This window comes from Pseudomonas sp. RL_15y_Pfl2_60 (assembly GCF_963970595.1).
Lineage (GTDB): Bacteria > Pseudomonadota > Gammaproteobacteria > Pseudomonadales > Pseudomonadaceae > Aquipseudomonas.
Genome location: NZ_CAXAOE010000006.1, coordinates 57672 through 115342 on the forward strand (window position 1 = coordinate 57672; position 57671 = coordinate 115342).

At 57.4% G+C, this 57671-nt stretch carries 46 protein-coding genes (2 of these 46 cut by a window edge); 21 read left to right on the forward strand and 25 right to left on the reverse strand.

From position 1 onward, the window contains the following. The 4 genes in view from AACY26_RS16740 to cpaB are tightly spaced (at most 28 nt apart) and all read right to left on the reverse strand, a layout consistent with a single transcriptional unit that may run on beyond the window. Positions 1–216: the start of a CpaF family protein gene (locus AACY26_RS16740; protein ID WP_339515744.1), read on the reverse strand. Its footprint begins 1056 nt before the window's first position; only the first 216 of its 1272 coding nucleotides appear in the window; it begins with the start codon at positions 214–216; its stop codon lies off the left edge, out of view. Next, positions 213–1385: a pilus assembly protein gene (locus tag AACY26_RS16745; protein WP_339515745.1), complete on the reverse strand. Its 1173-nt coding sequence runs from the start codon at positions 1383–1385 to the stop codon at positions 213–215. The genes AACY26_RS16740 and AACY26_RS16745 overlap by 4 nt, the downstream gene beginning before the upstream one ends. A gap of 9 nt (positions 1386–1394) precedes the next feature. Further along, the gene (locus AACY26_RS16750; RefSeq protein ID WP_339515746.1) at positions 1395–2630 is read right to left on the reverse strand and encodes a type II and III secretion system protein family protein; all 1236 of its coding nucleotides are present in this window, start codon (positions 2628–2630) and stop codon (positions 1395–1397) included. Positions 2631–2658: 28 nt separating this feature from the next. Further along, positions 2659–3606 (reverse strand): Flp pilus assembly protein CpaB, encoded by a 948-nt coding sequence (gene cpaB, locus AACY26_RS16755; RefSeq protein WP_339515747.1) that lies wholly within the window; start codon positions 3604–3606, stop codon positions 2659–2661. A gap of 286 nt (positions 3607–3892) precedes the next feature. On the opposite strand from cpaB, the gene AACY26_RS16760 reads away from it, so the two are divergent. Further along, on the forward strand, positions 3893–4117 hold the full coding sequence (locus AACY26_RS16760; protein ID WP_010490598.1) for a Flp family type IVb pilin: 225 nt from the start codon (positions 3893–3895) through the stop codon (positions 4115–4117). Between the two features lie 45 nt (positions 4118–4162). Next, positions 4163–4576 carry a response regulator gene (locus tag AACY26_RS16765; protein ID WP_339515748.1) on the forward strand — a complete coding sequence of 138 codons (414 nt, stop codon included), beginning with the start codon at positions 4163–4165 and terminating at the stop codon, positions 4574–4576. Positions 4577–4803: 227 nt separating this feature from the next. Here AACY26_RS16765 and AACY26_RS16770 read toward each other — a convergent pair whose 3' ends face one another. Both AACY26_RS16770 and AACY26_RS16775 read right to left on the reverse strand, forming a co-directional pair. Continuing rightward, complete coding sequence (locus AACY26_RS16770; protein WP_339515749.1) at positions 4804–6471, reverse strand: ShlB/FhaC/HecB family hemolysin secretion/activation protein; 1668 nt, start codon at positions 6469–6471, stop codon at positions 4804–4806. 98 nt (positions 6472–6569) lie between these two features. Continuing rightward, entirely contained in the window at positions 6570–8288 is a 1719-nt protein-coding gene (locus AACY26_RS16775; protein ID WP_339515750.1) for a collagen-like triple helix repeat-containing protein, read from the reverse strand. 525 nt (positions 8289–8813) lie between these two features. On the opposite strand from AACY26_RS16775, the gene AACY26_RS16780 reads away from it, so the two are divergent. The 3 genes from AACY26_RS16780 to AACY26_RS16790 all read left to right on the forward strand — a co-directional run bounded on the left by AACY26_RS16780 (position 8814) and on the right by AACY26_RS16790 (position 11870). Continuing rightward, positions 8814–9263 (forward strand): DMT family transporter, encoded by a 450-nt coding sequence (locus tag AACY26_RS16780; protein WP_339515751.1) that lies wholly within the window; start codon positions 8814–8816, stop codon positions 9261–9263. A gap of 238 nt (positions 9264–9501) precedes the next feature. After that, positions 9502–10989, forward strand: a complete 1488-nt coding sequence (locus AACY26_RS16785) for a SulP family inorganic anion transporter (protein ID WP_339515752.1) — start codon at positions 9502–9504, stop codon at positions 10987–10989. A gap of 29 nt (positions 10990–11018) precedes the next feature. Further along, entirely contained in the window at positions 11019–11870 is an 852-nt protein-coding gene (locus AACY26_RS16790) for a universal stress protein (protein ID WP_339515753.1), read from the forward strand. A gap of 7 nt (positions 11871–11877) precedes the next feature. Here the strand turns inward: AACY26_RS16790 and AACY26_RS16795 are convergent, their stop codons facing one another. The 6 genes from AACY26_RS16795 to pbpC form a co-directional block, all read right to left on the reverse strand. Then, positions 11878–12621 carry an ABC transporter permease gene (locus AACY26_RS16795; RefSeq protein ID WP_339515754.1) on the reverse strand — a complete coding sequence of 248 codons (744 nt, stop codon included), beginning with the start codon at positions 12619–12621 and terminating at the stop codon, positions 11878–11880. Further along, positions 12618–13571 (reverse strand): ABC transporter ATP-binding protein, encoded by a 954-nt coding sequence (locus AACY26_RS16800; RefSeq protein WP_445261319.1) that lies wholly within the window; start codon positions 13569–13571, stop codon positions 12618–12620. The genes AACY26_RS16795 and AACY26_RS16800 overlap by 4 nt, the downstream gene beginning before the upstream one ends. Next, the gene (locus tag AACY26_RS16805; protein ID WP_339515755.1) at positions 13568–14740 is read right to left on the reverse strand and encodes an ABC transporter permease; all 1173 of its coding nucleotides are present in this window, start codon (positions 14738–14740) and stop codon (positions 13568–13570) included. The genes AACY26_RS16800 and AACY26_RS16805 overlap by 4 nt, the downstream gene beginning before the upstream one ends. After that, positions 14740–15663, reverse strand: coding sequence for a glycine betaine ABC transporter substrate-binding protein OsmF (gene osmF, locus AACY26_RS16810; RefSeq protein ID WP_339515756.1), 924 nt, complete (start codon positions 15661–15663; stop codon positions 14740–14742). Before osmF ends, AACY26_RS16805 begins: the two co-directional genes overlap by 1 nt. 203 nt (positions 15664–15866) lie before the next feature. Next, positions 15867–16751: an EamA family transporter gene (locus AACY26_RS16815; RefSeq protein ID WP_339515757.1), complete on the reverse strand. Its 885-nt coding sequence runs from the start codon at positions 16749–16751 to the stop codon at positions 15867–15869. 112 nt (positions 16752–16863) lie between these two features. Beyond that, positions 16864–19170, reverse strand: a complete 2307-nt coding sequence (gene pbpC / locus AACY26_RS16820; RefSeq protein ID WP_445261327.1) for a peptidoglycan glycosyltransferase PbpC — start codon at positions 19168–19170, stop codon at positions 16864–16866. Between the two features lie 224 nt (positions 19171–19394). Here pbpC and AACY26_RS16825 point away from each other — a divergent pair, with 224 nt between their 5' ends. Next, a complete protein-coding gene (locus tag AACY26_RS16825) occupies positions 19395–19688 on the forward strand; it encodes a hypothetical protein (protein ID WP_339515759.1) in 294 nt (97 codons plus the stop codon). Between the two features lie 80 nt (positions 19689–19768). Here AACY26_RS16825 and AACY26_RS16830 read toward each other — a convergent pair whose 3' ends face one another. Continuing rightward, positions 19769–24691, reverse strand: coding sequence for an alpha-2-macroglobulin family protein (locus AACY26_RS16830; protein WP_339515760.1), 4923 nt, complete (start codon positions 24689–24691; stop codon positions 19769–19771). A 135-nt stretch (positions 24692–24826) separates the two neighbouring features. Next, positions 24827–25765 carry a LysR family transcriptional regulator gene (locus AACY26_RS16835; protein ID WP_339515761.1) on the reverse strand — a complete coding sequence of 313 codons (939 nt, stop codon included), beginning with the start codon at positions 25763–25765 and terminating at the stop codon, positions 24827–24829. A 137-nt stretch (positions 25766–25902) separates the two neighbouring features. Between AACY26_RS16835 and AACY26_RS16840 the strand changes: the two genes are divergently transcribed. Then, a complete protein-coding gene (locus AACY26_RS16840) occupies positions 25903–26301 on the forward strand; it encodes a RidA family protein (RefSeq protein WP_339515762.1) in 399 nt (132 codons plus the stop codon). Positions 26302–26359: 58 nt separating this feature from the next. Here AACY26_RS16840 and AACY26_RS16845 read toward each other — a convergent pair whose 3' ends face one another. The 7 genes from AACY26_RS16845 to kdgD (AACY26_RS16875) form a co-directional block, all read right to left on the reverse strand. Then, entirely contained in the window at positions 26360–27292 is a 933-nt protein-coding gene (locus AACY26_RS16845; RefSeq protein ID WP_339515763.1) for a 2-hydroxyacid dehydrogenase, read from the reverse strand. 27 nt (positions 27293–27319) lie between these two features. Continuing rightward, positions 27320–28729: an FAD-binding oxidoreductase gene (locus tag AACY26_RS16850; protein WP_445261328.1), complete on the reverse strand. Its 1410-nt coding sequence runs from the start codon at positions 28727–28729 to the stop codon at positions 27320–27322. A 103-nt stretch (positions 28730–28832) separates the two neighbouring features. Continuing rightward, positions 28833–30389: a galactarate dehydratase gene (gene garD / locus AACY26_RS16855; RefSeq protein WP_339515764.1), complete on the reverse strand. Its 1557-nt coding sequence runs from the start codon at positions 30387–30389 to the stop codon at positions 28833–28835. Between the two features lie 25 nt (positions 30390–30414). After that, positions 30415–31782, reverse strand: a complete 1368-nt coding sequence (locus AACY26_RS16860; protein ID WP_339515765.1) for an MFS transporter — start codon at positions 31780–31782, stop codon at positions 30415–30417. A 67-nt stretch (positions 31783–31849) separates the two neighbouring features. Further along, positions 31850–33205 (reverse strand): glucarate dehydratase, encoded by a 1356-nt coding sequence (gene gudD / locus AACY26_RS16865; protein WP_339515766.1) that lies wholly within the window; start codon positions 33203–33205, stop codon positions 31850–31852. A gap of 105 nt (positions 33206–33310) precedes the next feature. Further along, the gene (locus tag AACY26_RS16870; protein WP_339515767.1) at positions 33311–34753 is read right to left on the reverse strand and encodes an aldehyde dehydrogenase family protein; all 1443 of its coding nucleotides are present in this window, start codon (positions 34751–34753) and stop codon (positions 33311–33313) included. Between the two features lie 90 nt (positions 34754–34843). Further along, entirely contained in the window at positions 34844–35755 is a 912-nt protein-coding gene (gene kdgD, locus AACY26_RS16875) for a 5-dehydro-4-deoxyglucarate dehydratase (RefSeq protein ID WP_339515768.1), read from the reverse strand. A 375-nt stretch (positions 35756–36130) separates the two neighbouring features. On the opposite strand from kdgD (AACY26_RS16875), the gene AACY26_RS16880 reads away from it, so the two are divergent. The 8 genes from AACY26_RS16880 (at position 36131) to AACY26_RS16915 (ending at position 44645) form a co-directional block, all read left to right on the forward strand. Further along, complete coding sequence (locus AACY26_RS16880; RefSeq protein ID WP_339515769.1) at positions 36131–36952, forward strand: NAD-dependent epimerase/dehydratase family protein; 822 nt, start codon at positions 36131–36133, stop codon at positions 36950–36952. Between the two features lie 48 nt (positions 36953–37000). Beyond that, complete coding sequence (locus AACY26_RS16885) at positions 37001–37882, forward strand: SMP-30/gluconolactonase/LRE family protein (protein WP_339515770.1); 882 nt, start codon at positions 37001–37003, stop codon at positions 37880–37882. A 64-nt stretch (positions 37883–37946) separates the two neighbouring features. Further along, positions 37947–38918 (forward strand): TRAP transporter substrate-binding protein, encoded by a 972-nt coding sequence (locus AACY26_RS16890; RefSeq protein ID WP_089361429.1) that lies wholly within the window; start codon positions 37947–37949, stop codon positions 38916–38918. A gap of 67 nt (positions 38919–38985) precedes the next feature. Then, entirely contained in the window at positions 38986–39516 is a 531-nt protein-coding gene (locus tag AACY26_RS16895; protein WP_339515771.1) for a TRAP transporter small permease, read from the forward strand. Next, positions 39516–40796, forward strand: coding sequence for a TRAP transporter large permease (locus AACY26_RS16900; RefSeq protein ID WP_339515772.1), 1281 nt, complete (start codon positions 39516–39518; stop codon positions 40794–40796). Before AACY26_RS16895 ends, AACY26_RS16900 begins: the two co-directional genes overlap by 1 nt. Before the next feature lie 217 nt (positions 40797–41013). Continuing rightward, positions 41014–41925 (forward strand): EamA family transporter, encoded by a 912-nt coding sequence (locus AACY26_RS16905; protein WP_339515773.1) that lies wholly within the window; start codon positions 41014–41016, stop codon positions 41923–41925. A gap of 51 nt (positions 41926–41976) precedes the next feature. Beyond that, positions 41977–42867, forward strand: a complete 891-nt coding sequence (locus AACY26_RS16910) for an aldose 1-epimerase (protein ID WP_339515774.1) — start codon at positions 41977–41979, stop codon at positions 42865–42867. Between the two features lie 536 nt (positions 42868–43403). Continuing rightward, on the forward strand, positions 43404–44645 hold the full coding sequence (locus AACY26_RS16915; RefSeq protein WP_339515775.1) for an OprD family porin: 1242 nt from the start codon (positions 43404–43406) through the stop codon (positions 44643–44645). Positions 44646–44955: 310 nt separating this feature from the next. Here the strand turns inward: AACY26_RS16915 and kdgD (AACY26_RS16920) are convergent, their stop codons facing one another. Beyond that, entirely contained in the window at positions 44956–45867 is a 912-nt protein-coding gene (gene kdgD / locus AACY26_RS16920; protein ID WP_339515776.1) for a 5-dehydro-4-deoxyglucarate dehydratase, read from the reverse strand. 395 nt (positions 45868–46262) lie between these two features. On the opposite strand from kdgD (AACY26_RS16920), the gene AACY26_RS16925 reads away from it, so the two are divergent. The 5 genes from AACY26_RS16925 (at position 46263) to AACY26_RS16945 (ending at position 51903) form a co-directional block, all read left to right on the forward strand. Continuing rightward, positions 46263–47645 (forward strand): enolase C-terminal domain-like protein, encoded by a 1383-nt coding sequence (locus AACY26_RS16925; protein ID WP_339515777.1) that lies wholly within the window; start codon positions 46263–46265, stop codon positions 47643–47645. A gap of 34 nt (positions 47646–47679) precedes the next feature. Continuing rightward, positions 47680–48663 (forward strand): tripartite tricarboxylate transporter substrate binding protein, encoded by a 984-nt coding sequence (locus AACY26_RS16930; RefSeq protein WP_339515778.1) that lies wholly within the window; start codon positions 47680–47682, stop codon positions 48661–48663. Positions 48664–48726: 63 nt separating this feature from the next. Further along, positions 48727–49212, forward strand: coding sequence for a tripartite tricarboxylate transporter TctB family protein (locus tag AACY26_RS16935; protein ID WP_339516097.1), 486 nt, complete (start codon positions 48727–48729; stop codon positions 49210–49212). Between the two features lie 11 nt (positions 49213–49223). Further along, entirely contained in the window at positions 49224–50744 is a 1521-nt protein-coding gene (locus AACY26_RS16940) for a tripartite tricarboxylate transporter permease (RefSeq protein WP_339515779.1), read from the forward strand. 250 nt (positions 50745–50994) lie between these two features. Next, a complete protein-coding gene (locus AACY26_RS16945) occupies positions 50995–51903 on the forward strand; it encodes a LysR family transcriptional regulator (protein ID WP_339515780.1) in 909 nt (302 codons plus the stop codon). Here the strand turns inward: AACY26_RS16945 and AACY26_RS16950 are convergent. Continuing rightward, positions 51900–53057: an L-talarate/galactarate dehydratase gene (locus AACY26_RS16950; protein WP_339515781.1), complete on the reverse strand. Its 1158-nt coding sequence runs from the start codon at positions 53055–53057 to the stop codon at positions 51900–51902. The genes AACY26_RS16945 and AACY26_RS16950 overlap by 4 nt on opposite strands. A 284-nt stretch (positions 53058–53341) precedes the next feature. Here AACY26_RS16950 and AACY26_RS16955 point away from each other — a divergent pair, with 284 nt between their 5' ends. Next, entirely contained in the window at positions 53342–55291 is a 1950-nt protein-coding gene (locus AACY26_RS16955; protein ID WP_339515782.1) for a sigma-54-dependent Fis family transcriptional regulator, read from the forward strand. A 71-nt stretch (positions 55292–55362) separates the two neighbouring features. Here the strand turns inward: AACY26_RS16955 and aldA are convergent, their stop codons facing one another. Next, positions 55363–56799: an aldehyde dehydrogenase gene (gene aldA, locus AACY26_RS16960; RefSeq protein WP_339515783.1), complete on the reverse strand. Its 1437-nt coding sequence runs from the start codon at positions 56797–56799 to the stop codon at positions 55363–55365. A gap of 67 nt (positions 56800–56866) precedes the next feature. Beyond that, positions 56867–57671, reverse strand: partial view of a PQQ-dependent dehydrogenase, methanol/ethanol family gene (locus tag AACY26_RS16965; protein WP_339515784.1) — the end only. The gene runs 1373 nt beyond the window's last position; 805 of the gene's 2178 nt are visible here — the last part of the coding sequence; the start codon falls outside the window, past its right edge — the gene reads right to left on this strand; its stop codon occupies positions 56867–56869.

The window sequence follows — 57671 nt, forward strand, 5'->3', positions numbered from 1 at the left end:
ACGCGACACAGCCAGGTGATGACGGTTGACGTAATCCACCACACGGTCAGTGACAAACCGCGAAACCTGGGGCCTTGGACTTTCAAGAATATTGACCCCTTCATCGTCAATTGCATCGATGATAAAACGGTGCAACACCAGCTTCAGGCCCTGGCCGTCGTACTGGCCTTCCTGGCTGTAGCGGGCGGTGCCGCCAAACAGTGTTTCGCCACTCATGCGGATTTCCTCCGCGGCCACGGCCAGCGTGATGCGCTCGGATCTTTACGCCGCTCAGCCAAGAGGTAACCTAATTTACGAAGGGCTTTACTGATCCGTTCACGGGGCGATACATCGAACAAGCTACGCCCCAGGTTGCGCGCACTCATGCGTACTTCCGGGCTGGAGGGCAGCACTTCAATCACCGGCAGCGCGAAGGTCTTGCCCAGGGTTTCGCTGTCCGGTGCGACGCTGGGCATGTAACGGTCCACCAGCAGGCTGGCATTCTGTAGCTTGACCCCGGCATCGCGCCAGTTGGCCAGCAGTTCAAGATTGCGCTGACACCCTGAAACGCCTTGATCGGTGCACCAGAGCAAGCGTTCAGCATTGCTCGCAAACAGGCGCAGTGCCTCGCTGTCAGGCTGGCCGGCAAGGTTGACCACAATAAATTGGAAGTGTTGGCGCAGCGCCCCAAGCAACAGGTACAACTCCGCAGCGGTGGCAGCTTCAAGAGGTTGATCCTTGGCCGCTTGCGAGAGCACGCGCATGCCGCAACTGGTCTGGCTGAAGGCGCTGTCGATCAGGCTCGCATCCATGCGCCGGATGTTGCGCATGGCATCGGCAAAATTGAATGAGGCTTGCAACCCCAATGCGGCCAAGCCCTCGCCTGGCGGCAATCCCAAGTCGAGGAGCAAGGTGGTTTGACTGGTCTGGGAAATCGCCAGGGCCAAATGGCTGGAAATCAAACTTGCATCGGCATCCTGCTGCCGACAATACAAGGCAATCAGCTTGCCGGTCTGGGTGCTCGGTTGCAGGCTCGGCATGCGCCGACTCAGGTGCCGAACCAAGCCGGTTACCTCACTGGTGCGCGCCCCATAGGCAATAAAGTCACGCGCCCCTGCGCGCATGGCGCTCAATACCAACTGGTTATCCAGGCCATCGCCCAGCGCCACAATTGCCAGCATCGGCTTGGCTTCAAGCACGCCTTCGATCAGTGAGCTCTGCGCCACCAGGTTTTCACGGTCGAGGCCAACAAACAGCAGTCCGGCACCGGTCACGTCCGCCAGTGACAGCACTTCGTTCAGCGCACCATGACCGACTTTGAGCACCTCGCCCAACGAGCTCAATGAGCCCCGCAGCCATTCAAGGTCGGCGTCATTACGGGTCAAGGCTAAGAATGTCTGACTCATGACCAACCCCTATTGCGACAAGCCGGAGCGTTTGTCGAAATTGCCGTTCTCGAAGAAGTACATCTTGAAAAAGTTCGGATCGTAAGTGCGCAGATTCTCTCCGGGTAAGGAAGGCATTTGCGCATCAGCGGCGAGCGGCTGGACCAGGTGTGGCGTGACAACCATCAGCAACTCACGGTCTTCGCGGTTAATGTTGGTCGAACGAAAGAAGGCGCCCAGAATCGGGATATCGCCCAAGCCAGGAAACTTGTTCAACTGAGCGGTATTGCTACTGCTGATCAAGCCGCTGATGACAAAGCTCTCACCGTCCGCCAAGCTGATGCTGGTGTCTGTACGCCGCACATTCAGCGCCGGAACCACGGTGCCGGCGATCTCGATACCCGCGGCGAAATTCAACTCGCTCACTTCAGGCGCGACCTTGAGGTTGATCCGGTTATTGCCCACCACGGTTGGCGTCAGGGTCAGACGAACACCGAACTCCTTGTATTCAATGCTGATGTTGTCGCTGCCGCTACTTGGCACCGGGACCGGGAACTCACCACCGGCGAGAAAACTTGCACTCTGGCCGCTCAGCGCAACCAGACTGGGCTTGGCCAAGGTGTAGGCAAAACCGCTGCCTTCCAGGGCATTCAAGATCCCCAGCACTTTGCTGCTGCCACCCCCGAAGACAACGTTGAAGCCGCTGTTCACCAACGGAATCGCCGGGCTGATACCGCCCACCAAGCCGGGGGAGACCGTGACCCCGCCGACAGTACCGGGCGCACCGAAGAGAAAGTTATTGGAACCGGTACCGAATAACGAGGTGCTCGCCTCTTTCATCTTGCTGCGGCTGACTTCAACAAAGCGGATATCGGTCTGTACCTGGCTGATAGGCAATTCCAGCGGATCAGGATGAACCGGCCGGGCCAATGCCGCCGTGGCTTGGCCTTCGACATAGACCATGCTGCTGCGCGGCTCAGCGCTGCATGAGGTCCAGACCATCAAGCTGGTCGCGCCTGATTTTTTACCGGTCAGCAAGAAACTGTCATTACCCGTCAGGCGCACGTCGGCGGTTTCAGGATCACCCACCGCCAGACGCTTGATCGCCATTGGATAACGGATTTGCTGCTGCATGCCTTGCCCTACTTCAATCACCGCAGACACTGCCGCGAGTGATGAGCAGGCCGCCGGTGCAGCCCAGGCCTGAGAATGGTTAAACACTGCGCAGCCAATGAGGCTGAGGGTGAAAGCGATCCGACGACTCATACAGATCATGCTTTGGCTTCCTTGCGGGTCAGGGTGTTTGCCAAGAATTTTCTACGCCGCGAAACACCTGGATTCCAGGGCTGCGGGCAACAGCGCGCGGGGCTTTACTGGTCACCGCAGGCGGTGAAGCCTTGCCTTCGAGACTGTTGAGCGGCAGCAGGCTGCGGGTTTTGTCATCGAGTGCAATCAGGTTGACCTCACCTGCGGCGTAACGCTGGTGCAAGTCTTCATCAGCACTGCGCACGGCCAGACGCAAAGTTCCGGCCTGGCTGGCCAGCATCAGGCGAGTCACCAACTCCTGCGGCACCGCGAGCACCACGCTGCGACCGGCTTTAGGTTGTTTTTTTTCATCGTCCTTGTCTTTGATCTGCACCGCCTGGCCATTGAGGTTCGGCCCCAACTCCTGGCCATAACTCAAGAGCCGCACGGCAGGCACTGCAACCTGAGCGGTTTGCTGCTTTTGACCGTCTTTTTCCTGCATGAACAGCAGCACATCGACGTAGTCACCGGGGCGCACATGGCCGCCACCGCTGATCACCTCATCAACCGCAACGGCGACTGCACGCTCTTGTGGACGGATCATTTGCGCCAGCGGACCGCCAGCGGCAAAACTTTCCTGGCTCAGCCAAGTTCCTGCGCCAATTGGATTCCAACTGCTGCGTCCAACGACTTGTTCGATACTTGAAAAACTGCCTTGAGGCGCTACGCGCAGCTGCTCAATGGCCACATCTTCGGCCTTGATTGGCACAAACGGCGCTAATGCCTTTACTGCAACCACCACAGCTGAACGCTGCGCATTGTCAGCGGCCTCGTCGATACGCGTACTCAAGGTTTGAGGCTGTTCGGTGACTGGCGGCGCTACGGCTGCATTATTGCTCGGTGGCGGTTGTTGGCTCAGCGCAATTCCCCAATACCCTGCGACCACTGCTCCCAGCAATAAAACCCCAGCCAACGCCATGGTTACCCGGCTGTCCATGGTGACTTTCTCCTTTGCCCTGACAACTAGTGAATGCCTTATTGTTTTACGTGTTTGGCATCAATACAGGTGGCAGTAAACGCCTTGAAAAGCACCCTCGACATCTGGCGTAAACCCCTACGCCAAAGCGTTTACCGGCTAACTACAGTGATAGCTGGAATTACGCCATTTCACCACTATGACTTTATAACTATACCCATGGGTCTAATTACTTCTTACAGTTGCGCTGGCGCTTGCACTAGACAATGCTCAAGGTGCAAGTACGTCTATATATAAGGAGATTAAGATGTCCCTGATTAATATGATTCGAAAACTGCATATAGCCGCCGTGGTTAAAACCACCACCTTTCTAAAAGAAGAAAAAGGCGCGGCGGGCATTGAATATGCCATTGTGGCTACATTAGTGGCCGTTGTATTGGTTGGGTTTGCCGGACCAATCAGCACAGCAGTAAAAGCTATATTTATTAATATTTGTACTGCAGTAGGCGGTGCGAGCTGTCCAACAGCCTAGTTCACACTAACTTCATAAGTTAGTTATCAAACTAGGAGTTACGCCATGCAGCATCAATCCAACGAGTGCCATGAACTGCTGTTGGTCGATGATGAAGAGGATATTCTGCTGGAGCTGGCAGAGCTGTTGGAGCTGGAGGGCTATTGTTGCCACACCGCAATATCGGTGCACAAAGCCCTCGAGCAACTGACCCGCAACCCATACATTGGGCTGGTGATTACCGACTTGCGCATGCCGGAAGAGAACGGTGCACAACTGATCCAACACCTGCGCACGCACTGCTCGCGCCAACACTTGCCGATTATCGTCACCTCGGGTCACACCGACGCAGATGAAGTGGCAGATGTGCTGGAGATGAACGTGATCGATTTTTTCAAGAAACCGATTTACCACACCCGACTGCTCGAGACTCTTCATCGATTATTGCCGCCCCTGCCGTTGAGGGCCGCACACTACTGATTTCCGGCTCGATCAGCTTTAACTCCACGCGCTCCCTGCCCCAGTGGTCGGGAGCTTTTTTTGGTGGACAAGCTGCGCGTTGTCACACCCTACGCGGTGATGTTCTTGTAGGGAGGACAGCGCTTTTCTGTCCGCCATTTACCGTGCAAAACAGGCTCGCCTGCCAATCTTTGGTGGACAAGCTGCGCGTTGTCGCACCCTAAGGATGATATTTACCTTGCACCTACTCAGAGTTGGTAGCTAAAGCTGAAGGTCAGGCGTGGGCGCCGGTTATTGCTATCCAGGGCGACATCAGACATCGGCTTTGCCGCTTCCACGGAGATGTTGTAGTAACGCCCATCTCCGAAGCGCAAGCCAAGCGCCGCCGAAGAGAGCTGCGAGGTCGGCAGTGGCGAGTCGTTGTACCAACTGCGTGCTGCATCGACCGCGATATAGGGCTGCAACAGCCGTAGCCACTCACTCTCGCGACGATAACTGTAGTTCAGCTCATACGAGGCGCCCCAACCCTTGTCGCCAGAAGCCTGGTCACTGGGGTAACCACGGCCAAAGTTTTGCGCGCCAAGCACGACGGTTTCGGCATCTGGCAGATTGTCATCGGTCCAATACACAGCCGCCGAAATTACACCCTGCCAGTTCTCCCAATACTGGTCGCTTTGCACGCCGGACAAACGCAGTCGTAAAAAATCCAGGTCATACAGCGAGTTATCGGTGTTCGCGCCCATGCCATCTATGCCTTGGTAAAGACCGGCACTGAGGATGCGCAACCGCTGGCTATCGGCCTGGCGCCAGTCTGTTTCCAGCCCCAGCACCCGAATGTCGGTGTCGTTATCGATACTCAGCGGAAACCCCACCACATCGAACTTGCTGTGATCATTGACCGCATAGAGCCGCGTACCGGCAGTCCACAACCGATCAGGCGCAGCAATCAACGGATGGGATAAGCCGATCGAGTAGCGATCGTTCTGGCGTTTGCGGGTTAACTCAATGCCGTTATCCAGGCGCAGGCGGTCATGGGGCTCACTCTTGTAGGTCGAGCCATAAAGGCTTAACTGAGTGCCTTCGCTGCCGAGAAACTGGCTGTAATCAAGGCGGTAGTAACGCTCTTCGTCTTCCCCTGGCGGAAACAAAGCACTGAGGGTGACTTGCTCGGCCAGTGCGGTCTGGGCATTGCTGCTGCCTGACAGGACCGCTTGAATGTCATCCCGGCTGCTGTCGCTCAAGCTCATGCTTGATGTCCAGGGTTTACGCGATGCTTGCGCGATCAGAGTGGTTGCACCATCGGTGGTGCCTGGCGGCGGGACCTGCGCACCGACCGAGACACCTGGAATCATGGTCAACAGCGTGGTGTAGCGCTCAAATGTCTTGCGGGTCAGCGGACGCTCGCCCTGAATCTTATCCAGCAACTTGCGCACGTAGTTGGACACTGCGCCAATATCGCCACTGAGTTGGTAGTCCTTTACATAGCCCTCAACCAGCACCACACGCACCACACCCTCGTTAAAAGACTGCGGCGGCAAGTAGGCATAGGACAATAAGTAGCCGTCGTCCTGATAGCGCTGTGTGATGCTGCGAGTGGCGCTGATCAACTCGCCAATACTGGCTTCACGGCCAACCAGGGGTTGAAAGATCGCCGCCACTTCATTCAGGGAATAAACACTGCCACCGGCGATCTGGATATTTCTGACCATGACCTTGGAACCCATCTCTAATTGCGATGGTTGCGGTTCAGGCACCTGCAGGGCGGGGGGTTCTGGTCGATAGGCATCAACCGGGAGGTTGGGCGTCGGGAGGTTTCGTTCGACATCATTGCTGTTGAGATAACTTGGCAACTGTTGCGCCAAGGCCAATTGAGAGCATGAAAGGCTCAGTACAACAGGGACTAACAAAGCGCGCATAGGACACTCCATGACCAAACTACTGACACGTTTTAAAACCACACAAACAAAAATGACGCTGAACCCCAGGGAGAGGGTTCAGCGCCTAAGGCTGTCAACTATTTCCGGTTGAGCAGGCCACCAGTCAGACCACCACTTGCTCCACCTTTAGCAGCGACACCCGCACCTAAACCTCCCAGCAAACCGCCCAGACCACCCGTTGCACCAGTGTCTGTCGTTGCCCCTTTGACCAAGCCTCCCAGGGCGCCAACAGTCTGGCCAACAGTGTTCACGGTATTACCCACTTGTTTGATCACCGGGTTGCTGCTCGCCGCCGCAACCTGGGTTCCAAGACCGCTCACTACACCACCCACCTGGTTAAGCGCAGCGTTGACTGGGGTATCAAGCTTGGTAGCAGCCCCGACTTGCTGGGTTACGCTGCTCACCCCGCCTACCACCGGAGTCACGACCTTGCCCAGTGCCGCACCCGCTACAGTCAATGGCGCGGTTAGGCCGGAGTTGGTGTTGGGCTGGCCTGAGCCACCCACCAAAGAGCCGAGCGAAGCAACAGTCCCGCCAAGCGCCCCGCCGTTACCAGCTGCGCCACCGACAATGCCGTTGCCACTGCCGATATTGATGCCCTGGCTAAGCGACTGTACTGCGCCGCCAGCCGTTTCGAGCAAGCCACTAACAGGGCCGCTGAGTTTGGTTTTCTCAGCCAAGCCACTGGTTACACCGCTTGTGCTTGCCACCAGGCTGTTCAAGCCGCCGACCGCCAGAGGCAGGCCTGTTGTGCCTTCGCCATCAGGCTGGACGTAGCCACCAGCTGCACCAGCAGTGCCGCCAACCCCTTTCAATACACCACCCACTGTTGAGGTAAGGGCGTTACCACCACCGACGCCAGCGGCTTTGTCACCCAACCCGCCCAGTGTATCGCCAACCTTGGCAATCAAGCCGGACACAGGCTGACCCAGCCCGGTCGCGGTGCCGAGGGTTTGTGTTGTGCCCTCGACAATGCTCACCACAGGCACCAACACTTTTGAACCAAGCTGATCGGTCACCTGGCCCAAAGGCCCAGTGGTGCTGGCAATGCTCAAGGTGTCACCCAGCATGGTCACACGCTCACCCACGCCATCGACAACGCCACCGACTTTACTGACGACGCCACCCACCAGCGGTACTTTCTGGATCGCGGCGCTGTCACCGACAAGCTGCAGCGAGTTCCCCACGCTGGAGACACCTGTACCAAGATCGCCCACCGCATTGCCTACACCCGCCACAGTGATGCCGACTGAGTTGCTGTCTGTGCCGAGTTGGCCCAGACCATCACTTAAACCGTCGCTGAGGCTGTTGACGGCAGCCCCCGTTGATGAAACCAAGCCACCTACGCCTGAGGTCAAATCTGTGTTGCCTGCAATTGGTGTGTTGGCAATCTGATCGCCCAGATCAGTTAAACCATCGCCAACAGCACCGGTGGTGTCGCCAAGGTTATCCACAATGTTGCCGGTCACCAGTGGCGTCTGGCCTGAACCTGGATCCGGATCCGGATCGGTGCCTGGACCTGGATCAGGGTCTGGATTAGTCACCACTGGTGGATTACCTGTGCCATCGCCACCACCGCCGTTACCTGTTCCGCCACCATTGCCGGTGCCTCCACCATTACCGGTTCCATCGCCGTTGCCTGTGCCATTGCCGTCATCCACGGCGACAGGATCAGACGCACTGCCATCTACAACACTTTTCGAACCACCACCGCCACTGCTGCAACCCGCAGTGAGCGAAACCATTAGTATCAGTGCGAGTGCACTACTTGTTTTAATTATTGTGGAGTTATTCATGATCAAAGTCCTTCTATAAGTGTTGTACATCTCAGGGCTTTAGTGCTGCAAACCCCAGACAACCCGTGACTTATAAAAGTCCAATAACCCACTCACAACAACCCGTATCTTGGTATTAACAGTTTATATAACCCTCCTCCAAGACCGAGCAGCCATTAACTAACAACTAATCACAAAGTTATAATCGCTACTTATACAATTAACACGGTGCTTATTCATCTATAGTCGGTAAAACTTTAATTATCCAGCAGTTAGTGTGATTGAGCGGCCCATTTCAGGACTGGACTGGCCCGAAGGGCAAACGCCAGCGAGTAAAAGGTGCGAAAAAGCGGCCGGGGTCGCGCTGGACTTTAGTTGTTCTAAATAAGCACTTTATTCGCTTTGCCTTCCACCTGAGCCTCAGCAAGGGCTGCCCCAGCAGGGGCTGCCCGAGTAATACCTGGCGCAGTAATGTTTCAATATATGTAGGTGGTGGCAGGTTTGCGGCATAATACGGCGCCCATGCCTCACCCAAGGACATCCTCTATGCCGGCGCCGATCTGGTGGTTACTCGCCCTGCCCTTTGTCGCAGGTGCCTGCCTGCCGCTACAAGCAGGTATCAATGGCCAATTGGCTAAACAGGTGTCGAGCGTACTGGCGGCATCACTGATTTCTTTTGCGGTCGGCACTACAGCCTTGTTACTGCTGGTCTTGGCGCAACGCGAAGTACCCTCGCTCGGCGCACTCAAAGGGCTGACATGGTGGCACTGGTGTGGCGGCATGCTCGGTGTAATGTTTATTGCCACCGCTGCATTTGCAGGGCCAAGAGTGGGCGCCGTGTTGTTTATGGCACTGGTGATCGCCGGGCAACTGACCATGGCGGTCACCCTGGATCACTTTGGTTGGGCAGGCTTTAAAGAAGCGCCAATCAGCGCCGGAAAGATCGGCGGGCTGCTGTTGATTGTTGCCGGAATCTGGCTGATTCGACGCGGCTGAACGCCCGGCCGCGCAAAGGCAATCTCTGGATTTACGCGGCTTGTGTGTTATTTTGCCGGCCAAATCACAACCAACACCGCGCTCGGCGCGCCTTTTTCTGGCGCCTGCAGAGCACATCAAAGGCTTTTAGCCTGAGCTTCATCGACCATCAAAATGAAGTGGCTCAGGTTAACCAAGTAGCCATAAATTCACACGCGGCAAAAACAGCCTGCGGACACTCGCCTCACTGGAAACGATCATGCTGCAAACACTGAAAAATACCTGGCTGTTTAATCTTCGCGGCGACATCCTCGCCGGGCTGGTGGTGGCGCTGGCACTGATTCCCGAGGCGATTGCCTTTTCGATTATTGCCGGCGTTGACCCCAAGGTCGGCCTGTATGCCTCGTTCTGTATTTCGGTGGTGATTGCTTTTGTTGGCGGGCGGCCCGGTATGATTTCCGCCGCCACCGGCGCCATGGCATTGCTCATGGTCACCCTGGTCAAGGATCACGGCCTGCAATACTTGCTGGCGGCCTCCTTGCTCTGTGGCGTGCTGCAAATCGGTGCGGGGTATCTCAAGCTGGGCTCCTTGATGCGATTTGTCTCGCGCTCGGTAGTGACTGGTTTTGTCAACGCCCTGGCGATCCTGATCTTCATGGCGCAGTTGCCCGAACTGACCAACGTTACCTGGCATGTATACGCAATGACGGCCGCTGGCCTGGGCATCATCTACCTGTTTCCCTATGTGCCGGTCATTGGCAAGGTCATTCCTTCACCGCTGGTGTGCATCTTGTCCTTGACCGCTGTCGCCATTGCCCTGGGCCTGGACATCCGCACTGTGGGTGACATGGGTGAGCTGCCCGACACCCTGCCAATATTCCTCTGGCCCGATGTGCCGCTGAACTTCGACACCTTGGCGATCATTTTCCCTTACTCCGCCGCCATGGCTGTGGTGGGGTTGCTGGAATCGATGATGACCGCAACCATTGTCGACGACCTGACCGACACCAGTAGCGACAAGAACCGTGAATGCAAGGGCCAAGGCGTGGCCAATATTGCATCCAGCCTGCTCGGCGGCATGGCCGGTTGCGCAATGATCGGTCAATCGGTGATCAATGTTAAATCCGGTGGGCGCGGGCGTTTGTCGACGTTGATTGCCGGTGTGGTGCTGCTGATCATGGTGGTGTTTCTCAGCGACTGGGTGAGCAAGATACCGATGGCTGCCTTGGTTGCAGTGATGATCATGGTTTCCATTGGCACCTTTAGCTGGGACTCGATCCGCAACCTCAAGCACTACCCGCTGTCGACCAACATCGTCATGCTGGCCACGGTGACCGTTGTGGTCTTCACCCATAACCTCGCCTACGGGGTGCTTGTCGGCGTGCTGCTGGCGGCCATGTTCTTCGCCAACAAAATTGGCCATTTCCTGTACATTGAATCCGAGGCAGATGCCGCCGGCACACACCGCACTTATTCAGTCGTCGGCCAGGTATTCTTCTCTTCATCAAGCAAGTTCACCGATGCCTTTGACTTCAAGGAAGCCATCGAGAAGGTCACCATAGACCTGACCCGCGCTCATTTCTGGGACATCACCGCAGTGGCAGCGTTGGATAAAGTGGTGCTCAAGCTGCGCCGTGAAGGCACTGAAGTCATGGTGCTAGGCTTGAATGAAGCCAGTGCCACTATTGTCGATCGGTTCGGCGTGCACGATAAGCCCGAGGCGGCAGACACCTTGATAGGTCACTGAGACGCGTCGTTATAGATAAGGAAATGCCCATGTCAGAAGTACTCGCCTGCATTGATGGTTCAACCACCGCCCCTGCTGTTTGTGATTACGCTGTGTGGGCAAGCAAGCGCCTGCAAGCGCCGCTGACCCTGCTGCATGTCTTGGACAAGACTCAATACCCGCAACGCAGTGACCTGAGCGGCATCATCGGTCTTGGCACTCGCGAGCACTTGCTTGAAGAGCTTGCGAGCGTGGATCAGCAACACAGTAAGCGGGCGCTGGAGCAAAGCCAGCAGATGCTCGAGGCGGCGCAACAACGAGCCATTCAGGCGGGCATCGACGCCCCACTCACTCGCCAGCGACACGGCAGCCTGGTGGAAAGCCTGGTTGCCCTGGAAGAGCGCATTCGCCTACTGGTCATCGGCCGTCACAGCGCCACCAACGACAACGTCGCAGAGCATGTAGGCAGCCAGCTGGAACCGGTCATTCGCACGCTGCAAAGCCCGGCCCTGATTACCTGTGGGGATTTCCTGGCGCCGCAAAACTACCTGTTCGCCTATGACGGCAGCTTCACTGCGCGCAAGGCCTTGCAAAGAGTAGCCGACAGCCCGCTGCTGCAGGGTTTGCACTGCCATTTACTGATGGTGGGCAGCGACCGCACGGCCTGTCAGGCCCTGCTCGAAGAAGCCGCCGAAGTCATCAGGCCCTCGGCCAGCGAGGTCAGCATTGCCTGGCGTGAAGCGGAGGTAGAGCCTTCAATTCGTACCTACCAGTTGCAGCAGAAAATCGATCTGCTGGTGATGGGCGCTTATGGCCACTCACGTATTCGCCAGCTTTTGCTTGGCAGTACCACCAGCCAGCTAATCGCCTCAAGCCTCTGTCCGCTGTTGATTCTGCGCTGAGCGATACTCAACTGCCGTAACGCAGGGCGAGTCCATGCTGGATGCGCTCGAAGGTGCTGTCGACGCAAACCGCCAGCAGGCCAATCAGCACGGCGCCCTGCAATACATAAGCGGTATTGCCGTTGACCAGCCCGGCAATCACCGGGTTGCCCAAGGTGCTGGCGCCAATGGTCGAGCCAATCGCAGCCGTGGCGATGGTGATGGTTACAGAGGTGCGGATGCCGGCCAGAATCACAGGGCTGGCCAACGGCAGTTCAACCTGAAGCAACACCTGCAACGGCGACATGCCAATCCCGCGGGCAGCTTCCAGAGCAGCGCCTGGAACCCCTTGCAGCCCCGCCAGGGTATTGCGCAGTACTGGTAACAAACCATAAAGCATCAGCGCGAAAATAGTTGGCAGGTCACCAAAACCAAGTAACGGCACTGACAACGCCAGCACGGCAACCGGCGGAAAGGTTTGGCCAATGGATGCGACTTGGCTCACCAGAGGTAAAAAATCCCGCCCCCAACTGCGCGTCACCAGCACCCCGGCCAAGACCCCGATAACAACCGCAAAGCATGCAGCAACGGCCACTACCAGCAAGTGGTTGAGGAGCAATTGAGCGAAGCTTTCACGGTGATAAATCACCTCGGGTGCACCGGGCGTCAACTGGCGGAACAAGAACTCGAACTGGCCCATGCCAAAAACAGCGAGCACCAGCAATACCAGCCAGAAAAGCGGCCCCCGCCAATTGTTGATGATGGCGATCATGAGGTTCTGCTTTGCAGCAATGCACTGATCGGCAAAATGCCCAGCGGTGCCTGTTCCTGGTCACGCACGCACAACACATCGGTGCGCTGCCAAAGCATCAGCGACAGGGCCTGACGCAAGCTGCTGCCAACCTCAATGGAAAGGCTCGGCAGGTCTGCGCCAAGGGGCAGCATAAAGTGCTCAACCCGCTCCAGACTGGCCCGTTTGAGACCGCGTTCGCCTTGCCCCAGCAGATTCTCGACAAAGCTGTTGACCGGATTGTTCAGCAGGTTTTCCGGCGTGTCGTGCTGGATAATCCTGCCTTTGTCCATCACCACGATCCGTGTTGCCAAACGCAAGGCCTCGTCGATGTCGTGCGTGACAAAGACGATGGTCTTATGGATATGCGACTGGATTCTCAGCAGCTCGTTTTGCAGGGCCTCGCGGGTGATTGGATCAAGCGCGCCAAAGGGCTCGTCCATCAACAAAATATCCGGATCGGCGGCCAATGCGCGAGCCACACCCACACGCTGGGCCTGACCACCGGAAAGCTGGCTGGGAAACTTATGCACAAAGGTGGCGTAGGGCAACGAAAGCAACTCAAGCAGTTCACGGACCCGCGCATCAATCCGCTCAGCCGACCAACCCAGCAATCGCGGCACCACACCGATATTGCGCTCCACCGTCCAATGGGGGAACAAACCTGTGCTTTGGATCGCGTAGCCCATGCGCCGGCGCAGCAGCTTGCTGTCGAGCGTGGCAACATTCTCGCCATCGACCCATATCTCGCCGCTGGAGCAGTCAATCAACTTGTTGAGCAAGCGCAACGTGGTTGATTTACCGCAGCCGGAGGTGCCGATAAAAACGCAGATCTCACCTTTCTCAATGCGCAGTGACAGGTCATCGACCGCAGTAATATCACCAAACTGGCGGCTGACATTACGCAGTTCGATCATAGCAACGTCACTCATCTTTGCGCTCCTGCTTTGGCCCAAGCCGCCAGGCTGCTGAACAGGGCATCCGCCAGCAGCGCCAGGACGATGGTCGGTAAGGCGCCGAGCAATACCAGATCCATGGCGCCCTGCCCCAGGCCCTGGAAAATAAAGCTGCCAAAGCCACTGGCACCAATCAGCGCTGCGACCGCAGTGAGGCCAATCGCCTGGATTGTGGTAATGCGAACCCCCTCGATAATCACCGGCAGTGCCAGCGGCAGTCGCACCTGGGCGAAGACTTGCCAACTGCTCATGCCCATGCCGCGCGCCGACTCGATCACATCCGTGGCAACGCCTTGCAAGGCCACGCAAGTGTTACGCACCACCGGCAACAGACTGTAGGCAATCAATGCCAGCAATGCCGGAGCCCAGCCGATACCGCGCACATTGAGCTGCTGCAGCAAGGGTGAATGTGCGGACAAATAACTCAGTGGCGCGATCAGCAAGCCAAACAAAGCCAAGCTTGGAATGGTTTGAAAGAAGTTGAGCAGGGCAAATACCGGGCGCCGCAAAGGCTGTACGCGCAGGATCAGCCACGCCAGCAGCAAGCCAATCAACAAGCTCGCCAGCAAGGCGCCGCCGACCAGGCTCAGGTGCCCATAAAGCAATTGCCAGAAGGTCGAGCTGCGGCTGCTGTATTCACGCAGCAAGGCCAAAGGCGCCAAGGCGCCCGTGCCAATCAACAGCCAACTGACCCCGAACAACAGCGCAAGAATCAACTTGACCCAGTGCCGCCCAGCCGCAACGCGCTGCTGCAACTCAACCAGCAGCAGCGCACCAATGAACAACAGGCTCCAGCAGCTGGCCGCCACCCCCACCCGTGCGTAAGGCTGCTCGGCGCTGATGTGCTGCTGGATAAACCAGGCGAGCGCCACCGGGAGCTGGATCAGCAAGGCGCCACTCAGGCCGAGCATGAGCCCGTAACCCTTGGCTGTTGGCCTCAGCGCCAACCCCGCTAAGCCCAGCAATCCGGCAACGAGCCCAAGCAACCATGGCCAACCCAGCCCTGCAAGCAGGGTCAGGCCCTGCCCCGGAACAATCCGGTTGGCCTGGACACTGGCAAAGTCGCCCAGGCCAACGACCAGTAACGCCAGTAGCACCAAGGTCATGACAACGCGATTAGGCTCAAGCAATTGAGGTGTTGCCATTAATCAGCAAGGCCATCCAGGAAGTTACGCGCCACCTGCTGTGGATCTGCACCATTGACCGCCACATCAGCGTTGAGCTTTTGCAGGACTTTTTCATCCAGCGCGGCAAACACCGGCGCCAGCAGGGTTTCAATCTGCGGATAATCCTTGAGCACCCCGGCGCGCAGCAACGGCGCAGGCTGATACACCGGCTGCACACCTTTGCTGTCGGTCAATGCAACCAGGTCAAGCGCACTCAAGCCGCCATCCGTGCCGTAGCTCATGGCAGCATTTACACCGTTGGTTTGCAGCGCGGCGGCCCGTAAGGTGGCGGCAGTATTGCCTCCTGAAAGCACCACCAACTGATCAGCCTTGAGGGTAAAGCCATAGGCTTTCTGAAAGGCTGGCAAGGCGGTTGGCGAGTCGACAAACTCGGCACTGGCGGCAAACTTGAAGTCGCCGCCCTGCTTCAGGTACTTGGCCAGATCATCGAGCGTCACCAGGTTATGCTCGCGGGCAAGATCACCGCGAACACTCATCGCCCAGGTGTTATTGGCATTGGCTGGCAGCAACCAAACCAGCTGGTTTGCGGCTAGATCAAGCTCCTTGACCGTGCTGTAGGCTTTGCTCGGGTCTTTCCATACATCGCTGTCTGCACGATTGAAAAAGAAAGCGCCGTTGCCGGTGTATTCGGGGTAGATATCAATTTCACCGGCGATAAGCGCCTTGCGCACTATGCTGGTGGCACCAAGCTGCAGGCGCAATGTAACCGGCACGCCACCGCGTTCGAGGGTCTGTGCGATCAACTGGCCAAGGACTGCGCCCTCGGTGTCGATCTTCGACGAAACCACCACCGGTCTTGCTGCATATGCAGCCGAAACGCTGAGTGCCGAAAGCATCATCAGACAATGGACAAACTGCTTAAAGCGCGAAGATAACGACATCTTATGCCCCTGATCCTGGTCAATTCGACGCCTTTATTCGAGCGCCCAAAATAATGCCAACAGCAATGGCTCGACCGCAATTTTCCCCGGCCTAGCCATTTCTGACATCCATGTGTGGCATAAGAGTAAAGCAGTGCACTCGCCAGCGCCAAGTAAAGGCCGGGTAGAAATGCCAATCAGCAGGCGTTGGACGCGTTAGCAACTCAGGATTGCGGTGCGACCAGACGCCCGTAGACCCGGCCGCCAAATACATTGACCAGCAATCCCGCCATCACCAACAAAGCGCCCAACATTTGCAGCTGGCTCAACTGCTCGTTGAGCAGCAACGCCGATGAGCTCAAGCCGATAACCGGCACCAGCATCGAGAAAGGCGCGATCTGGCTGGCTGGATAACGCGACATCAGACGGCTCCATAGGCCGTAGCCCAGGATGGTTGCGATAAACGCCAGGTAGACAATGGCCATGATCGACGACAGGCTTATGTTGCGTAGCGATGTCTCGATTTGCGCCGGGCCTTCAAACAGTAGCGACATCGCCAGAAATGGCAGCGGCGGGATCAGGCTGCCCCATACGACCAGGCTGACGAGGTTTATCTGGCCAACCTTCTTGGTGATTATATTGCCCATGGCCCACATCACTGCGGCGCAAATCGTCAGCCCGAATCCAGCCAAGGTCATGCCCGCCCCGCTTTGCATGCCAATCAGCAACAAACCAGCTGCCGCCACCACCAGCCCCATGATATTGCTGGTCCGCACCCGCTCGCCAAGCACCAAGGCGGCGAACATCAGGGTGAAGAATGCTTGCGACTGCAAGATCAAGGAGGCCAGCCCCGCCGGCATACCGACCGACATGGCGGAAAACAGGAAGGCGAACTGGCCGAATGAAATAGTCATGCCGTAGGCAATCAACCAGCGCAGCGGCAAATTGGGCCGCTTGATAAAGAATATCGCCGGAATGGCCGCCAAGGTGAAACGCAAGGCACCCAGCAGCATCGGCGGCACGCCATGCAGGCCGACCTTGATCACCACAAAATTAAGCCCCCAGACCAGGATCACCAGCAGGGCAAAAAACACGTCTTTGGGCGTCATCGGCGTACTCCAGGCTCGCGCTTGCAAAGCATCTATCTAAACACTGCCGCGAGCAACATGAGCAGTACAGTCAGGGAAAATTCAAGCTGTACAGTGCACTGTATTTGCATGCCTAGGGCAAGACACTAAACCGCAACAACGCCGTCTGCCCGCTCTCATCTAGCACGCTTAACTGGAACTCGCCGGTGCGCTTGAAAACATGGACAAAGCGCTCATCGGCTGCGGTTTCAGCAACTTGCCTGCCCTCCAGAAACCACCAGCGCCGACCGCTCCCCCCCAACGCAGTCAGCTCAATGCGCAGTGCCTGGTCACTGGTTGCCGGTTGGCGCAGGCGATCACCGTCACGCACGCCCACAATCGAGAGTGGCGCTGCAGTTGGCGCGGCCTGCGGGGCACATGTCGTGTCTGGCGCAGGCAAGCGCGCGGCACGACGTTCACTGCGCGGCAACCAGGGTTCCAACGGCGCAGGCCACAGGGCCACATCACGCGCGGTGGCGCCGGGGCAACTGGCATCGACACGCAACTGCTGCGGATTCAGCCAGATACGCTCAAGCAGGCCAAGGCCCAGCGGCTGGTCTTGGGCTTGCAGGGTGGGCGGCGTGGTGCCGTCCAAGGTCCAGGCGAACCGCTGACGCCTACAATTATCGCTTTTGCTGTCGAGCGGCTGCCCCAGCGGCCAGCAAATCGCGGCAACCCCAACACTGGCAGGTTGTCGATCACGCGGCAGGGCAATACCGCGCTGGCTGTCGCGATTGATCAGCAAATCATGCACCTGCAGCAACAGCGGCGCCGCAGACGCCAACCCGAACTGGCCAGCGACCGGCGTACCGTCAGGACGACCAATCCATACCCCGATCACGTAGCGCGGCGCCACGCCAATCGCCCAGGCATCACGAAAGCCATAGCTGGTGCCGGTTTTCCAGGCCAGCGTTGGACGCTGCACCAGCTCGGCATGGGGGTCGGTATTGGGCCGCGCCTGGCCGCTGAGTATTTTCCGAATGATCCAGGCGGCCCCCGGTGACAACAGACGCCGCTCATACAAAGGAGCTTGCGGCTGGTAACGCAAGCGCGCGACTTTCCCGCCCCGGGCAAAAGCACTGTAGCCACTGACCAACTCTTCCAGGCGACTGCCCGCACCGCCCAGAATCAACGACAGGTTAGGCTCGGCCAACGGCGGTAATGCAAGCGGAACCCCGGCGCTGCGCAGCTCTCCGGCGAAGCGTTTTGGCCCATACGCCTCAAGCAGTTGTACCGCTGGCAGATTCAGTGACAGCGCCAAAGCTGAACTGGCCGACACCGGGCCACTGAAATCAGCGGCGAAATTGCCCGGCCGATAATCACCGTAACGGCGCGGTACATCTTGCAGCAACGACTCGGAGTGGATCAGCCCTGCATCCAGGGCCATGCCGTATAAAAAAGGTTTCAGCGTCGAGCCCGGCGAACGTGTCGCGCTGACCATGTCCACATGGCCAAAGCGCTGGCTGTCCGCCAAATCGACCGAGCCAAGATAAGCCCGCACCGCCATGTTCGGCAGCTCAGCCACCAGTATTGCTGCCGAGGTATGCTGCGGCAAACGCGCCTTCCAGCCCATCAGCAAGTCTTCAAGGCGGCGCTGCAGGGCCGCATCGAGAGTGGTGTGAATCAGCGCCGGGCTGCCCGCCGTGTTCAAGCGCCGGGCCAATAGCGGCGCCAACCTTGGTGCTTGTCTTGGCGCCAGTAATACCGGCTCCTCCAGCGCATCATTAACCGCCGACTGCGGCCACACATCGAAGGCTGAAAGACGCTGCAAGACTTTGTCCCGCGCAGCCTGCGCCCGCTGCGGATGGCGATCGGGGCGCAGCCGGCTCGGCGCCTGCGGCAACACCGCAAGCAACGCGGCTTCAGCACGGGTCAATTGGCTCGGCGGCTTGCCCAGGTAGGCCCAGCTCGCCGCCGCAATCCCCTGCAAGGTGCCACCAAAAGGCGCACGATTGAGGTACAGCGTGAGGATCTGGTCCTTTGACAAGTGCCACTCAAGCTGAGCCGTGCGCCAGACTTGCTTGAGCTTGCCCGCCACGCTGCGCGAGTGCGGATCAAGCAACCGCGCCACTTGCATCGACAGCGTACTGCCACCAGAAACCACCCGGCCGTCGCGCAGGTTTTGCCAGCCCGCACGCATCACCGCCAGCGGGTTCACCCCCGGATGCTGATAGAACCAACGGTCTTCATAGGTCAGCAGCGCTTGCAGGTAATAGGGCGAAACCTGGTCGATGGTCACCGGGTAACGCCAGACACCTTCGGCATCGGCGAAACGCCACAGCGGCGTGCCATCTTCAGCCAGCACCACCCGCGCCTGATCATCGCCGGGCATCGGCAAGGGAAACACTTTATCGAGTATCAACAAGCTGGCGACAAGCACCACCGGCGTCACAAGCAGCATCCGCCAACGCTTGGGCAGACGTCGCCATTTGGCGAGCAACTGCAGAGTCAAGCCCGCCTCCAATGCAGCGAATATTTCACGGCTGAACGGGAACCCGGCACAGCTCTTTGCAGACCAATACGCCAGCAGCAAAGGCGAATGAATGGCACACTGATCGTCATTATGAGCAAAGCACGCTGCTCAGGCTCGGGTATGATGAGCCCAGAATTGAAGGGAATAACTCTATGCAGGTAGCTGGTTTTTTTGAGTCACTCGGCCAGGCATTTGGCGCCGTGGTCAAGTTTATAGTCGACGCCCTCAGCGGCTTTTTCAACGCATTTGGTGGTGCCATTGGTGGCTTTATCAATGGCATGTCGAAAACCCTTGGCATTACCCCATCCATCCTCAGTGTTGTGGTTCTGATCATTGGTTTGTTAATGCTCTACAAAGCGGTTCGCGCTTTTATGCGCGCGGGGATTATCGCCGGTTTAATCTGGGCGTTCCTGGGTTTGTGGCTGCTCAGCGGTTTGATTGCCTGAGTCAATACTGCCTCAGCTAGCATTGCCATTGCTTGCCCCGCTGCTTAGCCGCCCGCAGATAACCACGGGCGGCTAAACGATCAGCGCGGTTTGACCACCATGCGCGCCGGGGCGTGCCCCAACGCCTGCCAGTTGGGCCGGTACATCGACTCAACCTGCGGCGGCGGCACACGATAGCTTCCTGGCGTAACAGCCCGTGCCAGATAGAGCAAATGACTGCTCTGGTAACGGCTTACATTCAGCGCCGCCACATAGCGATCCGCACGAAATTCCTGATGCTTAATACCTGCGTTCTGCATCGAGTCGCGCCACTCTTTTACCTGACGGCTGGCGTCATCCAAGCTCGCCGCGCTTTGCGCCAGGTTTTGATTTTCCAGCTCCAAGCCTGCCGGCAGCAGATCGACGACCAAGGCATCCGGCACACGCTGCTCTGTAGCGCGCACGGTCAGGTGCACCAGTACCAGTTCACCACTTTGCAGATCAGTGACATCCAAGGGCCTGCCATCCATGCCCAAATAGTCGCGCTCAATGCTCAGGTTCGTGCCTCCAGCGGCTGGCGCCTGTGCCGGGTAACCTGAAATGCTCAGTTGCTGGTACAGCGCTGCATCGCCTTGCTGGCTGATGGTCAATGGTGCAGCGAGCTCGGCGCCATCCAATTTGATGCCGGATTGCTGATTACTCAGGTCAAAGTTGAAGTCACCACTGCGCAAGGCGGCATGCCAGTCAGGTTCGGGTTTACTCAGCAGGTTACGCCCGGCCAGGTACAGCGCGTTGCGTTCCTGGGTCGACAACCACTGATTACTCGCCACCTCGTCAGCCAGGTTGAACAAGCGCTGTTCGCGGCTGTTCGCCGCCAGATCGTTCTCTTCCAGCAGCGACAGAATCAACGCATCATCGCGCAACGGGCTGCCGTAATCCGCCAGCCAAGTGTTCGCCGCACGCTGCCGCGCCAGACCTTCAGCCAATGCGGTGTCAGCACGGGGTTGGTCGCCCATCTTGGCCAAGGCAATCGACAGTTGCACCAGCGGCAAGCCTGAACGCGAATCGCCACGGCGCTCATACAAGCTGCGCAAAGCGCCAAGCGGTGCTTGCTGGCTGCGGGCAAGCACGTAACCCGCATAGGCTTGCACGGCAAACCGGCTGTGTTCGACATTCTGGCTGTAATCAACATCAACCAGATTACGCTCCTGCACATAGCGCAACAGCCGCTCATTGGCCTTTTTAAGCGCCTCGGCCGGCACCGCAAAACCTTGTTCACGGGCACGCAGCAGAAAATCAGTCACATAGGCAGTCAGCCAATACTCTTCAGGGCTGTCCGCGCCCCACAGGCCAAAGCTGCCGTTATAGCGCTGCATGCTCAGCAGACGCTCAATGCCCAGCTCGATCGAGCGTTTGCGCTGCGCCTCTGGTTCGCCACTGATGCCTAGACGCTTGAGTATGCTGGCATCGGCATAGAGCGACGGATACAGACCGCTGGTGGTTTGTTCCAGGCAACCGTAGGGGTACGCCTTGAGCGCGCGAATCTGTTCGCCCAGGTTAAGTGGCGGACGGCTCGATACCGCCAGGCGTGCTTCAAGCCCAGCTGCCTCGAATACATCAAGCGCACCTTCTGGCAGGCTCCAGGCTTGATCCTTGATCACGCTGCGGTACTGCTTGACCTGGGCCGGATAAGCGGGGCGAATCCCCAAATCCCAATCTCGGGCGAAAGGCTCAAGCACCTCATTTGGCACCTCCAGGCCTTGTACAGCCACCTTGATATGACCTTGGCCATAGCCGCCCAGCGCCCTGACCGGGATGTGCAAAGTAGTACGCTGCCCGTCCTTGAGTTGCAGCGCTTGCTCGCTGTATTCACTGCGTAGCTGGCCGCTGGCCGTGATATTGACCTTGAGGCTTTGTGCCTGCCCCGAGAGGTTGGTCAGGTCGAGCGCCAAAGTAGTCTGGTCGCCGCCCGCCATAAAGCGCGGTGCGGACAGCTCGGCCACCAGCGGCGCGGCAACTACGGTTTTAGCCTCGGCCATGCCGAAATTATCGGCGCTCCAGGCTTGCGCCATGAGGCGCAGTTCGCCATTAAAGTCTGGAATATCCAGGCTGACCACGCCTTCGCCCTGCTCATCCAGGCTCAGGGGTTTGGCTTGCAAGGCAACAATAAGCACGCTGGTATCCGGGCGTTTCCCCCCTGCCGCCAACGCCGCGTCACCACCGAATGCCAGCTTGGCGATGCGCCCTTGCCCGGCTTCGATCAGTTGGCCATACACGTCCAGCTGGTCGGCGCCATAGGCTTTACGACCGAAGAAGCTGGCGAATGGATCAGGCGTGGTGTAGTCGGTGATATTGAGGATTCCCGAGTCAACCGCCGCCACCAGCACTTTCGCTTGCTTGGGGATACTGCCGTCGGCATTGCGCACCTTGACCTTGATGCTCAAGGGTTGCAGCGGACGCATTTTCTCAGGTGCCTGCAGATTCACCTGCAACTTACGCTCAGCACGCTGTAATGGCAGATGCAACAAGCCCACCGCGCGTTTCGGCGTGGCATTGCTGGCCCGTTCACCGGGACGGATCACCAATGCGCTGACATACAGGTCATGGCGCGCCCAGTCCTTGGCGATTGAAATGTCAAAGCTCTTGCCCTCGGCGGGCACTTCAATTTCTTGCCACCACAAAGGGCCATCGCTCGACTCAACCAGCAAGTAACCCTTGCCAGCCGCCGGTGCAGTGACTGTGACCTTGGCCGTTTCACCCTCAGCGTAGGCCGGTTTATCCAAGGCCAGCTTGACCTGGTCCGGCCGCACCGCACCGCCGTCGGTGTTGTCTTGCCAGCGATAACCCGCCCAGAAACGCATGCTGCTGAGCATGCCGGTTTGTCCATCGATCACTTCGACACGGTATGGACCCCACTCCACCGGGAAGCTGACTTTGGCGGTGCCATCGGCTGCGACGCTGAGTGTTTCCTCGCTGAGATTGAGGTACTTCTCGTTGTAGTGATAACTCCAGCCATCGCTGTCGGAGAAATTCCAGTAGTAATCACGGCGCTCACGAACCAGACGCACCGTCAGTTGATCCGCCGCGAGCTTGTTCCCCTGCGGATCAGCCACCAGTACTTCGAACTCAGCCTGGCTATCGGCATCAACTTCTTCGCCGCTGAACAAGCCACGCACCGCTGGCAAACGCTCGGCAGGCCATACCGGTTGAATCAACCGCCGGGTAATGGGCCGCCCGCCTGACTCTTGCAAACTGGCTTGCAGAATCAATTGCACGGGCGACTTGGTGTCGGACCAACGCGACTCAACATCCAGCGTCGCCTGCCCCTGCGGGTCGAGCTTTTGCTCATCCAGTTCGATGTCTTGATCAAGCTGTTCTTCGGTCACTGACCCGAACTGATAACCGGGCAGGCTTTTAACGGCCTCGCGCAATGGCCGCACATAGACTTGACCACTGATGCGGTTACCTGCGGCTGGAGCGCCATACAGATAGCGTCCCGTAACTTCAAACTGCGCGTCCTGTTGCGGGGCCAACGGTTGTTCGCTGCCCTTTAGCTCCAGAGCCAAGCGCTCGGGCAAAAAGTCCTCAACCGAAAACTCATACAACTGTGGCGAGCCATCGCCCAAGTCCAGCACCAGTTGCCAGCGCCCGGTTGGCGCCTCTTCAGCCAGCTGCAGTTGATACTGATAAAAACCTGCATCGTCCCCAGTCCAGACGAACTTGCGGCTGACTTGTTCATCCGGGCGGCGCACTTCGACATTCACCGGTTGCGACTTCAGCGGACGGCCATCGGCGTCTCGCAGCAATGCATTGAGCAATACGGTTTCACCCGGCCGATACAGGTCACGCGGGCCAAATACAAAGAACTGCAGCGGATGCGCCTTGGGCCCGGCGATATCAAACTCGGCCAGATCCAGCGCCGAACTGCTCAAGCGCAACAGGCTGGTTTGTGCACCCTTGCGCGCCAGCAACACATCGGCCTTGTTGGTCAGCGGCAGCTGGGCGTGGCCTTTGCTGTCGGTTTTCGCAGTGCTCAGCACCTTGCCTTTTGCATCGAGCAACTCAAGCTCGACAGCGTCCTGCGCTTCCCCGCCCTCAAGCGCCTGGGTGAATACATCCAGCCGGTTGTGATAACGGTGTGCGGACAACCCAATATCGCTAAGGGTGAACAATGTCGCTGGTTGCGAGTAACTGTAGCCACCTGCCGCTCGCATCACGGCCAGATACACCCCGGGTTGCTTGAACGGCTCAAGGCCAGTGATCGGCAGCACCAGCGTTTCACGCGTGTTGCGCGCAGGATTCAGGTCAAAACGCCCGCCGTAGACCAGATCGGCCATGGGCAGCAACGATTGCGCATCCCAGGTATCAAGATTGGCGCTACGCCCCCAGCGGCTGAGAAAAGCAGGCAGCGACTCCGGCTTGATGCGAAAGAACTCGACATTGACCTTGTCGACATTCAGCGCAATCACCGGCAGTCCTTCGGCCAGGCGCGTCGGCAGCAGCGAGCCGCGGCTGGCAAAGCCAACACTGGCTTGCAGGTCACGGGTTGTCAGGCGGGTGATGCTTTCACCGCCAAGCGTGGCGCCATTCAAGCCGCGCACGCCCGCATCAACGGTCAGCACCAATTTACGTTGTGGCTCAAGGTGGCGCAGGCGCAACTCCATCAGGTTGTCGGCCAGCTCCCATGCACCATCGACCTTGCCGGTCTTGGTATCGACCAAGTGCAGGCGCTTGGCAAAATCCTGATCGGGATCAAGCGGCACTGAAAAGCTCACCGACAGCGCGCTGGCACCGTCAAGCTGCACTTCGGAAGCGTCGATAACACTGAGTTCACGACCTGCATAGCGCTTGGCTAGCGCGTCAAGGTCAATTGCAGGTTTGGGTGGCGCTGCATTGTTGGCAGCAGGTGCGCTCACGGCCACGTCAGGTTCAGGTGACGCCGTAACTTGCGCAGAATCAGATGAAGAATCACAGGCACCGAGCAAACCCAGTACAAGGCCAAGCAATATTCCCTTGTAGCGCATCGCAGACTCCATTCTTTATGGCGTGCGTAAAAACTAAAGACTATAGACGAGGCCTGAAAAAACATCGTCACCAGCAACCCAAGCCAACTACTTTAGACCAATGGCCGGTCAAGAACGATGACGGGTATCAACCTGCTAGACAGGAGATTTCAAGGAGCTGCGTTCGATTCGCGGAGCATGTTGCTCCATCAGCCCGGCAACCCAGTCGATAAACACCCGCAACTTGATACTGATGTGCCTGTTGGGTGGAAATGCGACGTACATCGGCATGGGTTCCAGTTGCCAGTCCTGAAACAGGCGCACCAATTCGCCACTTGCGGCATGGGCCTTGGCCATGTAGTCCGGCAGCCAAAGCACGCCTAGACCCGCGAGCCCGGCTGCGAGGTAGGCATTGCCATCATCGACTGCCAGGACATGGCGCCCCTGAACATGCTGATGCTCATCCCCGCGCGTGAGGCTATAGCTCAGGGCTTTACCAGTGCGCGCCCAAATAAAGCCGACAGTTCGGTGAGCGGAGTCTTCCAGCTCTCGCGGATGTGTCGGCGTGCCCAGGCGCTGCAAATAACTCGGCGCCGCATAGATACCCAGTTGCAGGTCGCCAATGCGCCTGGCAATAAGTGACTGGTCGGTGATCTCGCCGCCACGCACCACGCAATCAACATGCTCCCCCAGGATATCGACGATGCGGTCGCTAACCCCCATATCAATCTGGATATCAGGGTATTGAGCATGGAAGGCAGGCAATGCCGGTATCAAGATCATCCGTGCGAAGGGGCTGGGCACATCCACCCGCAAACGCCCACGGGGTAATGACGCCGCAGCGGACAGGCTGGTTTCAGCATCATCCATATCATTGAGCAGCTTGACCACGCGCTCGTAGAAGACTGCGCCATCCGCCGTCAGCGCAACTTTGCGGGTGGTGCGGTTGAGCAACTTGACCCTCAGGCGCGCCTCAAGCTGCTGGACCAACTGCGTAACCGTGGTCTTGCTCATGTGCAGGGTTTCAGCAGCCTTGGTAAAGCTGCCCGTTTCCACCACCCGGGCAAAAGCCTGCATCGCATCAAAACGGTCCATAACGCCCAGCCTTGTCGATTGTTTGGTTTCTACAAACAGTGATGACTAAGGTTGCTGGTTTATCGCCCTAGTACAAGTCCTTAAAGTCATTTTCAACTTAATTGCGGGCCATACAGGGCCCACTCAGGAGACTGACCATGAACAAGCGCGATGTAGTTTTCCCAACTGGCCGCCAAGCCTTGTACGAACGTAACCGTTACTCGCCTGCGATCCGCTCCAATGGCTTTCTGTTTGTATCCGGACAAGTGGGCAGCAAGGAGGATGGCTCCCCGGAAGAGGTTTTGGAAGATCAGGTCCGGCTTGCATTCACCAATCTGAATGGGGTTCTGCAAGCGGCTGATTGCAGCTTCGATGATGTGGTCGATGTCACAGTGTTTATCGTCGACCCAGAGAAACATTTTGAAAGAATCTGGCAGGTTGTACCCGAGTTCTGGGGCGAAGCGCCCTTCCCCAACATCACCTGCGTTGGCGTGACCTGGCTTTATGGTTTCCAGTTCGAGATCAAGGTCGTGGCGAAACTGCCAGAGAAGGCTTAAGCCGCAGCCCGGGTGACTTCAGCGCTGAGGTCTAAAAAAAGACCTCAGCGCTTGCAAGTCAAAGCGGCGTCAGCAACTCGCCTGACTCGACAAAGGCCTTGATATTGGCCGTGAGCAGGTCTTCCATCTGTTGCCGGGTCTGCACCGTGGCGCTGCCAACATGGGGCAGCAGCAAGACGTTGTTCATCTCACGCAGGGCCTGTGGCACCTTGGGTTCATGGGCGAATACATCAAGCGCCGCACCAGCAATCACATGCTGTTGCAGGGCATTGATCAACGCCGCTTCATCAACCACTGAACCGCGGGCAATATTGATCAAATAACCCTTTGGCCCCAATGCTTCGAGCACCGATGCGTTTATCAGGTTGCGGGTTGCATCGCCGCCAGGGCATGCAAGGACCAGAAAATCTGCCCAGCGCGCCAGTTCCTGCAAATCGCTTTCATGGGTATATAAGCTGTCTGCGACCGGGCGACGGCTGTGGTAGCGCACTGGCATGTCAAAGCCACCCGCACGGCGGGCAATCGCCTGACCGATACTGCCGAAACCGACAACCCCCATGCGCATGCCGCTCACGCGCATGGCCAATGGAAAGCCCCGTTTTTCCCAGTCGCCCGAACGCACGAAGCGGTCTGATTCAGAAATACGGCGGGCGATATCAATCAACATGCCCATGGCCAGGTCAGCGACGCAATCGGTGAGCACATCAGGCGTTGTACTCACCGGAATTCCGCGATCACGGGCCTGTTCAACCGCAATCGCGTCATAGCCAACACCAAAGCTGCAAATGGCCTTGAGCCTGGGCAGCAGCTCCATTTGCCCGGCACTCAGGCCGAACCGCGCCGAGGTCGCGACCAGTTCGAACTGCGCACCCTGCTCACGCAGAAATGCCTGCGGATCAGCCTGCAGCCACAGCGCTGTCACCTCGTAATCAGCGGCCAGCGCCCGATTGAAACTTTCACTTAAGGGGCCAATCTGGAGAATCTTGCTCATGGGGTTCCTTAGTTGTCTGTATGCGTTTCAGAGCACCTTGCCGGGGTTCATCAGCCCGGCAGGGTCAAGTGTGGTTTTGATGGCCTGCATCAGCTTGAGCTCAAGCGGGTCTTTGTAGCGCACCGCCGCCTCGCGCTTGGATTGACCCAAGCCGTGCTCGGCGCTGATGCTGCCACTGAATTGCAGCGTCGCATCATAGATAAGCTGCATAATCGGCTCGGCCTGCGCCTTGAAGGGTGCATCCTCACTGCCAAGCGGTTTACTGATGTTGTAATGCAGATTGCCGTCGCCCACATGACCGTAAGCCACAATACGCACGCCGGGGAATGCCTCGAGCAGACGTTGGTCAGCCACCTCGATAAATGCAGGAATACTGCTCACCGGAACACTGATGTCGTGCTTGAGACTCGGGCCTTCGTGATTTTGCGCCTCGGAAATGCCTTCGCGGATCGCCCACAAACCGGCCACTTGCGCCTCATTGCTGGCGATCACTGCGTCGAGCACAATCTCCCGCTCGAAGGCATCTGCCAGCGCGGTTTCAAGCATTTCAGCCAACCCGGCATCGGCGAGCGTATCGCTGACTTCGATCAACACATACCAAGGATGGACCTGCGCGAACAAATCGTTGCAGCCCGCCACATGACTGACCACAAACTTGACGCTCTGGCGTGACATCATTTCGAACCCGGTCAAGCGATCACCGAATTGGCCGCGCATCAGGGCGATCAGCTCGATGGCCGCCTCCGTACTTGGCAGCGCCACCCACGCGGTGGTGGTGCTGCGTGGCGCCGGATAGAGCTTTAGCACCGCCGCAGTGATGATGCCCAAGGTGCCTTCCGCACCGATGAACAGGTGCTTGAGGTCGTATCCGGTGTTGTCCTTGCGCAAGCCGCGCAAACCATTCCAGATCTGCCCGTCGGGCAATACCACTTCCAGCCCGAGGGTCAGGTCACGCATGTTGCCGTAACGCAAAACAGCGGTGCCGCCTGCATTGGTTGCCAGATTGCCGCCCACCGTACAACTACCTTCGGCGCCCAGTGAAAGCGGGAATAAACGTCCGGCTTCAGCAGCGGCTTCTTGCAGGTTCTGCAAGATAACTCCCGCCTCGACCGTGATGGTTTCATTGCCAGTATCGACCGCCCGAATCGCATTCATCCGGGTCAGCGACAACACCACTTGGGCGCCACTCTGATCAGGGATCGAGCCGCCACACAAACCGGTATTGCCACCCTGGGGCACGATCGCCACAGCTGCTTGATGACACAAGCGCACAACCGCCGCGACTTCTTCGGTACTCGCCGGCCGCACCACCATCGCCGCTTTGCCGGTGTAGGCATTGCGCCAGTCACTCAAGTAGCTCTGCATGCGCTCGGCGTCGGTAATAAGCCCGGCCGGGCCGACCACTTGTTCAATGTCGCGGATCAGTTTTTCGTGCAGCACGGTAATCTCCACAATGGGTTGGTTAACGACGTGCCAAGCAATATTCAACGCGCAGCAAGACAGGCTGTATCGCGCGATAACAGGCCCGGCGCAACCAAACTCAGGTCACCGGGGCCGGGTTGAACAACACCAGATCGTTATGCAGTCGATGACGTTCAGCCCAGGTCTGCGATTTGCCGCTGGCGACATCCAGGTACATCTGGAAAATGGCCCAGCCCATTTCTTCAAGCGTCATGCGCCCCGATGTGATTTGTCCGGCATCCACGTCAATCAGATCCGGCCAGCGCTCAGCCAGCTGGGTGCGCGTCGCCACCTTGATTACCGGCACCATGGACAAGCCATAAGGCGTGCCGCGGCCTGTGGTAAAGATGTGCAGGTTCATGCCCGCTGCAATTTGCAAGGTGCCGCAGATAAAGTCGCTGGCGGGTGTCGCGCAGAACCATAAGCCTTTGCCGCGAATTCGCTCACCCGGCGAAACCACACCGACAATGGTGCTGGAACCGGATTTGGCGATCGAGCCCATGGCTTTTTCGACGATATTGTTGAGCCCGCCTTTCTTGTTGCCGGGCGTGGTGTTGGCGCTGCGATCTGCCATGCCGCGTTGCAGGTACCTGTCGTACCAATCCATCTCACGGATCAGGGCGTCAGCCACTTCTACAGTGGCGGCACGCGGGGTCAGCAAATGAATGCCGTCACGTACTTCGGTGTTTTCCGAAAACATCACGGTGGCCCCGGCACGCACCAGCAAGTCAGCGGCCACGCCCAGTGCCGGGTTGGCGGTGATGCCCGAGAACGCATCACTGCCACCGCATTGCATACCCACCGACAACTCGCTGGCCGGCACGGTTTCGCGGCGGCGCTGATTCAGCACCTGCAAACGCGCATCTATCATCTGCATGATCTGCTCGATCATGCCCGCAAAGCCGGTGCCTGAGTCCTGCAGGCGGAACAGCCAGTCTTCTTCATCCATGCCATTGGTCAGCGCATCGCCATCCATCAACTGGCTGGCTTGCAGCTTCTCGCAGCCGAGGCTGATAACCAGCGCCTGGCCACCCAGGTTGGGATTGCGGCTGATGTTGTAAAGCGTGCGAATCGGCACCACCGCATCAGGGGCGTTGATTGCCACGCCACAGCCATAACTGTGCGACAGCGCGACCACATCATCGACATAGGGATACTTGGGCAACAGCTCTTTGCGCACCCGCTCGACGCAATGATCTAGCACGCCAACCACACACTGCACAGTGGTGGTTACACCGAGAATATTGCGCGTACCGACCGTGCCGTCCGGGTTGCGGAAACCTTCGAAGGTGTAGCCCTCCAACGGCTCGACCTTAGCGCTCGGAATCGTCGCCTTCGGCAAGTTATCCAAGGCTGGCGGCTCGGGCATGCGCAATTGCGCTTCGGTCACCCAGCGCCCGGCTGCAATGGGTTCCAGGGCGTAGCCAATCACTTCGCCATAGCGCACCACTTCGCCGTCGAGGGCGATGTCTTGCAGCGCGACTTTATGGCTCTGCGGAATACCTTCAACCGCTTCAAGGCCGTCGTCAAAGCGACCGCCCGCTGCAACACCCTGCTCGTTGACCACCACGCCGACGTTATCGGCCGGGTGCAGACGGATGTAGCGCGGCGAATCCTGATGGGGAATCAACTGCATGGACATGCTCTCCTCTCAATACGGATCAGGACGCGGACTTAGGTGCGATTGACCCGAGCAAAGCGCTATTCGCCCCCGGTTCAGTCTCAATGCCTAACTCGATCCTGTGAATACGACCAACGATGAACAGGTAGCTGATCACCGCCAGCAAAGCATTTGCGCCGACATAAATCAGCGCCGAATCAAATGAGCCGGTGCGGCTAACCAGGTAGCCAACCACAATCGGTGTTGTAATCGCCGCGAGATTGCCGAAGGTATTAAACAAGCCGCCGGACAGACCGATGATCTGCCGTGGCGAGGTGTCGGCCACCAGCGTCCAGCCAAGCGAGCCAAAGCCTTTACCGAAAAACGCTAGAGCCATGAGCGCAACTACGGCGGCATCGCTTTGCGCGTAGAGGCATAGAACAATGCAACTCGACAGCAACATACCGCTGACAATCGGCAGCTTGCGCGCCAGAGTCAATGAATAACCACGTCGCAGCAGACCATCGGAAAACAATCCGCCCAGCACGCCACCGAGAAAACCACTGATGGCCGGTAACGAGGTGACAAAGCCGGCGGTGAGAATGGTCATGCCACGGGCTTGTACGAGATAAACCGGGAACCAGGTGAGAAAGAAATAAGTAATGGCGTTGTTGCAATACTGACCGAAATACACCCCGATCAAGGTCCGCTGGGTCAGCAATAACTTGAGATAGCGCCCTTGCAAGCCGGCCGCGCCTGCGGGCCGAGGTGCAAGGTCGAGCAAGGCGCCTCCCTTCTCAATATGGCTAAACTCCGCCTCGCCGATGCGCGGATGCTCGCGCGGGCCGAACATGCTTTTGAGCCAGCCCAGGCACAGCAGCAAACCCAAACTGCCCAGCACCACAAATACATACTGCCAGCCCATCGCCTGCACTACCCAGCCCATCAGTGGCGCAAACACAGCCGTAGCGGCGTACTGCGCCGAGCTTGAAATAGCAGTAGCGGTGCCGCGTTCAGCAGTGGGAAACCAGGCCGCAATAATGCGTGCGTTTCCGGGAAAACAAGGCGCACCGGCAAAACCAACCGCCATGCGCAAAAGAAATAAAGTCACCACCGCCCAAGCCAGCGGCAGCACGCCAGCAATGCCTTGCAGCAAGGTGAAGGCAGACCAACAAAATAAAGTGATGCCATAGACGCGCTTGGCGCCAAACCGATCAAGCAACCAGCCGCCGGGAATCTGGCCGATGACGTAAGCCCAACCAAATGCCGAGAAGATATAGCCCAGCGTCAGCGCATCAATGCCCAACTCGGCCTGCATCGCGGAACCGGCGATCGACAAACTCGAGCGATCGGCAAAGGTCACCGTGGTGGCGAGAAATAGCATGAGTAAAACGCTGTAGCGCACACGGCCTTGTTTGACTGCGGACATCTGGCTGACTCAGCAAGGATTTGGGGGTCGCAACTGACGCCAGTGGTGGCGTCAGTTGCAGAGCGCCTTAGCGCACCATGCAAGGCTTCTTGTTGTCGAACTTCCAGTTCGGAATCAAGAACTGCATGGCGATTGCATCATCACGCGCACCCAGACCTTTGGCCTTGTACAGTTCATGGGCCTTGGCCAGTGCATCCCAATCCAGCTCAATGCCCATGCCAGGCGCCTTGGGCACTTGTACCAGGCCGCCTTCGATTTTCAGCGGGTTACGGGTCAGGTGCTGACCATCCTGCCAAATCCAATGGGTGTCGATGGCCGTGACTTTGCCCGGCGCTGCGGCCGCCACATGGGTGAACATGGCCAGCGAGATATCGAAGTGGTTATTCGAGTGTGAGCCCCAGGTCAGGCCCCATTCGTTGCACATCTGGGCAACGCGAACGGACCCGGCCATGGTCCAGAAATGCGGGTCAGCCAGCGGGATATCCACCGACTGCAAGGAGATGGTGTGGCCCATCTGGCGCCAGTCTGTGGCAATCATGTTAGTGGCTGTTGGCAGGCCAGTGGCGCGGCGGAACTCAGCCATGACTTCACGGCCGGAGTAACCATTTTCAGCGCCGCATGGGTCTTCAGCGTAAGCCAGCACACCGTGCAGGTCACGGCACAGCGAGACCGCTTCGCTCAGCGACCAGGCGCCGTTTGGATCTAGGGTCACGCGGGCATCCGGGAAGCGTTCGGCCAAGGCGCGAATGGCCTCGACTTCAGCTGCGCCTTGCAACACGCCGCCCTTGAGTTTGAAGTCTTTGAAGCCATAACGCTCATAGGCAGCTTCAGCCTGACGCACCACGGTTTCGGGAGTCATCGCGGTTTGGTTACGCACCCGGAACCAGGCATCGTCGGCGTTGGACTCATCGCGGTATTCCAGATCGGTCTGCTGCTTATCGCCGACATAGAACAGGTAACCGAGCATTTCCACGGCGTCGCGCTGCTGGCCTTCGCCGAGCAGAGCGGCAACCGGCACGCCAAGATGCTGGCCAAGCAGGTCAAGCAACGCGGCTTCCAGAGCGGTCACGGCGTGGATGGTGATGCGCAGGTCAAAGGTCTGCAAACCACGACCGCCTGAGTCGCGATCGGCAAAGGTCTTGCGCACGCGATTGAGAATGCCGTTGTAGTCGCCAATCGATTGGCCAACCAGCAGGGTGCGCGCGTCTTCGAGGGTCTGGCGGATGGATTCGCCGCCCGGTACTTCGCCAACGCCAACATGACCGGCGTTGTCTTTGAGAATAAGGATGTTGCGGGTGAAATACGGGCCGTGGGCCCCAGACAGGTTCATCAACATACTGTCTTGGCCAGCAACTGGCACAACAGTCAATTCGGTAATCACTGGCGCGCCAGCGAAGGCGTGGCCGTTGCTAGATGTGTTCATAATCGTTTACCCAGATTATTTTTATGAAGGGTGTACGCGTATCAATGCAGCTGTTCGGCTGCACCCTCTCCGCCAAGCAGGCGGGCGAAGAAGGTGCATGGGTGCTTAGCCGATGTAGGTTGTTTTTACCGTGGTGTAGAACTCTTGAGCGTAGCGACCTTGCTCACGTGAGCCGTAGGACGAACCTTTGCGGCCACCAAACGGAACATGGTAGTCAACACCGGCAGTCGGCAGGTTGACCATCACCATGCCAGCCTGAGCGTGGCGCTTGAAGTGGTTGGCGTATTTCAGCGAGGTGGTGCAAATACCCGCCGACAGACCGAATTCGGTGTCGTTGGCCATCGCCAGCGCTTCCTCGTAGTCAGCCACGCGAATCACGTTGGCAACCGGGCCAAAGATCTCTTCGCGGCTGATACGCATGTCAGCGGTGGAGTCGGCAAACAGGGTTGGCGCCAGGTAGTAACCGTCTTTTTCGCACTTGACGCGCTCGCCACCACAAACCAAACGTGCGCCTTCAGCCTTGCCAATCTCGATGTAGCTCAAGTCTTGATTCAGCTGCGACTCAGAGACAACCGGGCCAATATCCACGCCTTTTTCCAGCGCGTTACCAACCTTGATCGACTGCATGCGAGCGGCCATGGCTTCGATAAATTTGTCGTAGATGCCCGCAGTCACAATCAAGCGGCTCGATGCCGTGCAACGCTGGCCAGTCGAGTAGAACGCGCTCTGTACCGCCAGCTCGACAGCGACTTTCAAGTCGGCGTCGTCGAGAATGATCTGCGGGTTCTTGCCGCCCATTTCCAACTGCACTTTAGCCTGACGTGCAACGCAAGCGGCAGCAATGCTGCGGCCTACACCAACAGAACCGGTGAAGCTGACGCCATCGACTTTCGGGCTGTTGACTATGACGTCGCCAACCACACGGCCGCTGCCCATCACCAGGTTAAATACACCTGCCGGGAAGCCCGCACGGGAAATGATTTCAGCGATTGCCCAGGCGCAACCTGGCACCAGATCAGCGGGCTTGATCACAACACAGTTGCCGTAGGCCAAGGCTGGAGCAATTTTCCAGGCTGGAATCGCAATCGGGAAGTTCCACGGAGTGATCAAGCCGACCACGCCCAGACCTTCACGCGTGACTTCAACGGAAACACCCGGACGCACCGAGTCCAGCACTTCACCGGACTGACGCAGGCATTCGCCAGCGAAGTACTTGAAGATATTGCCCGCACGGGTCACTTCGCCAATGGCTTCAGGCAAAGTCTTGCCTTCTTCACGGGCGAGCAATTCGCCGAGCTCTGCACGACGAGCAAGAATTTCGCTGCCGACTTTATCCAGCGAGTCGCTGCGCGCCTGGATACCGGAGGTCGACCACGCAGGGAACGCAGCACGTGCAGCGGCGATGGCCTGCTCGGTTTGAGCAGCGTCAGCCTGAGCGAATTCGCCGATCACATCAGCCAGATCGGACGGGTTACGGTTTACCGAATAAGTAGCGCCAGCCACCCACTCGCCGCCGATGAAGTTTTCAAAGCGTTTTGTCTCAGCCACAAGAGCCTCCTGGTAACAGGCCGCAGCAAGCCGCGGCGCGTTGAATGTTTAGCTAGTCCCTGGCCATTAGCGCCCGGGACTGTTGATGAGTTACTGCGCGCCTTGCTTGGCCATCAATGCGGCGAGCTGCTCGTATTCTTCCGGCAGCAGGTCAGTCAATGGCGCGCGAACCGGGCCTGCGTCATAGCCTGCGATCTTGGCGCCCGCCTTGACGATGCTGACCGCGTAGCCTGCGCGACGGTTGCGAATGTCGAGGTAAGGCAGGAAGAAATCATCGATGATCTTGCCAACGGTGGCGTGATCGTCGCGGGCAATGGCGTGGTAGAAATCCATTGCGGTTTTCGGGATGAAGTTAAACACCGCCGAGGAATAAACCGGTACGCCCAAGGCTTTATAAGCGGCAGCGTAGACCTCTGCAGTCGGCAGACCGCCGAGATAGCTGAAGCGATCACCGAGGCGGCGACGAATCGACACCATCAACTCGATATCACCCAGACCATCCTTGTAGCCGATCAGGTTCGGGCAGCGCTCAGCCAGTTGCTCAAGCAACGTGGCATTCAGGCGGCAGACGTTACGGTTGTAGACCACCACACCGATTTTCACCGATTTGCACACTTGCTCAACGTGAGCGGCAACACCTTCCTGGCTGGCTTCAGTCAGGTAATGCGGCAGCAGCAACAAGCCCTTGGCGCCCAGGCGCTCGGCCTCTTGCGCGTATTGAATGGCCATGCGCGTTGGACCACCGACACCGGCAAGGATCGGCACGCCACCGTCACAGGTATCGACCGCAGTCTTGATGACCGATGAGTACTCATCGGGCGCCAAGGAGAAAAACTCGCCTGTACCGCCAGCAGCGAACAGTGCGGTCGCGCCGTATGGCGACAACCATTCGAGGCGACGGGCATAGGTATCAGCGCGGAAATTACCGGCAGCATCGAAGTCGGTCACCGGGAAGGACAGCAGACCGGAAGAGAGGATGGACTTCAGTTCTTGTGGATTCATTATTCGAACACCCTGGAAACAATTATAGAGGCGGTACGAGTACCAAACCGAAGAAATACGTTATCGTACAACTATATAAATTGCCAACTGGATTTTTCAACCAGGCCGACGGAATGCTCACACTCGGGCCGTGGATACGTTTCATTCCGCGAACTAATCAGCCAGCGCTAAATACAGATTAAAGGCTTATTTAGACAGGCTACAGTATCGAGACACCTGCACTGAGCGGGGCTAGATTCGTTTCAAAATATTCCGAACATCGACTTTAGTCACGTTGACAAGCCGAATAAGCCCTGTTGAAATCAGCCCATAAATAGTTATACGACAACGTATAACCACACAAACAATAACAATTTAAATGTCAGAGGCCACCTCATGACCACCAACTCCCTAGCCCAACCGCGCTTCTCGCGCTTGCTGCTAACCGGCGCCGCTGGCGGCCTTGGCAAAGTTCTCCGTGAAAGCCTGCGGCCTTATGCCGACGTCATTCGTCTATCTGATATTGCATCAATGGCCCCGGCAACCGGCGCACATGAAGAAGTCGTACCCTGCGACCTGTCAGATAAAGCAGCTGTCCACGCGCTGGTTGAAGGTGTCGATGCAATCCTGCATTTTGGCGGCGTATCTGTAGAGCGCCCGTTCGAAGAGATTCTTGGCGCCAACATCAGCGGCACCTTCCACATCTATGAAGCCGCTCGCCTGCATTGCGTCAAACGCGTGGTCTTCGCCAGCTCCAACCACGTGATCGGCTTTTACAAGCAAGACCAAACCCTCGATGCGCTCTCCCCTCGTCGTCCGGATGGTTACTACGGCCTGTCGAAATCCTACGGCGAAGACATGGCCAGCTTCTACTTCGATCGTTACGGTATCGAGACGGTCAGCATCCGCATCGGTTCCTCGTTCCCCGAGCCGCAAAACCGCCGCATGATGTCGACCTGGTTGAGCTTCGACGACCTGACTCAACTGATCGAAAAGTCCCTGTTCAGCACCGACGTCGGCCACACCGTTGTCTACGGTGTGTCAGACAACGCTCAAGTCTGGTGGGACAACCGTTACGCCGCGCACCTTGGCTTCAGTGCCAAAGACAGCTCGGAAGTATTCCGCGAAAAAATCGAAGCGCAGCCTCCGGTGGCAGCCGATGACCCCGCTGCGATTTATCAGGGTGGCGCCTTTGTTGCCGCAGGTCCTTTCGAGTAAGCCCAGCGGCTTAATCATCGGTCCCGTAAAACAATAAGAGACGCAGCCATGCAAGCTGAATTGATACTTGATGCCCGTAATAGCGTTGGCGAAAGCCCCGTCTGGAGCGTGCAGGAACAATCGCTGTACTGGGTCGATATTCCTGCCCGCCGCCTGCACAACTGGCAAGCCGCCAACGGGCAAACCCAAAGCTGGCAAGCCGAGGAAATGCTGGCATGCATCGCCTGCCGCACCGACGGCCAAGGCTGGATCGGCGCGATGCAAAGCGGCATTTTCGACCTGCAACCACAGAGCGACGGCAGCTTGCGCACGCAACTGTTGGCTGGCGTCGAACATGCGCAACCTGGCATGCGCTTCAATGACGGTCGCTGCGACCGTCAAGGCCGCTTCTGGGCTGGCAGCATGCTGTTGGATATGGCCGCTGGCGTATCAGTGGGTGCGCTCTACCGCTTCACCGATGGCCAGCTAACTAAACAGCTGGATAACTTTATCGTCCCCAACGGCCTGGGCTTCAGCCCGGACGGGCGCACGCTTTACTTGTCCGACTCGCACCCCAGCGTGCAGATGATTTGGGCATTCGATTACGACACTGACACAGGCACCGCGCATAACCGCCGCGTATTCGTTGACATGAATGCATTTCCTGGCCGTCCGGATGGCGCGGCGGTCGATGAAGATGGCTGCTATTGGATTTGCGGCAACGACGCCGGGCTCATACATCGCTTCACCCCGGACGGACGCCTCGACCGCTCCTTATCGGTACCGGTCAAGAAGCCCGCCATGTGCGCCTTTGGCGGCGCCGACCTGAGCACCCTATTTGTGACATCCATTCGACCCGAGGGTGATCTATCCGATCAACCCTTGGCCGGTGGCGTGTTCGCGCTTCAATCGGGGACAAAAGGGCTCGCTGAGCCCCTGTTCCGCGGCTGATCCACCCGCTGTTTAACGCTGTTCGCAACACTGCACTCAAAAAACAACAAGACTGGAGATTCAAATGAATTTCAAACGCAAGTTGCTCATCGCTGCTCTCCCTTTGGCCTTTTGCCTGTCTAGCGCGGCTAACGCCCTGGAAATCAAATTCGCCGAGATCCACCCGGCTGGCTACCCAACCGTAGTCGCTGAAGAAGCGATGGGTAAGAAAATCGAAGAAGCCAGCAACGGCGACATCACCTTCAAAATGTTCCCAGGCGGCGTGCTCGGTTCAGAAAAAGAAGTGGTTGAGCAGACTCAAATCGGCGCCATCCAGATGACCCGCGTCAGCCTCGGCATCGTCGGGCCAGTTGTGCCGGATGTAAACGTGTTCAACATGCCATTCGTGTTCCGCGACAGGGAGCACATGCGCAAAATCATCGACGGTGAAATCGGTCAGGAAATCCTCGACAAGATCACCAACTCCGAATTCAACCTGGTCGCCCTGGCCTGGATGGACGGCGGTACCCGCAACCTCTACACCAAGAAGCCTGTACGCAATATCGAAGACCTCAAGGGCATGAAGATTCGCGTCATGGGCAACCCGCTGTTCGTTGACATGATGACCGCCATGGGTGCCAACGGCATTGCCATGGACACCGGCGAGATCTTCAGCGCTCTGCAAACTGGCGTTATCGATGGTGCAGAGAACAACCCGCCGACCATGCTTGAGCACAACCACTATCAGAACGCCAAGTACTACACCCTGACTGGCCACCTGATCCTGCCTGAGCCGATTGTAATGTCCAAGGACACCTGGAATTCACTGAGCGCAGAGCAACAAGCGCTGGTGAAGAAAGTGGCCAAGGAAGCCCAATTGGAAGAGCGCAAGCTGTGGGATGCCAAGTCGGCAGCCAGCGAAGAGAAGCTTAAAGCGGCGGGCGTTGAGTTCATCACCGTCGACAAGAAGCCCTTCTACGACGCCACCGCTCCGATCCGTGAAAAATACGGCGCGCAATACGCTGACCTGATGAAGCGCATCGCCGACGTCAAGTAACAACCTACTCCCTATAAAGTCCTTGGCGGCAGGTGCAAACCTGCCCCAAGGCAGCGTGGTGAAGTTAATGAAGAACACCTTGTTACGCGTCAACGACGTGATTTACACCAGCTGCATCTGGGTTGCCGGCCTGTCAGTGGCAACCATGGCCGTGATCATTCCCTGGGGCATTTTCACCCGTTATGTATTGGGCAGCGGCTCCAGTTGGCCAGAGCCAGTGGCAATCTTGTTGATGGTGCTGTTTACCTTTGTTGGCGCCGCCGCAAGCTACCGCGCCGGGGCTCACATGGCGGTCTCCATGGCCACCGACCGCATGCCGCAACACCTGCAACGCTATATAGAAATACTGGTGCAGTTGCTGATGGCAACCATTGCCCTGTTTATGCTGATCTGGGGCATCAAGCTGTGCGCTGCGACCTGGAATCAATTCAATCCGTCATTGCCTGACCTGCGCGTTGGCCTGTGCTATTCGCCTATTCCTCTGGGCGGTGCCTTGACCCTGATCTTTATTCTTGAGCGCCTGTTCTTCGGCGACCAGAGCCACCGTCGCGCGGTCGATTACGAACAACTAGAAGAAACCAACGAGGCCGTGTCGTAATGGACGCTTTTATTCTCTTGGGCAGCTTCTTGCTGCTGATCACTCTGCGCATGCCCGTGGCCTACGCCCTGGGTTTGTCTGCGCTGGCCGGCGCCTTCTGGATCGGTATTCCGTTCCATGCGGTGATGATTCAAGTCGCAGGCGGGGTCAATAAATTCTCGCTGCTGGCAATCCCCTTTTTCGTGCTCGCCGGTGCAATCATGGCCGAGGGCGGCATGTCGCGCCGACTCGTCGCATTCGCCAGCGTGCTGGTTGGCTTTGTCCGTGGCGGCCTGTCACTGGTCAATATCGTGGCATCGGCATTCTTCGGTGCGATTTCTGGCTCATCGGTTGCCGATACCGCATCGGTAGGCTCGGTACTGATCCCGGAGATGGCCCGCAAAGGTTACCCGCGTGAGTTCTCCACCGCGGTGACCGTCAGCGGCTCAGTTCAGGCGCTGCTGACACCACCTAGCCACAACTCGGTGCTGTACTCCCTGGCCGCTGGCGGCACGGTGTCGATCTCGGCGCTGTTCATCGCCGGTATTGGCCCAGGCATTCTGCTGACCTGCGTGATGATGGGCATGTGCCTGATCTTCGCCAGACGCCGCAACTACCCTAAAGGCGAAGTGATCCCGCTGAAGCAAGCGCTGAAAATATGCGTCGATGCGCTTTGGGGCTTGATGACCATGTTCATCATTATCGGCGGCATTCTCAGTGGTGTTTTTACCGCGACCGAATCAGCCGCAATTGCAGTGGTCTGGGCGTTCTTCGTGACCATGTTTATTTACCGCGACTACAAATGGCGCGAGTTGCCCAAGCTGATGCATCGCACGGTGCGCACCCTGTCGATCGTGATGATACTAATCGCCTTCGCCGCCAGCTTCGGCTACATCATGACCTTGATGCAGATCCCGGCGAAAATCACCACGGCCTTCCTGACGCTGTCGGATAACCGCTATGTAATTCTGATGTGCATCAACGCCATGCTTTTGGTTCTGGGCACGCTGATGGACATGGCGCCACTGATCCTGATCCTGACGCCAATCCTGATGCCGGTCATCACAGGCCTGGGCATTGATCCGGTGCACTTCGGCATGATCATGCTGGTCAACCTGGGCATCGGTCTGATCACCCCGCCGGTTGGTGCCGTGCTCTTTGTGGGCGCGGCCGTGGGCAAGGTCACCATCGAGAACACCGTCAAGGCGCTGCTACCGTTCTACTGCGCATTGCTCATGGTGTTGATGGCGGTTACCTATATCCCAGCCATTTCACTTTGGTTGCCAAGCGTTCTGCTGTAGAGCGCTATAGTTTGGGCGCGCCGCCTTCATCAGACTGTTTGATAACTACTGCACTCGACAATACTGCGTTATAAACAGGCGAAAAAAGCTCATTTAGAACACCTAAACTGCGCTTATTTTCGCCCGTCAAAGCCTTGTCTTGCCTTCGTTCGTAACGTTCTCAAACAGCCTGTGCATGGCGGCGCTCTCATTTATTCGCCAAGGAATAGATTTGCCAATGTCTGCTACAGCCCAACTGCCCCGCCACATAGCCGTATTGATTCTGGCTGCGCTCGCCTGCTCATTCGCCGGCAATCACATTGCTGCACGTATTGCGTTCGATCACGACACCGGCCTGCTGCTTGCCATGCTGTGCCGTGCCGGGGTGACGCTTCTGGTATTGGCGGCTTTGGTGTTCTATCGCGGAGAAGCACTACGCTTGAGCCGCCAGACTTGGGGCTGGCAACTGATGCTTGGACTGCTGATTGCAGTGCAAAGCTTCTGCATCTACTCGGCAGTGATGCGTATCCCGGTCGCGCTGGCGCTGCTGGTGGTCAACCTGGCACCGATCTTTCTAGCCCTGCTCAGCTGGGCGCTCGGTGGGCCAGCACCCACCCGCCGGGCCACAGTACTGATGGGCACCATCCTGTTTGGCTTGGTCCTGGCACTTGATGTACCCGCCCAACTCGCCAACCAGCGCGATGTGGATGCAAGCTGGATTGAAGGCGTGCTATTCAGCGCGACTGGCGCCGCCGTATTTGCCTGCGCGCTGTGGATAACCGCACATCGCCTCGCGCCTGTACCGGGCACCGTGCGCAGCATGCTCACGTTATTGGTGGTGTTTGTCTCGACCGCAATAATTGGCGCCAGCGGCGTGTTGCCGGGCGGGATGGATCTACCGACGGCGCCAACGGGTTGGATCGCCCTTGCCTGCCTGGTCCTACTTTATGGGATGGCGTTTTCAGCGCTGTTCGTATTCGTCAGTCGACTGGACATCACCCGCAACGCTCCGGTGATGAACATCGAACCGGTAGCAGGCCTGCTGTTTGGCTGGTTAATCCTCGATCAGCTACTGAACGGCGTGCAAATCATTGGCGGCCTGATTGTGGTTTGCGGTGTTGTCCTGCTCGCCTCCAGCAAGCAACCCTGACGCCTAAAAACAAACCGATCAATGCGTGTACTTCAGACCGAGTTAATCACTATGCCTGCCTCGTTGTTGCATCTGGAAGACCGTTTGACTCGCCTCAGCATGATGCCTGCAGTTGGCGGCAGCATAGCCAACTGGAGCAGCAAGCTAACGGGCCAGCCATTACTGCGTCACAGCGACCAGCAGGCATTGAGCAGCGGCTCACCACGACGCCTCGCTTGCTACCCGCTGGCGCCGTGGTCGAACCGAATCGCCGAAGGTGGCTTTGACTGCCCTGATGGCTGGCTGGCGCTTGCGTCAAACACTGACCATGACCCCTACCCGATTCATGGCAGTGCGTGGCAACAAGCCTGGCAGGTTGACGAGCACAGCAACCACCACGCACGCCTGAGCCTCAACAGCAGCAAGCCATTTGCCTACCGGGCGGAGCAGCATATTGAACTGAGCGATGGTCAGCTGCGCTTGCGTCTGCAGGTGACTCACCTGGATGCACACCCGGCATGGCACGGTCTCGGCTTTCACCCTTACCTGCCACGCACGGCGCAGACCCAGCTCTGCGCAACCGCACAAAAGGTTTGGCTAACAACCGACGAGGCGCTGCCAAACCGGCAACACGCAATCCCGTCCAACTGGCAATTCGACTCGGCAAGCCTGCTACCCACAGAGTTGGTCGACCATGCCTTCACTGGCTGGGACGGCAACTGCCTGATCATTCAAGCAGACGCTGGCTACCAACTTGCCTGCCAAGCCAAGGGCGCCGATTACTTCCTGCTGTTTTGCCCGGTTGACCGGGACTTCTTTTGCTTCGAGCCAGTGAACCATCCGATCAACGCCCATCACTTACCGGGCAAGCCGGGGCTGCGCTTATTGCAACAAGGTCAGTCAATCACGCTGGAGTTCAGCCTGCACTATCAACCTCTAACCGAAGCAGAACCTGGCGGTTAAAACCGCCTCGCTATTGTCAGGAGTGCGCTCGGTTCAACCAACGGGTATGGATGCCAAATCAATTAGGAAACAATCAAAAGTCATCCTATAACTAAAAAATAAAGAGTCACCTGGAGTTATCGGAAGTGGTTAATTGAAAAATTATCACCAAGAAATTCCTGCGCCTAAAATATTTAAAAATAATCATTAAAAACAGCTTGTTAGCAGTTAATACAAAAAAATCAAATATTCCATATCAGCCAAAAGTAGGCGTTGACAAGAACAAATTAGATTGCAAATAATTCGGCTTGTTGTACGACGACGCACAACAAAATAATAAAAACAGAACAGGTCACACAATGACAACTACAAGCCGTTCAAATCGCTTGCCTTACGAGTTGCCGCGCAAGACAGTCCCGGGCTCGACGCCAGTGCTAGCGCTCTAAAACCAGTCCTTATCATCCCTGCATCCCGCCCCAGGCTATTTCGTCACGCCTACTAAAAGGCTGTGCCATCTACCTGGGAATAGAAGCAACTCCAACTGGAGCAAAATAATAATGAGTTCACGCAAGATTCTTTCCCTCGCAGTTGCCAGCGCCATCACCGCATCCGCCCTGCCGCTCAGCAGCCAGGCTGCTGGTTTTGTAGAGGATGCCAAGGTCAACTTTGGCCTGCGCAACTTCTACATCAACCGCAACTTCGTAAACCCGGCCTACGGCCAAGGCAAAGCCGAAGAGTGGACCCAGAGCTTTATGCTCGATGCCCGCTCAGGTTTCACCGAAGGCACTGTTGGCTTTGGCGTTGATGTACTTGCCATGACCGCGATCAAGCTCGACGGCGGCCGCGGCACAGCCGGTACCGGCTTGCTGCCTGTGCATGATGACGGTCGCCCAGCAGACGACTACGGTCGTATCGCTGCCGCCGGCAAGGCACGCATCTCCAAGACCGAGTTGAAAGTCGGTGAGTGGATGGCGGTGCTGCCAATCCTGCGCTCCGATGACGGTCGCTCGCTGCCGCAAACCTTCCAGGGCGCCCAGCTAACCTCCAAGGAAATCGACGGCCTGACGCTTTACGGCGGTCAATTCCGCCAGAACAGCACCCGCGACAACGCCAGCATGGAAGACATGAACTTCAATGGCGCCGAGTCGGATCGCTTTAACTTTGTCGGTGGCGAATTCAGCTTCAACCAGGATCACACCCTGATCGGCTTGTGGAATGCAGAGCTGGAAGACGTATACAGCCAGCAGTTCATCAACCTGGTGCACACCCAGCCCCTGGGCGACTGGACGCTGGGCGCCAACCTCGGCTACTTCATTGGTAGCGAAGACGGCAGCGAACGCGCTGGCGAACTGGACAACAAAACCGCCTCGGGCCTGTTCTCAGCCAAGATTGGCGCACACACCTTTTACCTTGGCTTGCAGAAAGTCAGCGGCGACGACAAATGGATGCGCGTCAACGGCACCAGCGGCGGAACACTGGCCAACGATAGCTACAACTCAAGCTACGACAACGCCAACGAACGCTCGTGGCAAGTTCGCTATGACTTCAACTTTGCAGGCGTTGGCATTCCGGGCATGACCCTGATGAACCGCTACATCAGCGGTGACAACATCGAAACTGCAACCACAGACGACGGCAAGGAATGGGGTCGTGAAACCGAGTTGGCGTACGTAGTGCAAAGCGGCACATTCAAGAGCCTATCGATGAAATGGCGCAACAGCTCGATTCGCCGCGACTACAGCAGCAGCGAATTTGACGAAAACCGCCTGATCTTCAACTACCCACTGTCCATTTTGTAAAGCTGACTGTGTGACCCTGACTTCATCGCACTTTGCCCGCCAATTGGCGGGCTTTTTTATGCCACTCGGCATGAGGTGACACCCACCATTTGTTACCGGTGATCTGCATCCAGCCAAGTGGTTAGCACTTCACAAGCCACCAGCGACACCACCAGCATCTTGGAGATTGAGTCAGTTTCAGGCATTTCGCTGTTCGCATCTTGCTGGGCAAGCTTCGCGTTGCCGCACTCGACGACAGACAGACAGGGAGGATCGCTAAAAGACGCTGAGCCAGAACGGCTCAGCGATGGTGCCGCTGACTCCGCTCAGCTTACTGCGCGCCTTGCTTAGCCATCAATGCGGCGAGCTGCTCGTATTCTTCCGGCAGCAGGTCAGTCAATGGCGCGCGAACCGGGCCTGCGTCATAACCTGCGATCTTGGCGCCCGCCTTGACGATGCTGACCGCATAACCCGCACGACGGTTGCGAATGTCGAGGTAAGGCAGGAAGAAATCATCGATGATCTTGCCCACGGTGGCGTGATCGTCGCGGGCAATGGCGTGGTAGAAATCCATCGCCGTTTTCGGCAGGAAGTTGAACACCGCCGAGGAATAAACCGGCACGCCCAAGGCTTTATAAGCAGCGGCGTAGACCTCTGCAGTCGGCAAGCCGCCGAGGTAGCTGAAGCGATCACCGAGGCGGCGACGAATCGACACCATCAACTCGATATCACCCAAGCCATCCTTGTAGCCGATCAGGTTCGGGCAGCGCTCAGCCAGTTGCTCAAGCAACGTGGCATTCAGGCGGCAGACGTTACGGTTGTAGACCACCACACCGATTTTCACCGACTTGCACACTTGCTCGACGTGAGCGGCAACACCTTCCTGGCTGGCTTCAGTCAGGTAGTGCGGCAGCAGCAACAAGCCCTTGGCGCCCAGGCGCTCGGCTTCTTGCGCGTACTGAATAGCCAGACGTGTTGGGCCGCCGACACCGGCAAGGATCGGCACACCACCGTCACAGGTATCGACCGCAGTCTTGATGACCGATGAGTACTCATCGGGCGCCAAGGAGAAAAATTCGCCAGTGCCACCTGCCGCAAACAACGCGCTGGCGCCATAAGGCGAGAGCCATTCTAGACGGCGGGCATAGGTATCAGCGCGGAAATTACCGGCAGCATCGAAGTCGGTCACCGGGAAAGACAGCAGACCGGAAGAGAGGATGGACTTCAGTTCTTGTGGATTCATTATTCGAACACCCTGGACATTTGAGTATGTTTGGCAGCCTTGGCTGTAGTGATACGTTATCGTACAACCATAAAAAAGAACACTTCTTTTCATTCAACTTAAGTCTAGCGCAGCAAATTTTCGGCATGCGCCCGTCTGCAATAGGCATAAGCGCCACAAAAAAGCGCAGCCACGTACCGCCTTGCATCATTTGCGAACAGAACATCGTTGACAGCCAAGCCTGTGATTGGTACAAATTTGTCATGTCGTACGACGACGCATAACTACACCAATAAAAACAAATACGAGAATCCACCTATGCCTTCGATTCCAAAGCATTCTCAGGACACACCCTCTTCAAGGGGTCGTCTGGATGCGTCTCGCCAAGGGATCAATCGCCCACGGGGGATGCTGCAATGAGCCAGCACCAAACCCCTAGCGTAATGAGCATGCAAGTCATCCCCGTTGCCGGCCAGGACAGCATGCTGCTCAATCTTTGCGGAGCCCATGCGCCCTACTTCACCCGCAACCTTGTCCTACTCAAGGACAACGCAGGCAACACGGGCATGGGTGAAGTGCCGGGCGGAGAAGGCATTCGCCAAGCGTTGGAGCGCATTCGTCCCTTGGTTGAAGGCCAACCAATCGGCGCTTACAACCGCATACTGCGCAGCCTGCAGCAGGCCCTGACAGGCAAGACCGACGGCCCGCAAACCATCGCTCACCAAGTCACCTCAGAGGCTGAAGCCGCCGTACTGCGCCAGCCCCATGAGATCAACCTGCGCCTGGATAACGTCATCACCGCAGTTGAAGCTGCCCTGCTCGACTTGCTCGGCCAGTACCTGAACGTTCCAGTCGCTGAACTGCTTGGCGCCGGCCAGCAGCGTGACAGCGTACCAATGCTGGCGTACCTGTTTTATATCGGAGACAGCAATCAAACCGACCTGCCTTATGTAAAAGGCGTCGGCGATGATTGGTACAAAACGCGTCACAGCGTTGCGATGACCCCGCAAGCCATTGCCGACCAGGCTGAGTCAGCCGCCGCCCGTTACGGCTTTAGCGACTTCAAGCTAAAAGGTGGTGTTATGCACGGCAGCGAAGAAATGGCTGCTGTTGCCGCAATCAAATCACGCTTCCCGCAGGCCCGCGTCACCCTTGATCCGAATGGTGCCTGGTCGCTGGATGAAGCCATTGCCCTGTGCAAAGGCCAAAACCACCTCCTGGCTTACGCCGAAGACCCTTGCGGCCCGGAGAATGGTTATTCCGGCCGTGAAGTCATGGCTGAATTCAAGCGCGCAACCGGCATCGCCACTGCGACCAATATGATCGCCACCGACTGGCGGCAAATGGGTCACTCATTGCGCCTGGAAGCGGTGGATATTCCGCTCGCTGACCCGCACTTCTGGACCATGCAAGGCGCTGTACGCCTCGGTCAGGTCTGTGCTGAGTTCGGACTGACCTGGGGCTCGCACTCCAATAATCACTTTGACGTATCGCTGGCCATGTTTACCCATGTTGCCGCCGCTGTACCGGGGCGCATCACGGCCATCGACACCCACTGGATCTGGCAGGAAGGCCAGGAACGACTGACCCGCGAACCGCTGCAAATCATCGGCGGCCAGGTTCAGGTACCACAACGTCCGGGCCTCGGTATCGAACCCGACCTGGATCGTATACACAGCGCTCATGAACTCTACAAGCGTGTCGCCACTGGCGCACGTGACGATGCCATGGCCATGCAGTACCTCGTAGCGGGCTGGCAGTACGACCCGAAACGTCCAAGCTTAGGTCGCACCCGCTAAGGCGCGCCTATTTACAACCACCCGGAGAATTCCAATGAAAAAAACAATCCGTGCCTCCCTAATGTCTGCAATGATCGCCATGGGCGTGTTAAGCGGCCCAACAAGTTCTTTTGCAGCTGATGCAGCCAACTGGCCGACACGCCCGGTACAGGTGGTGGTAATTGCCAACCCAGGCGGCGACACTGATTTCAACGCCCGCATGATGGCCAAGTACTTCAGCGAAATCACTGGCAAAAGCATGGTCGTGACCAACGTCGCTGGCGGCGGTGGCACCCTGGCTGCCGAGCAGGTCAAGGGCGCAGCTGCAGATGGCAACACCATACTGTTCACCCACACTGGCCAGTTGATCGTCAACGAAGTCGCTGGCCTGTCTAAAGACAGCTACGACGCCTTCGATATCTCCTGCATCGCAGGCGTGGACAAAGGCGCCATCTTCGTTGCCAGCGAACAAGCCGGCGTGAAAAGCCTCAAGGACTTGATCGAAAAAGCCAAGGCCAACCCCAACACCATCGCCTACGGCACTGAGATCGGCAGCTTCTCGCACATCCAGGGCCTGATGTTTGAACAATTGGCCGGTGTGAAATTGAAAATGATCGACGCGGGCACTGTGTCCGAGAAAGTTGTTGCCCTGCTGGGTGGCCGCATGGACTTGGGCGCGATCAGCTATGGCTCGGTTCAGGACTACATCAAAGGCGGCCAGATGGTTGCGCTGGGCCAGCCAAACGCCGAGCGTAATGCGCTGTTGGGCGATGTTAAGACCTTCAAGGAACAAGGCGTCGACTTCACGATCGACAAGCCTTATGTGGTTGCCTTTCCAAAAGGGACTGATCCGGCAATCGTGAAAAAGATGGCCGACATCATGAAGCAGATCACTGAAAACCCTCAGTACGCAGAAGAGCTGAAGAAATCTTTCAAGCAACCTGTTGCCTACTACAACACCGAAGAAGCCATCGCGACCCTGAAAAAGACCCGCGAAGACTTCATGCAGTACAAGGACGCTCTGCGCCAGTCCAAATGATGTAAAGGTCGGGCCGGTCTGCTGACCGGCCCGCGCCAAGCGACCATCACCAGAGGTTAAATGATGGCTACAAACAAGAAAAGTGAGCTGGCCATTGCCGGCTGCATGCTGGCTGTCGGCATTGGCTACCTGCTGATGACGACCCAGTTACCCCACCACAGCGGTATCGACGCAACCTTCGTCCCTTACTTGCTCTCAGCCCTGCTGTGCATGCTTGGCGCACTGCACCTGCTGGCGGCGGTGAAAATGCCACAGGCCGTGCAAGCGGCAAGCGCACCAGACGAAGCCGCAAGCGAGCCATTGGACGCTAAGGCAGTTGTCAAAACCCTGGCGCTGATCATCGCTTACATCGCCCTGCTGAAAACAGTCGGTTTCCCGATCATGACCACGATTTACCTGTACCTGCAGTTCATCGTGCTCACCCCTGTCAACCAAAAGGTCAACCATGTGGTTTACGTGCTGATTGCGCTGATCACCTCAGCAGCGGTTTACACGCTGTTCCATGAGGCCTTCGACCTGATGCTGCCATCCGGCCTGTTTGGCTTCTAGGAGAATCGACCATGCTCGACTTATTGCAGCAAGGCTTCGGTGCTGTTTTTTCAATCCATATCATGTTGCTGATGTGCGTCGGTGTTGCTGTCGGTATCGTCTTCGGCGCAGTGCCGGGCCTGTCAGCCACAATGGCAGTAGCCCTGTGCCTGCCTTTGACCTTCACCATGGGCCCGCACGCTGGCTTGTCACTGCTGGTGGCGTTGTTTATCGGGGCTACATCCGGCGGTTTGATCTCAGCCATTTTGTTGAAGATTCCGGGAACCCCCTCCTCCATTGCCACGGTGTTCGACGGTGGCCCGATGATGGAGAAAGGCGAAGGCGTCAAAGCACTGGGTGTCGGTATTGTCTTCTCGTTCCTGGGCACCATCTTCAGCATCATCGCGCTGATGTTCCTGGCCCCGCAGCTGGCTAAAGTCGCCTTGCGCTTTGGTCCGCAAGAATATTTCTCCATTGCCGTGTTCTCGCTGACCTTGATTGCCACGCTGTCCGCTGGCTCGATGGTCAAGGGTTTGTTCGCCGGAGCATTGGGCTTTGCCGTTTCCACCGTGGGGATTGCTCCGGTTGAAGCGATTCGCCGCTTCACCTTCGATTTCGCCGAGCTCAATGGCGGCTTCGCCATGCTCACGGTGATGATCGGCATGTTTGCTGTGGCCGAGATCATCAAGGTGGCTGAGCGCGGACGCCGGCCCACAGAGGCCAAGGTTGCGTCGGTCAGCATGAAAAACATCAAGGGCTTCGGCTTCTCGATGCGCGAGTTTCGCGAGCAAATCCCCAACGCCACACGCTCTGGCCTGATTGGCCTGGGTGTCGGGATTTTACCGGGCATCGGCGCTGGCACCTCGAACCTGCTGGCCTACATCATTTCGAAGAAACGCGCCAAAGATCCAGACAGCTACGGCAAGGGCAACATGGGCGGCGTGGTTGCCAGTGAAACCGCCAACAATGCCGGTATCGGCGGCGCCATGCTGCCCCTGATGACCCTGGGCATTCCAGGCGACACGGTAACCGCGATTTTGCTCGGTGGCTTTTTGATTCACGGCATCCAGCCCGGTCCGCTGCTGTTCATCACTCAAGGTCCGCTGGTGTACACCATCTTCGCCGCCTTGCTGGTATCGACCTTCCTGATGCTGTTCATGGAGTTCTACGGCTTGCGCATCTTTATCAAGCTGCTGGACATCCCCAAGCACATCTTGCTGCCGATCATCCTGGTGCTGTGCGTAGTCGGTGCATTCGGCCTTAGCAGCCGCCTGTTCGACGTGTGGTCGATCCTGGTATTTGGCGTGCTGGGCTATGCCTTCGTCAAAGCGGGTATTCCTCCGGCGCCGTTTATCATCGGTTTCATTCTCGGGCCTATGGCGGAAACCAACCTGCGCCGCGGCCTGATGATGTCCGATGGCAACTTCGGTACCTTTCTCACCAATCCGATTTCGGCAAGCTTCCTTGGTTTGGCACTGGCCTTTGTGGTCTGGCAGCTGATCAGCGCTATTCGCCCAAAGAAGAGCATGATCAACGAAATCATCCGCACCTGATGGATGCGTAACTTTAAAAGGCCAGCTCTTGTAGCTGGCCTTTTTTATTGCCTGAGCGCTGATACTGACCATGACATAAACCACGGACTGCTCCTTTGAACGCAGCCAATCTCGTGCGCTTGCTGCTTGTGCGTTCATGTCCGGGTGCATCGCGCTATCTCGCTGTGCAAATTCTTGATAAGAAGAATGACGCCGGGGATTAGCAAGGTCTATTCTAATTAAACATTCTATTGATACCCGAATTGAATCAATGTTCGAACTTGCCCAGCTACGCTGCTTCACCATGGTTGCCACGGAACTCAACTTCCGCAGGGCAGCAGAACGACTCCATATGACCCAGCCGCCCTTGAGCCGACAGATCCGGTTACTGGAGCATCAGCTTGGCGTCAGCCTGTTCAAGCGCAGCACCCGCTCGGTCAGTCTTACCGCTGCTGGCAGAGCCTTTCTGATTGAGGCCAGCAGCTTGCTTGAGCGAGCTGAACAGGCTACGCAAAGGGCACGGCGGATAGCCGCTGGCGACATCGGCTCGGTGACGTTGAATTTCGTCGCCAATGCGGTGCATGGCTTGCTGCCGCGCGCGCTCAACGACTTACGCGAGCGTTTGCCGGATATAGAAGTGAGGCTGCAAGAGATGACCAGCTTCGAGCAGACCGAAGCGCTGCGCGAAAGGCGCATTGATATAGGCATTGTACGAACACCGGTGACGCAACCGGGAATTGCCAGCGTGAACCTGTTGCAAGAGCCGTTCGTGCTTGCTGTGCCACGCCAGCATCCGCTGGCCGAACAAGCGCTGGTTCGGGTCAAGGACCTCGATGCTCAGCCGTTTATCCTGTCGTCCTGGCAACCCTTCAATGAGTTGATAAATGGCTTGATCCGCACCCACGGCATTCAGCCCAGAGTGGTGCAAAAACTCAGCTCAACCCTGACTATTCTGACCCTGGTCAACTCGGGCATGGGGTTGGCGTTGGTGCCCTTGAGTGCCTCGCGCCTGCGCCAGGATAACCTGTGCTTCAGGCCTATCGAATTACCGGATGGCATGCGCAGCACCCTGCACTTGATCTGGCATGAGGACGACGACAACCCAGCCTGTGCAGCAGTCAGGCAGGCCCTGCTGAGCGCCGCGAAGCGTGAAAGCCGCGTCCTCAAGGATCAAGTTTAAGGCCTCTGACCAACTTCGGCCTGCTGCACGGTCCAGCCTGCCACTTGCTCGCTTAACGTCAGGCCCAGCCCAGGGCGGGTCGGCACCAGCATGCGGCCGTCGCGGGTTTCAAGGCGCTCCTCGAACAGCGGTTCCAGCCACTCGAAATGCTCCACCCAAGGCTCGCGCGTATGGGTTGCAGCCAAATGCACGTGCAGTTCCATGGCGAAGTGCGGCGCCAGCGTCATGCCCGCCTGCTCGGCCAATGTCTGCACCCGCAAATACGGAGTAATACCACCCACACGCGGCGCATCGGGCATCAGGTAGTCGGCTGCACGTTGACGAATAAACTCCCAATGCTCGGCAGGGCTGGTAAGCATTTCACCGGTGGCGATCGGGGTATCGAACTGGCGCACCAGATCGGCGTGCCCCTCGGCGTCGTAGCAATCGAGCGGCTCCTCGATCCAAACCAATTGGAAATCCTCCAGGCGACGGCACATACGCCGCGCAGTCGGGCGATCCCATTGCTGGTTGGCATCCACCATCAGCGGGAAGGCTTCACCCAGATGCTTGCGCACCGTGGCCACCCGGTGCAAATCAAGTGCGGAGTCAGGCTGGCCGACTTTAAGTTTGATGCCGCCAATGCCCTGCTCACGGGAGATATCCGTATTTTTCAGCAGTTGCTCCAACGGTGTATGCAGAAAACCGCCAGAGGTGTTGTAGCAGCGCACCGAGTCTCTCTGGGCACCCAACAAACGCGCCAGCGATAGGCCCGCGCGACGGGCCTTGAGGTCCCAGAGTGCCACGTCAAACGCGCCAATGGCCTGGGTCGCCAGGCCGCTGCGCCCAACGGATGCGCCAGCCCAGCAAAGCTTGTCCCAGAGCTTGGCGATATCGCTTGGGTTTTCCCCGATCAGGTTCGGTGCGATTTCCACGGCGTGAGCAAACTGGCCCGGGCCACCGGCGCGCTTGGAGTAGCTGAAACCCATGCCTTTATGACCATCGCGGGTCTCAATCTCGGCAATCAGAATGGCAATTTCAGTCATCGGCTTTTGCCGGCCGGTCAGAACCTTGGCATCACTGATCGGGTTAGCCAGCGGCAAGGCCACTGAGCGCAAACGGAGCCAGGCAATACGGTCTTCGTCGGCGCAAGTCATAGCAGGCTGTTGGTTCATTGGAGTCTCCACCTTGGCGAATCAAATAACCCTTGCGACCCGGTCTTGCCGCCAAATCACAAGGCTTGGAAAAAACACAGCCCGTTTGATTCTAAGATGATTGCGCAATCATTCAACAGCCAATAGCTGGCCCAGTAAAAGATCTGCACTGAAGCGTGGAGACGGCTGGGGGTATAAACTCAAGAATGGCTGCACTCAAGCCCACAAAAAGTTATGGTTAGCCATACAGCCAGCCAAGAGCCAATAACAATAGTCTGGCCCGGCCACATGGAGACGGATCGCCCATGCCCCAGCATACTGTGGAAACTTCCCCTAATGAGCTAGTCGCGTTTGTTAGCGACCACTTTCCTGAACGCAGGATACGGCCTGATAGCCTGATCGCGCAGTCGTGGTATCGCAGCATAACTGAGCACAATCTCGACCCACACGGACGCTGCATTAAGAACATTCTTACTGTCGAGGAAATCCGCCTCCACCAAGCCCGGCATGAGGAATACTTGCAGATCGCCAGTCAAGGCGTCACAGGCTTGGCCAAACGCGTGGTGCCAGCAGGTTTTGCCGTGCTGCTCAGCGATGAGCAAGGCATTACCCTGGATGCTCGCTTGCCTGCGACTCGTGACCCATTTACCGCGTCTGGCTTGATAGTTGGTGCGCGCTGGGATGAGTCGGTGGCAGGTACAAATGGGATCGGCACTACATTAGCAGTGGCGCAACCGATGACGATTCACCGCGAAGAGCACTTTCTTGCATCAAATTTTCGCCTAAGCTGCTCGGTTTCACCGATCTTCGACGCGCAGGGTGTTTTGCGCGGTTGCCTTAACGCCACCTGCCTGAATAGCAATGGCCCAAAAGAAGCGCAATACCTGACCCAACAACTGGTGATCATGTATGCACGGATGATTGAGAACTCGCACTTTCGGCACCGCTACCGTGATGCACTAACGCTGGCAATTAAACCGCGAGACGACGTCACAGACCTGGCCAATGAACAATTGCTGGCTCTCGACGAGCAAGGCCGAATAATTGGTGGCAATCAGGCCGCCTTTGTTTCTTATCAACAGACTGACCAAGAATTTATCGGCCGTTGTATCGACAGCTTACTGCCCGTGAACGTCGATGAGTTACTCAGCCTAACCAGTGGCGGCGCACGTGGTGTTCTGCTGCGTACATTGGATGAGCAGTCATTGGTCGATGTGGGTTTACGTATCCCAGCCGGGCGACTCACAGGCACCCAAAACCGGACAGTAACCACTACATCCAACGCGATCAAACACCCAGACCTAACCCAACTCGGCGGCAACGATACGCAATTGCAGCAGGGTGTTCGCCGCATTCGTAAAGTCATCGACAAAGGAATCGCAATCTTAATCACCGGTGAAACCGGGACTGGCAAAGAGGCATTTGCTCGTGCAATTCATCTGGCCAGTAGCCGCCGCAGCGGCCCGTTTGTGGCACTCAACTGTGCCGCCATTCCAGAATCACTGATTGAAAGCGAGCTGTTTGGTTATCGCCGGGGAAGTTTCACTGGCGCCAACAACAAGGGCATGAAAGGCAAGCTCGAACTGGCCAATAACGGCACCTTGTTCCTCGACGAAATCGGCGACATGCCCGCCCACCTCCAAACCCGATTGCTACGTGTTTTAGCCGAGCGCGAAATATCTCCTCTAGGCGCTGAAACACCCGTTTCGCTCGATGTACAGGTGATTTCAGCGACGCACCAAAATCTAGCTGAGATGATTCGCACCCAGCAGTTTCGTGAGGACCTGTTCTATCGCCTTAGCGGCATGACACTAGCGCTGCCCGCTCTGCGCGAACGTACTGATCGAAATGAACTAATTAACGATCTGCTTGCTGCCCAGCCGGGTGGGGATTGTCTAACGCTAAACAGTCAAGTTCGCGAGCGCCTGCAATCCTACGCTTGGCCGGGCAATATTCGCCAACTGTTAAATGCCCTGCGTTACGCAACGGCGCTAGCAGAGCATGGCAGTATTGATATTGACTGCTTACCGGACGAGCTGCGGCAAGTGACACCTGATGCACCTTCGCAACTGTTGCCGAGTAGTCCAAGCCTTACTGAGCATGTGGATAACGCCGAAGCGCGGCACTTGTACGAGGCATTACGCCAGCACCGTTGGAATGTCAGTGCGACAGCGGATGCCTTTGGCGTGGCTCGCTCGACGCTGTATCGCAAGATGAAAAAGCACGGCATCGTACAGCCCAACGAGCTGTTCTGACGGCAATAAAGCTTCGCTAAAAAAGAACGGGACAGGCCTCGTTGCCCTGCCCCGTTCAATGGATTCAGCGTTTACTCCTGCATGTAAACCACATGAGTGTGGGTGAACTCGTACAGCCCGTGTTTACCATCTGCACCGCCAATACCCGACTTACGTGTGCCGGCATGGAAGCCTTGCATGGCTTCAAAGTTCTCACGGTTAACGTAGGTTTCACCAAAATCGATCTCACGACTAGCCTTCAACGCTGCCCCAAGGTCGCGCGTGTAAAGCGAAGACGTGAGGCCATATTCGCTGTCATTTGCCAGGGCGATTGCCTCATCAAGGTCTTCCACAATCTGGATCGGCAATACCGGACCAAAGATTTCTTTACGCATGATTTCCATATCCGCATTGCAGCCCGCAAGCACGGTTGGCTGGTAATGAAAGCCTTTGCCCAAGTCGGCAATGCTCCCGCCAGTCACAACTTGCGCACCATTGCCAACAGCGGTTTTAACCATTTGCGCGACCTTGTCCAAGCCAGCCTGATTGATCAGCGGGCCCATGTCCAAATCGGCCTCGGCGGACGGGTCACCATAGCGCGTGGCAGCCACCGCAGAAGCCACTTTATCGATGAATTGCTCTGCCACCTTACGCTCGACATACACTCTTTCAGCGCAGTTACACACCTGCCCCGTGTTGATGACGCGTGAGGCCGTGATCGCAGTCGCAGCCAGATCGAGATCAGCATCCGCCAGAACAATGGCCGGCGCTTTCCCGCCTAACTCAAGATTGAGCTTGGTTATATTGGGCGCGGCCGCCGCCATAATCCGCGAGCCGGTGCCGACGCTACCGGTGAAGCTGATCAAGTCGATGCCGGCGTGACTGGTCAAGGCTTGGCCAGCACCCACACCAGAACCGCTGACCACGTTAAAAACGCCTGTAGGCAAGTCGGTTTGTGCGACCAGTTTGGCAAACTCGAAGCAGTTGATTGGCGTCTCTTCGCTGGGCTTGATGACGATGGTATTACCGGTCAGCAATGCGGGCGCCATCTTTCGGGCGATCAAAAAGAATGGGAAGTTCCATGGCAAAATACCAGCGACCACACCCAGTGGCTTGCGCAGCAAAAAAATGTGCTCATTAACCCGGTCACTGCTAAGCACTTCGCCTTCTAAACGTCGCGCCCACTCAGCCATGTAGTCAAGATAGTCGGCGGTGAAGTTAACTTCGACCATCGCCAACGCAGGCACCTTGCCTTGCTCAAGGGTGATGATACGGGCCAGCTTGTCTGCATTTTTACGCACCTTATTGGCAATCTGGCGTAAATAGCCTGCGCGTTCGATTGCTGGCTTTGCAGCCCAACCTTTCTGCGCTTTACGTGCAGCGCTAATGGCACGCCCAACTTGATCACCGGTCGCATCCGGCACGCGCGCCAGCAACTGGGCGTTCGCTGGATTGTAGACCTCAATCAGGCGCTCACTGCTGACAAAAGTGTTGTCGATGTAGTTCTGGTAAATAATCGAATCGGTCATTTTCCATCTCACTATTACTGGAATTGAGAGGTGGCGGACGCGTCCTTTGACCCGCCCGCACAATCGGTTATTGCGAGCTGAACTTGTCCCACGCTGCGCCTTCGGTTTTTAGGTCATGTGCACGTTTGATCAGGTACTGATGAATCTGATTAACCTGCTTGGCATCAAAGGCTTCGGCAAACGACGGCATGCCATCCGGCACACGGCCGCCATACAGAATCCCGAGGAACATCTGGTGTTTGTCAGCCGTCAGTTTTCTTAGATCTGGCAGCACACCGCCGCTGACGGCGTGGATGCCGTGACACTGCGAGCAGTGACCGTCGTAAAGTGCGGCGCCCGCCTCGACAGTAGCCGCATCGGCAGTCATTGGTGGAGGCTCTGGTGCGTCAGCAGGCGGTGTTGGCTCCTGCAACTTTGCGTTGCCGCCAATTTTGTAGGTCAGTACTTGTGAGAACGGCTGAACCCCCGCGCGCAGCGATAAGGCCCCAGCAAATGTCGAGAACGCGCCGCCCCAGCCCGCCATGAAGGTCACGTATTGCTCACCATCGACCGAATAGGTAATTGGCGCTGCCATTACGCCACTGGCCGCTGGTTGCTCCCACAGTTTTTTGCCTGAGTCGGCAGCGTAAGCAATGACTCGGCCATCGGCGCTGCCTTCAAATACCAAGTTGCCCGCTGTGCTCAAGGTGCCGCCGTTAAAGATGGTGATGTACGGCACCTCCCAGGCAGGTTCTTGTTTGACCGGGTCCCAGGCGATCAATTTACCGGACCAGGTCTTGGCCATTTCCAGCAGGCCATCCGGTCCTTCAGGCATCATCCCGGTCTTGAGCCCCAACTGGTACATGCTCTTGAACGGATTGCGCTTAGGTGCA

Bases quoted from the DNA above. Each gene is read 5' to 3' on its own strand.
- AACY26_RS16745 (WP_339515745.1), bottom strand. From the start codon at position 1,385: ATGAGTCAGACATTCTTAGCCTTGACCCGTAATGACGCCGACCTTGAA.
- AACY26_RS16750 (WP_339515746.1), bottom strand. From the start codon at position 2,630: ATGAGTCGTCGGATCGCTTTCACCCTCAGCCTCATTGGCTGCGCAGTG.
- cpaB (WP_339515747.1), bottom strand. From the start codon at position 3,606: ATGGACAGCCGGGTAACCATGGCGTTGGCTGGGGTTTTATTGCTGGGA.
- AACY26_RS16760 (WP_010490598.1), top strand. From the start codon at position 3,893: ATGTCCCTGATTAATATGATTCGAAAACTGCATATAGCCGCCGTGGTT.
- AACY26_RS16765 (WP_339515748.1), top strand. From the start codon at position 4,163: ATGCAGCATCAATCCAACGAGTGCCATGAACTGCTGTTGGTCGATGAT.
- AACY26_RS16770 (WP_339515749.1), bottom strand. From the start codon at position 6,471: ATGCGCGCTTTGTTAGTCCCTGTTGTACTGAGCCTTTCATGCTCTCAA.
- AACY26_RS16775 (WP_339515750.1), bottom strand. From the start codon at position 8,288: ATGAATAACTCCACAATAATTAAAACAAGTAGTGCACTCGCACTGATA.
- AACY26_RS16780 (WP_339515751.1), top strand. From the start codon at position 8,814: ATGCCGGCGCCGATCTGGTGGTTACTCGCCCTGCCCTTTGTCGCAGGT.
- AACY26_RS16785 (WP_339515752.1), top strand. From the start codon at position 9,502: ATGCTGCAAACACTGAAAAATACCTGGCTGTTTAATCTTCGCGGCGAC.
- AACY26_RS16790 (WP_339515753.1), top strand. From the start codon at position 11,019: ATGTCAGAAGTACTCGCCTGCATTGATGGTTCAACCACCGCCCCTGCT.
- AACY26_RS16795 (WP_339515754.1), bottom strand. From the start codon at position 12,621: ATGATCGCCATCATCAACAATTGGCGGGGGCCGCTTTTCTGGCTGGTA.
- AACY26_RS16800 (WP_445261319.1), bottom strand. From the start codon at position 13,571: ATGAGTGACGTTGCTATGATCGAACTGCGTAATGTCAGCCGCCAGTTT.
- AACY26_RS16805 (WP_339515755.1), bottom strand. From the start codon at position 14,740: ATGGCAACACCTCAATTGCTTGAGCCTAATCGCGTTGTCATGACCTTG.
- osmF (WP_339515756.1), bottom strand. From the start codon at position 15,663: ATGTCGTTATCTTCGCGCTTTAAGCAGTTTGTCCATTGTCTGATGATG.
- AACY26_RS16815 (WP_339515757.1), bottom strand. From the start codon at position 16,751: ATGACGCCCAAAGACGTGTTTTTTGCCCTGCTGGTGATCCTGGTCTGG.
- pbpC (WP_445261327.1), bottom strand. From the start codon at position 19,170: ATGCTGCTTGTGACGCCGGTGGTGCTTGTCGCCAGCTTGTTGATACTC.
- AACY26_RS16825 (WP_339515759.1), top strand. From the start codon at position 19,395: ATGCAGGTAGCTGGTTTTTTTGAGTCACTCGGCCAGGCATTTGGCGCC.
- AACY26_RS16830 (WP_339515760.1), bottom strand. From the start codon at position 24,691: ATGCGCTACAAGGGAATATTGCTTGGCCTTGTACTGGGTTTGCTCGGT.
- AACY26_RS16835 (WP_339515761.1), bottom strand. From the start codon at position 25,765: ATGGACCGTTTTGATGCGATGCAGGCTTTTGCCCGGGTGGTGGAAACG.
- AACY26_RS16840 (WP_339515762.1), top strand. From the start codon at position 25,903: ATGAACAAGCGCGATGTAGTTTTCCCAACTGGCCGCCAAGCCTTGTAC.
- AACY26_RS16845 (WP_339515763.1), bottom strand. From the start codon at position 27,292: ATGAGCAAGATTCTCCAGATTGGCCCCTTAAGTGAAAGTTTCAATCGG.
- garD (WP_339515764.1), bottom strand. From the start codon at position 30,389: ATGCAGTTGATTCCCCATCAGGATTCGCCGCGCTACATCCGTCTGCAC.
- AACY26_RS16860 (WP_339515765.1), bottom strand. From the start codon at position 31,782: ATGTCCGCAGTCAAACAAGGCCGTGTGCGCTACAGCGTTTTACTCATG.
- gudD (WP_339515766.1), bottom strand. From the start codon at position 33,205: ATGAACACATCTAGCAACGGCCACGCCTTCGCTGGCGCGCCAGTGATT.
- kdgD (WP_339515768.1), bottom strand. From the start codon at position 35,755: ATGAATCCACAAGAACTGAAGTCCATCCTCTCTTCCGGTCTGCTGTCC.
- AACY26_RS16880 (WP_339515769.1), top strand. From the start codon at position 36,131: ATGACCACCAACTCCCTAGCCCAACCGCGCTTCTCGCGCTTGCTGCTA.
- AACY26_RS16885 (WP_339515770.1), top strand. From the start codon at position 37,001: ATGCAAGCTGAATTGATACTTGATGCCCGTAATAGCGTTGGCGAAAGC.
- AACY26_RS16890 (WP_089361429.1), top strand. From the start codon at position 37,947: ATGAATTTCAAACGCAAGTTGCTCATCGCTGCTCTCCCTTTGGCCTTT.
- AACY26_RS16895 (WP_339515771.1), top strand. From the start codon at position 38,986: ATGAAGAACACCTTGTTACGCGTCAACGACGTGATTTACACCAGCTGC.
- AACY26_RS16900 (WP_339515772.1), top strand. From the start codon at position 39,516: ATGGACGCTTTTATTCTCTTGGGCAGCTTCTTGCTGCTGATCACTCTG.
- AACY26_RS16905 (WP_339515773.1), top strand. From the start codon at position 41,014: ATGTCTGCTACAGCCCAACTGCCCCGCCACATAGCCGTATTGATTCTG.
- AACY26_RS16910 (WP_339515774.1), top strand. From the start codon at position 41,977: ATGCCTGCCTCGTTGTTGCATCTGGAAGACCGTTTGACTCGCCTCAGC.
- AACY26_RS16915 (WP_339515775.1), top strand. From the start codon at position 43,404: ATGAGTTCACGCAAGATTCTTTCCCTCGCAGTTGCCAGCGCCATCACC.
- kdgD (WP_339515776.1), bottom strand. From the start codon at position 45,867: ATGAATCCACAAGAACTGAAGTCCATCCTCTCTTCCGGTCTGCTGTCT.
- AACY26_RS16925 (WP_339515777.1), top strand. From the start codon at position 46,263: ATGAGCCAGCACCAAACCCCTAGCGTAATGAGCATGCAAGTCATCCCC.
- AACY26_RS16930 (WP_339515778.1), top strand. From the start codon at position 47,680: ATGAAAAAAACAATCCGTGCCTCCCTAATGTCTGCAATGATCGCCATG.
- AACY26_RS16935 (WP_339516097.1), top strand. From the start codon at position 48,727: ATGGCTACAAACAAGAAAAGTGAGCTGGCCATTGCCGGCTGCATGCTG.
- AACY26_RS16940 (WP_339515779.1), top strand. From the start codon at position 49,224: ATGCTCGACTTATTGCAGCAAGGCTTCGGTGCTGTTTTTTCAATCCAT.
- AACY26_RS16945 (WP_339515780.1), top strand. From the start codon at position 50,995: ATGTTCGAACTTGCCCAGCTACGCTGCTTCACCATGGTTGCCACGGAA.
- AACY26_RS16950 (WP_339515781.1), bottom strand. From the start codon at position 53,057: ATGAACCAACAGCCTGCTATGACTTGCGCCGACGAAGACCGTATTGCC.
- AACY26_RS16955 (WP_339515782.1), top strand. From the start codon at position 53,342: ATGCCCCAGCATACTGTGGAAACTTCCCCTAATGAGCTAGTCGCGTTT.
- aldA (WP_339515783.1), bottom strand. From the start codon at position 56,799: ATGACCGATTCGATTATTTACCAGAACTACATCGACAACACTTTTGTC.